The organism is Streptomyces sp. OZ13, assembly GCF_052068155.1.
Classification (GTDB): Bacteria; Actinomycetota; Actinomycetes; order Streptomycetales; family Streptomycetaceae; genus Streptomyces.
Genome location: NZ_JBQHCZ010000002.1, coordinates 171352 through 227822 on the forward strand (window position 1 = coordinate 171352; position 56471 = coordinate 227822).

Consider the following 56471-nt stretch of genomic DNA (forward strand, 5'->3'; position numbering starts at 1 on the left):
CCGCGTGGGCGGGCGGGAAGTCGCTGCGATGAAGCAGCAGCGGCCCGGCCCCGCGCAGGACCCTCGCGACCGGCCCGCTCGCCACGTCGGCCGGTACCGGAAGCGCGCCCTCCAGCGGGCTCGCGGCGGGCGGGCCGGCGTCACGATGCGTGACAGCGACCCGCTCCAGTGTGCCGTCGACGTCCAGGAGATCGATCGCGCACCAGTCGCCGAGCTGATGGACCACGAGCCGCGACACGCGCCGCAAGGCCTCCCGGACATCGAGGGTGGCGGCCAGGGCGGCGCCCACGTCGGCCAGCAGGGCCAGCCGGTCCAGCGCCTGCTGAAGCACGGCGTCGATGTCGTACGCGTCGTCTTCCACGGTCTCAGCCTCCCCGCGCTCGTACGGCAGGGAGCCGGCCCGCCCGGCCTCCACGAGCGAGGGCACCCGCATGCCGCATTCCCATTATCCGGACAGGGGCGCGCGGTGACCGCCCGACCAGGGCGAGTGTCCACGCCGGGCGTCACGCCGACCGCCTTCGCGGCGGACGGCGTGACGCCCGGTGCGGCTCACTCCACCGGTGTGCGGTGCAGGGAGATCAGCAGCCGCCAGACCCCCGCCGACATCGATTGCGGCGAGGCGTCGATCACGCCGTGCAGCCAGTCCGCGAGGACGCCCGCGAAGGCCGCCGCGACCGCCGAGGCGATCATGGCCGGGGCGGGGGCGCCGGCCAGTTCCCGTTCCGCGCGGCTCCGGGCGCGCAGTTCCTGGTGGAGCAGATCGCCCAACGGACCGCTTCCGCCTTCCCGGAGCAGGCCGCGGTAGAGGGAACGGTGCTCGGAGATCTCCGTGAAGAAAGCGGTCAGCGGCGGTGGAGGCTGCTCGGGATCCGGCGTGCCCCGCCACGCGTGGAGCGACTCGACGGCATCCCTGACGATCTCGGCGCAGGCGTCCAGCGCCAGTGCGTCCAGGTCCGGGTAATGCAGGTAGAACGTGGCCCGGCCGACCGACGCCCGGCGCACCACGGCCGCCACGCTGACCTCGTCGAGGGGGCGTCCGGCGCATTCCTCGAGCAACGCCTCCCGCAGCCTGGCCCTGGTGCGCGCCGCCCTGGGGTCGTTCATCCGGCGACCAGTACGGCAGTGAGGGCCAGCGCGCCGGGCAGCGCCTGAGCGACGAAGATGCGCCGATTGGCCGTGAAGCCTCCGTAGAGGCCCGCGACCACCACGCACGACAGGAAGAAGATCTGTACCTGTTGTCCTGTCGGGTCCGCGGCGATCAGACCCCAGACGAGGCCGGCGGCGAGAAAGCCGTTGTAAAGCCCCTGGTTCGCGGCGAGCGGAGCGGTGGCGCGCGCCATGTCCCTGTCGAAGCCGGACAGCGACCGGCCGGGGCCGCGCTCCCACAGGAACATCTCCAGAATCAGGATGTAGACGTGCAGAGCGGCCACCAGGCCGACCAGTGCGTTGGCTGTGAAGGTCATGGATGCGCCTCAAGTTCTGGACGGTTGTCCATCAACTATAGACACGTGTCCAGAACATCGGTGCCCGGCCCTCGGCCGATCGTTCGCCCAGGGAAGAGGTGCACGGTCCTGTGACCGGGCACGACCCTGCGACCGGCCCGCGGAAGGGGAAAGCGGAACGGCGAGAGCGAAGCGGCGAAACGCGGAACGGTGGAAAGCGGCGGACCGGCGGAGAGTCGTGCTCAGCGGCCGCGCGCCGGGCGCTGGGCCTGCACGATCAGCAGCACGCCACCCAGCAGCACCGCGGCGCCGGACATCGTGACGGCGGAACGAAGGCCGCCGGCCTCGGCCAGCACGGCGCCCGCGACCTGAATGACGAGCGCGAGAGCGATCGCCAACTGCGCCCACCCGAAGAGATGCGGACGGACGATGTACTGCCGCTGCACGGGCAGCAGCCAGCCCGAACGGAGCGCAGCCACCCCACTGACAGCGACGAGCAACGCCATCAAGCCGAGCGGTATGCCGAGATACAGAGTCATGTTTCGCCTTCCTTGTGGCGCGAGCATGGCACGCCGACCGCGCGCCTGACCAGACCGTTCGCGCACTTCGCGCCGGGTGCCTGCGGTGAGCGCCCGTTGTCGGTGCGGGCTGGGAGGATCACCGGCATGACACCGTTGAGTCTCACCGACATGGAGCGAGCCGTTCGCAGCAGCTGGAGTGCCGACACGTGCACGCCGGAGTTCCGATCACGCTGGACCACCGACAACCCGGCCCGGGACCAGTGCGGTGTGACCGCCATGGTGCTCAATGACCTCGTGGGAGGCGAGCTGATCCGAGGAGAGGTCCACGTCGACGGAGAGCGCGTGGACTACCACTGGTGGAACCGCCTCGGCATGGGGATCGAGATCGACCTCACGCGGGAACAGTTCCGGCCGGAGGAGATCGTCACCGGCGGAGTCGTCGTTCCCCGTCCGCCCGTCACCGAATGGCGGCGGCTCCGAGAGGAGTACGAACTCCTCCGGAATCGTGTCATGGACAAGCTCAAAGAGCAGCAGGCGACCCTGTAGGCGGCACGCCGGGCCGGACAAGTCGAGACGGCCCAGAGTGACGACTGCCTGGCCGGCCGACACCCGCGGGACGCGCCCGCCCGCTACGAAGCGATGTCGGCGCGGACGGCACGGAACGCGGCGGCCGGGTCCGTGGCGCGCGTGACCGTTCGGCCCACGACGACATGGGAGGCGCCGCCGGCGACGGCCGCACGGGGAGTGTCGGGCCGGGCGTGCTCGGCCGGCGACTCGCCGGGCAACGCGACGCCCGGCGTGACGATCAGCGCACCGGCGCCCAGCGCGCTCCGCAACATCGGGACGTCCGGCGGCGAGGCGATCACACCGTGGCAGCCGGCCTTGTCCGCCAGCCGCGCCAGCCTGAGCACCTGCTCCTGCGCCGGAACGTCGATCCCGACGTCGGCGAGATCCGCGTCGGTCATGCTCGTGACCACCGTCAAGGCGAGGACGCGCAGGCCGGGGAAGCCCCTGGCGGCATCGACGGCGGCCCTCATGATGCCCGTACCGCCCATGCTGTGGACGGTCACCATGGAGACCCCCAGAGCTCCCGCGGCCCGCACCGCACCCGCGACCGAGTTCGGAATCTCGAAGAGCTTGAGGTCCAGGAAGACCTCCTTGCCCTGTGCGACAAGGTGCTCGACGACGCCGGGGCCGGCCGCTGTGAGCAGTTCCGGACCGACCTTGTAGAAACGGCACTCGTCGCCCAGTCGCGCGACGATCTCGTCCGCGGTCGCACGGTTGTCGCAATCCAGGGCGACGATGATCTGACTCCTCGGTTCCACGACGTCATTGTGCCCCGTCCGGGGGAAGGGGCCGCCACTCGCGTCTGGCACGCTGCTGTCCATGAAGCACGACGACCTGATGGGTACTCAGGCGCCGCAGCGCCGCATCACGGAACCGCAAGAGGCCCTCGCGGCGCTGGAGCGCGCCCTCCCCGGCCTGGCCGGGCATCGCCGGCCCGGGCCTGCCGTGATCGATTGGGCCGTACTCGAGGAGGGTCTGGGCACCGCGCTGCCGGCGGACTACAAGCATCTCGCGGAGCGGTACCCGACGTTCGCCGTCGGTGACTTCCTTCTCGTAACTCTTCCCGACCCTGGCCATGAGCGCGACAGCCTTCGCGGTTTCCGTGACGCCCTGCACGTACTCGCCGATGCCTGGGTGGAACCCGGCTCCGGCCCGGCTGCCCATCCCGCCCCCGGCGGCCTGCTGCCCTGGGCGGAGTCGGACGAGAGCGACAAGTTCATGTGGAGCACGACCGGCCGGACCCCGCGGGACTGGACCGTCACGGTCGCCTCCCGAAGCGGAGGGTGGTGGCACTACGACGGCGGCGCGGTCCAGTTCCTGGCGGAGTACTGCGAAGGGACTCTGGAACCCTGGGCGCTGCCCCGGATCGAACCTGACGTGACCCCTTGCTGAGCGCCCACGCCCCGTCGGCGAGCGCCGGGGGCGAACCGGGAGGGCGAGCGAGGCGAGAGGCCTGCGACGGCGAGAGGATCGCTCATGTCGCCCGCGCTGCTCACGATGCGAGGCGACCCCTTCGCGCGAGGCAGGCGCGTACGGGCCCCGGAACGAGCCTGCGCCGTGAAGCTCTTCCCCGCTCCCGCGATCGTCGCGCCACTCGTGTCGCCGCTCGCGCGAACCCGCCCGAAGGCACGGCGAAGTGTTCGCTCCCAACCCTCTGCCGCGCAGGCACCTGTCAGGTAAGTTCCCTCTGTGCACGGCGAGTTGATCTCATGATGCGCGGCTGGCAGGGGGAGACGGGGGAGCGCCATGGGCGGGAGACTGTACGGTCAGCAGGCCCTGCAGGAAGGCTTCGTCCCCCGGCTGGTGGGACTGCACCACAAGGACGGGTACCAGGTCCCCTTCGCGTACCCCAAGGGTGCGCCCGTGGTACGGATCGTCGGCGGACGGGGGAGCGGCAGGACCGCCCTGCTGGGCGCCGTCCATGACGCGTACAACGGCCGGGTGCCGCTCGCGCGGGTCGACCTCGAGGCTCCCGGCTTCGGCGAGCCCGGCGTCGCCGACGGCGACGACGACGTCCCCAACGCCTCCCGCATCACCCACCTGTTGTATCTCCTGGCCTACAAACTCGGCCTGGAGGTACGGCACTTCGGCAGGCCCCTGGCCTTTCCCCGGCTGTCGCTCGGCCTCCTCGTCGTCACCGCCTGGCGCCCGCTGAACAGCGACGGGACCGATCTGCGGCCGCCAGACCTGCGTCGGGCGGAGGCCGATCTGCGCACCCTTATCACCGCCGAGGACCCCGACGTACGACGCCGCAGGGAGAGCCTCGGCCGCTGGTTCGACGTCGTCACCGACAACCTCCCGCAGGTCCTGTCCGCCGTGCCCGGCCTCGACAGCATCGCCGGGATCGTCCTCGACACCGCCCGGGCGCAACTCGTCAAGAGCGAGCCGGACAAGGGCGCACTGGCCTGGTGGGGCGGACGGCTGCACCGTTCCCAGGGCTACCAGGGCGACTCGCTGCAACGGCTCTTCCAGTTCGTCCGCGGCTTCCGCAGGCTCGACGACCGCAGGCGCACCGCCGAGGAGCATCTCGTCGCCGCCCTCCTCGACGACATCGACGCCAACTACGGCACGCTGCGCCGGCTCAACAAGAAGCCCAGGCCCCTGCTGCTCCTCGACAACGCCCACACCGGCGTCGGGCGCTCCTTCCTCGACCTGCTCGACACCGGGCACGGCACCCCGGGCAAGGACCCGACACGGCCCGTGGTCCTCGCCACCCTGCTCGGCAAGGGCCACGGCCACCCACCGCTGAGCGAGGTCGGGGGCGACGCCGTACCGCAGGCCCGGCACCTGGTGCTGAGCATCCCCGACATCGAACCGGCCCACATCGCCGAGATGCTCAGCCCCGTCGACTACCCCGACCATCTGCCCCGCGTCGTCGCGCGCTACAGCGGCGGCCGTGCGGCGAGCGCCCGCATCCTCGCGGACGCGGCCGTGCGGCGCGTCCAGGAAGCGGGCACGATACGCAGTGGTGAACTCCTCGACGAGGCCGCGCCCGCGCTCCTCGCCAAACTGCTGCCCGACCCCGTGATGCGGGAGCGCCTGGTGCTGCTGTCCGCCGCGGCCGACCCGGGCACCCGGCGCGGACTGTGGACCTTCACCCATCCCGAGGACCACTCCGAAGACCTGGTCGCCGCCCGTGTCCGCGAGGCCGACGACTACCGGACGCGCTCCTTCCTCGACGGTGACCGCGCGCTCGATCTGCTGCTGCGTCACCGGCTGGCCGCCACCACCACCCATGAGCGCTGGCGCAACACCCAACTGCGCCTGCGCTCCCTGTGCGACCCGCGCAGCGACACCTATCTGCACCACACGCTCGCCCTCGGCAGGGTCGAGGAGGTGGTGTGCGTCCTGCACCACCGGTTCACCGTCGCCCCGCCCGGCGAGTGGCTGACCGCGCTCAACCTGATCTGCGCCGCCCCCCATCCGCGCGAGGGCTATGAACCCCCCGCCGGCGGCCCCACCCTGTCGTGCACGGCCTGCGGCAGCGACGTTCCCGGCCCGCACCACGAAGCCGTGGCCGCCCTGGTGCCCCTGCTCTGGCGGCTCTCCGACCCGCTCACCCTCGCGCCCCGCGAGGACGAACTGACCACCGTCCGCATCGCGCTGGAGACGTTGTACGGCAACAAGGCCGCGCACGCCGCCTACCGCGAGGCGTCCGCCGCCTGGCCGGCCCGTCTGCGGGCCGGAGCACAGGCTCCCGACCTGCCCGTCCAGGAAGGTGCCGCGTCATGACGTCGTTCATCGCAAGACTCCCCGGCGGACCGCTCACCAAGGCGGCCGGACTCGTCGTCGCCCTGGCCGTGCTCGGCGCGGCCGTATGGACCGGCATCGTCGTCCTCCGGCCGGATCCCGCCTGCGGCAAGGGGGTCGAGGAACGCGGCCCCGAAGGCGCCCGGGAATGCACGGGCGTCACCGACGGCAGCTTCGTCTTCGCCGCCAACCTCAAGGAGGTCAGCGCAAGGATCAAGGCCGAGAACGAGCGGATCGAGGACGAACCGCATGTCTCCGTCGCCGTGATGCTGCCGATGGCGCCCGCCCAGGCCTTCGAACAGCAGAAGACACTGCACGAGGTGCAGGGCGCCTACCTCGCGCAGTACCGCGCCAATCACGACTCCAACAGCAAGAAGCCGGCGATTCGGCTGCTGCTCGCCAACCCCGGCCGCAGCCACAGCCACTGGAAGCCCGTCGCGGAACAGCTCGGCGCCCTGTCCGAGTCCAAGACCGACAACCTCCGGGCCGTGATCGGCTTCGACGTCTCCACAGCCACCACGCAGGCGGCCATCGGCTATCTCACCCGGGAACGCGGCATCCCCGTCGTCGGCGGTCCCATCACCGCCGACGACTCGGGCAACAGCCCCCAGAGGCCCGACGCCTACCCGGGCCTCGCCCGGGTCGTGCCCACCACCACCGACCAGGCCAAGGCCCTGTCCCACTTCAACAAGGACATCGACCCCAAGCACACCCTGGTCGTCGAGGACATCCGCACCGGCGACAACTACGTCGACGCGCTCAAGCGGGCCTTCGCCGAACGGACCCTCGGATCGCCACGCGCACCCGAGCAGTACCGCGCCCCCGAGGAGTTCCACGAAGAGGGCACCACCGCCAACGCCTTCGACCAGATGGTCGACACCATCTGCACATCGGCCGCCAAGGTCATCTACTTCGCCGGACGCCCCGTCCAGCTACGGCAGTTCGTCAACGAACTGGGCAACCGGGGCTGCACCGAGAAGAAGTACACCGTCATCACCGGCTCCGGCGCCTCCACCCTCTCCTCCGACAAGCTCCTCGACTGGGACGCCTTCCGCAAGGGCGTGACCCTCCAGTACGCCGCCGTCGCCCACCCCGACGCCTGGACCGGCCCCAAGACGCCCGCCACCGGCGGCTCGGCGGCCGCCTACCGCACCCTGGCCGAGCTCGCGACCAGCAAAGAGGTCGGAAACATCGGCCCCGTGGAACTGACCGACTCGCGGACCATCACCTTCTACGACGCCGGTCTCACCGCGATCACCGCGATCCGGATGCGCGACGACGGCGACCCCGTCATCCCCACCCTCGGCCGCATCAGCGACGCGTGGCTGCGGCTGCACGGCATGGGCAAGGTCGACGGCGCCAGCGGCTGGATCTGCCTGGACAACTACGGCAACCCCTACAACAAGGCGGTCTCCGTGGTGGAACTCGCGCCCGACGCCCCCGGCCGCATCCGATTCGTCGGCCTCGCCTGGCCCACCGGCCGTCCCACACCGGCGGACTGCACCGCGAGCCGCACCTGACACGGCGCGGCGGCCGGGCCCCCGACGAGGCCTGTCCGGCCGCCGCGGACCATCCGCTCAGCGCCGCCCGCCCGCCCGCCCGACCGGGGCCGGACCGGGAACCGGGACCGCGTTCACATGACTCATGATGCAGGCGATGGTCCGGACGTTGTCCTCGAACAGATGCCCCTTCATGCCAAATGCCCGAGCGGCTTCGATGTTGACTGCGACGTCATCGATGAAGAGACAGTCCTCGGGGCGCACGCCCAAGCCGGCGCACGCGGCCTCGAAGGCTCGCGGGTCGGGCTTGCCGATGCCGATCTCGTGCGAGTAGACGATCCGGTCCACCAGTTCGTCGAAGTGGTACAGCGACGTCTCCCGCTCACGGGCGCCGACAAAACTGTTGCTCAGGATGCCCAGCCTGCACCGGTCCCGCAGGTACCGCACACAGGCGATGAGTTCCTCGTTCGGCGTGCCCAGATACTCCGTCCACAGATCAGCCATGAAGGCTTCGACCTGAGGCGCGTCGAGGTGCAGTCGGGCTGCCACCTGTTCGTGCACCTCTTCTTCGCCGATGCTCCCGAGGCCCCCGGCCCGCCACACGTCGCCCAGTCGCCGGTTCACCGTGCCGGCCGGCAACTCCAGCCGCTGCTCCCACCGTTGGACCCATCCCGTTTCCGGAGTGATCTCCAGCACGCCACCGATGTCGAGAATGACGCAGGTCGTTGTCAACGCGGCCCCCTCTTCGTCCTGTCCGAACCACCGAGCCCGGACATCGCTCACTCACATGATCTCCGCACCCACTGTCGGCCCTCGCCACGCCGCCGGGTCAAGCGATCCCGGTGGCTTGTGACAGCCCTGTGGCGAGCCACCGCCCGGATCCAAGGGCGCTGGCGGGACGAACCTGCGCGCGGGCTTCGCCAAGGCGCTGCGGTCACAGCCGAGGCCGGACGTCGTCGTGGTACTGACGGACGGGCAGACGCCCTGGCCGGACACCCGGCCACCGTGCCGGACGGTGGTCGGTCTGTTCCCCCGCTCGTCCGGCCCGCCCCTCAGCGCCGGCGCCGATGTCACCGACTCCGCCGGTGCGCCACCTCGCCCCTCGCGCATCCCCGCCGGAAGCCAGGGCAGCCCGGCCGGGCTTGCCGAACTCATGGACCGCGGCGGGGACGCAGTGCCATGGTGGGCACATGGCAGCAGGACGGCGGACCCAGGCCGAACGGGACGACATCACGGTGGAGATCGGCTACGCGCTGCTCAGCGCCTGCTTCCTCGGCGGCGTGGTGTTCGCGGCGGTCGCCGGCCCTGCCGCTGTCTGGTCCTTCCCTCCGGCGGTCGAGAGGTTCTTGCGGGCCACGGGAGCTACGGTCGCCGGCGTCCTCGCGGTGATCCGTGTCGTCCATGTGCTGTGGCGACACACGGCTCGGCGCCGCTGACGTACCGGCGGTGACCACAGCCTCTCCCTGATCCACCGGCATCACGAGTCGGTGTTCAGTAGCGTGATGGGTATGAGGCCTGAGGGAGGGGCAACGGACAGCGAAGTCCTGGCCGGCGGCATGGTCAACGCGGGTGCGGTTCTCCGCCGCGGTGCGCTGGTGGAACGCCCGGCGCCGCCCCACGCGATCGCTCTGCATGCCCACCTCCTCGCGCTGAGGAAGCACGGTTTCGACGCGGCTCCGGTCCCTGTCGGGCTCACCGCGGACGGCCGCGAGCAGGTGACGTTCGTCCCTGGCGACGTGGCCCTGCCGCCGTTTCCGCAGTGGGTGATGACCCGGCCCGCCTTGCGATCCGTGGGGAGCCTGCTCCGGCGCCTCCACGATTCCGCGGCGGCCGTCGCGGCCGACACCCGCGTCGAGTGGCCTCAGGACCTGGCCGACCCGGAGGGAGGGACGATGCTGTGCCACAACGACGTGTGCCCGGAGAACGTCGTCTTCCGGGACGGCCGCGCCGTGGCCTTGATCGATTTCGACCTGGCCGCCCCGGGGCGGCCCCTCTGGGACGTCGCCATGACCGCCCGCTACTGGGTCCCCATGCTCGACCCCGTATCCGCGACCGCCTCCTACCCCGACGGCTTGGATGCCCCCGCCCGGCTGCGGATCCTCGCCGACAGCTACGGCCTCACGCCGCGGGAGCGCGGCGAACTGCCCGTCGTCGTCGAACAGGCCACAGGGGTCTGCCGCGCTTTCGTGGCCGGTCGCGTGGCCGCCGGTGACCCGGTGTTCACCCGGGCACTGGACGAGCGTGGCGGCTGGGACCGCTGGGACCGGATGCAGGCCTGGCTGGACGATCGCCGTGAGACGTTCACTGCTGCCCTGCTGAACTGACCAGGCGGCGACCTGCTGCGGGACAGGCGGCAACAGGGCGACGGCGCCGGGCGATTGGAGCCCGCTGACGCGACATCTTGACGTGCTCCTGACGTCATGGCTTCATGGGAGCGCTCCCATAGATCCGATGTCCACGTTTCTTGACCCCACTCCTGGAGTCGCAGTGAGAACAGCGAGAGGCACGACAGGAACGAGCAGCACGAGCAGAAGTACGACCGGGAAACCGGCGAGAGGCGCCACAGGAGGCGCCACCGCGAGAATCTCCGTCACGGCCCTGCTGGCCGGACTCGCCGTGATTCTCGGGCTGCTCCTGCCCGGCCCCTTCGGCGTGACCGTCGCGCAGGCGCAGCCCTCCGATGTCCGCGCCGCAGGGCTCCACATCAGCGACGGCCGGCTGCTCGAAGGCAACGGCAACGACTTCGTCATGCGGGGCGTCAACCACGCCCACACCTGGTACCCGGGCGAGACACAGTCACTGGCCGACATCAAGGCGCTGGGCGCCAACACCGTACGGGTCGTCCTCTCCAACGGGCACCGCTGGACGGAGAACAGCCCCGCGGACGTGGCGGCCGTCGTCGCGGACTGCAGGACCAACCGGCTGATCTGTGTGCTGGAGGTGCACGACACCACCGGCTACGGCGAAGAGGCGGCGGCCGGCACGCTCGACCAGGCGGCCGACTACTGGATCGGTCTGCGCGAGGTGCTCACCGGCGAAGAGGACTACGTCGTCATCAACATCGGCAACGAACCCTGGGGCAACACCGACCCCTCGGGCTGGACCGCTCCCACGACCGCGGCCGTCAAGAAGCTCCGCAACGCGGGCTTCACACACACGATCATGGTGGACGCGCCCAACTGGGGCCAGGACTGGCAGGGCGTCATGCGGGCCAACGCCCGGTCCGTGTACGACGCCGACCCCACCGGGAACCTGATCTTCTCGATCCACATGTACAGCGTCTTCGACACCGCCCAGGAGATCACCGACTACCTGAACGCGTTCGTCGACGCCGGACTGCCCATTCTCATCGGCGAGTTCGGCGGCCCCGCCGACCAGTGGGGCGACCCCGACGAGGACACCATGATGGCCGCCGCCGAGCAGCTCCGGCTCGGCTACCTCGCGTGGTCCTGGAGCGGCAACACCGACCCGGTCCTCGACCTGGCCATCGGCTTCGACCCGAGCCGGCTCAGCTCCTGGGGCGATCGGATCTTCCACGGCGCGAACGGCATCGCCGAGACCTCCCGTGAGGCCACCGTCTACGGCGACCCGGGCGACACGCAGGCCCCGACAGTCCCCGGCGCCCCGACCGCCTCCGTCGTGACCGCCGACTCGGCCACCCTCGCGTGGCCCGCCTCCACCGACGACGTCGGCGTCACCGGATACGACGTCGTCAGCGTCGGCGGCGGCTCCGAGACCAAGGTCGCCACGTCCTCCTCCACCACCGCCACGGTGACCGGTCTCACCGCCGGCACCGCGTACACCTTCGCCGTCTACGCCCGCGACGCGGCCGGGAACCGCTCGGCCCGCTCGGCGACGGTGACCGTCACCACCGACGAGGGCGGCACCCCCGGCGCGGGCTGCGCCGTCGGGTACCGCGTCGTCAACGAATGGCCGGGCGGCTTCCAGGGCGAGATCTCCGTACGCAACACGGGCGCTGCCGCGATCAGCGGCTGGACGTTGGTCTTCCGCTTCGTGGACGGCCAGCGCGTCTCCCACATGTGGGGCGGAATCCCGGCCCAGGACGGGGGCACGGTGAGCGTCACGCCCGCCTCCTACACCTCCGGCATCGCTGCCGGCGGTTCGGTGACCGTCGGCTTCACGGCCACCAAGGGCGGCGCCAACTCCGTCCCGACCGCCTTCACGCTCGACGGCACCACGTGCGCCACCGCGTGACCTGACCGTTCGGCCACCGCCGGGTCCGGCTTTCCCGGCTGCCGAGCTGAGCGAGCCCTGCCGCCGGGACGGGGTCGCTCAGCTTCGGGCGGGGTCCCGGACCGGTTCGGTGCTCTGTGCCACCCCGAACGGGTTGTCGATCGCGTAGCGCCAGTATCCGTCCGCGCCGCGGCGGGCCACGTCCGTCGCGGTGCCCTCGATCCGAACGGGGTCCCCGTCGGGCGTGATGCCGGCGATGACGAAGTCCACGATCAGCAGCGCCAGATCACCGACGACATACGTGTGACGTGGCGCCACCCGGATCGGGACGCGCAGCCGGAGGAAGTCCCCGTTGGCACGGAGACGACCCGCCCCGGTGACCATGTGTCCGGGCGTCGGCACAAAGCCCGCACCGGGCTCGTAGAGCTGGTCGAGGACCTCCGGATCGAAGGTGTTGAAAGCTCGCTCGAAGGCGTACGGGTGCTCGGCGGCGCTGGTCGCCCGCTGCACACTGGTGGAATGCGTCATGTGGCAAGCGAACAGCCCGCGGAAACAGGTAACCAAACGGAAACCCACGCCGCGTGGGACGTGGAGCTGGTACCCGGCCCGCGGGGACGCACCCGGCGGCCGGAGGCCGACTGCCCCGTCGAGGTCGCCCTGGCGGCGGTCTCCGGCCGTTGGACCACACTGCTGCTGCGGGAATTGATGGGCGGCCCTCACGGCTTCATGGAGCTGCGGGCCCGGCTCCCGGAGCTGTCGGCGAAAGTGCTGACCGACCGGCTCCGAGCACTCCAGGACAGCGGCTTGGTCGAGGTGGAACGCAGGCGCGGCTTCCCCGTGCGCACACGGTATGCCCTGACGGCCACCGGCCGGGCGCTGCGGCCACTGCTCATCGAGCTGTACGCCACAGGGGAGGAACTCCTGCGCCTGAGCGGGCAACGGACGGAGAGCTGACCGGGCCCTGGCCGACCCGCTCGTCGCACTGCGTCCGCCGCCTGCGACGCGTACGGGTCAGGGGCCCGCCGGCTCCGGCGTAGTGGTGCCGCCTCGGGGCCGCGGCAGGCAGCAACCAAGGGTCTGGGCGACAGGCGCCGTTTCCTCAGCCGCCGCTCTTCTTCCCGGCGCCGCCGTACCGCTGATCGAACTTGGCGATCTGCCCCTGAGGGTCCACAGCGCGAGCCTTGCCCGTATGGAAAGGATGGCTCTCCGAGGAGATCTCGACATCGATGACCGGATACGTCTCGCCGTCGTCCCACACGATGGTCTCGTCGCTGCGCGCGGTCGACCTGGTCAGGAACGCGTAACCGGCGGCCCGGTCACGAAAGACCACGGGACCGTAATCAGGGTGCTTGTCCTGCTGCATCGCTTCTCCAGCCGTGTCGGGACGCCCCCTGTCACCGTCGCACACGAGCGCCGGGGGTGCAGCGCGACCACTGGTGCGGTGGGTAACGGGCCCGTGGTGCCCTGCCACAATGCCGCACGGCGATGCGCTGCTCGCGACGCCGACGCCCCTATGGTGCTGGTATGAGTGCACACTTCGATGTCGTGGTTCTCGGGGCCGGTCCGGGCGGCTATACGGCGGCGGTCCGCTGCGCCCAACTCGGAATGTCGGTCGCGGTGGTGGAGGAGCGGTACTGGGGCGGTGTGTGCCTCAACGTGGGGTGCATTCCCTCAAAGGCGCTGCTGCGCAATGCCGAGTTGGCCCATCTGTTCACCCATGAGGCGAAGACCTTCGGTATCCGCGTCGACGGCCAGGTCTCCTTCGACTACGGAGAGGCGTTCCGGCGCAGCCGGAAGGTGGCCGACGGACGCGTCAAAGGCGTGCACTACCTGATGAAGAAGAACGGCATCACCAAGTTCGACGGGACGGGCGTCTTCACCGACGCCCATTCCATGCGGGTCCGGGGCTCCGACGGGACGGAGCAGACCGTCGATTTCGATCACTGCATCCTCGCCACCGGCGCGACGACGAGGCTGCTCCCGGGCACGAGCCTGAGCGAGCGGGTGGTGACGTACGAGGAGCAGATCCTCAGCGACCGGCTGCCGGGGAGCATCATCATCGCCGGCGCGGGCGCCATCGGCGTCGAGTTCGCGTACGTGCTGCACAACTACGGCGTGCAGGTCACGCTGGTCGAGTTCATGGACCGGGTCGTACCGCTGGAGGACGAGGAGGTCTCAGCGGAACTGGCCCGCCGCTACCGCAAGCTGGGCGTCAATGTGCTGACGTCCACGAGGGTCGAGGCGATCAACGACGAGGGCCCGCAGGTGCGGGTGCACGTGACGACGGGCGGGCAGCGTCAGGTCCTGGAAGCCGACAAGGTGCTTCAGGCCATCGGCTTCCAGCCGCGGGTGACCGGTTACGGCCTGGAGAGCACCGGCGTACGCCTGACGGATCGCGGGGCGGTCGAGATCGACGGGCGATGCCGCACGAACGTTCCTCACATCTTCGCGATCGGCGATGTGACGGCACGGCTCATGCTCGCGCACGCGGCCGAGGCCATGGGCATGGTCGCCGCCGAGACCATCGCGGACGCGGAGACGATGGAACTCGACTACACCATGATCCCCCGCGCCACCTACTGCCAGCCGCAGATCGCCAGCTTCGGCTGGACCGAGGCGCAGGCGCGCGAGCGCGGCTTCGACGTACAGGTGCAGAAGTTCCCGTACACCGCCAACGGAAAGGCCCACGGACTCGGTGATCCCTCCGGCTTCGTGAAGATCCTCAGCGACGGCCGGCACGGGGAACTGCTGGGCGCCCACCTCATCGGCCCGGAGGTCACCGAACTCCTGCCGGAACTGACCCTGGCCCAGCAGTGGGACCTGACGGTGCACGAGGTCGCCCGGAACGTGCACGCGCACCCCACACTCGGCGAGGCCGTGAAGGAAGCGGTCCACGGACTGGCCGGCCACATGATCAACATGTAGCCGGCCGTCGCGCCGGCGTTCCTCTGGCGCCGGCGTTCCGTTCCACGTCGGCAATCGTTCGGCGCCGGCGGTCCTTCCGCGTCAGCCGCCCGTCGCGTCCGTGTCCGTTCCGCGTCAGCTGCCCGCCGCGTCGGCGGTCCGCTCCGCGCCGGCCGTCCGCGGCGCGTCGGCCTCCCAGCGCAGCAGGTCGCCCGGCTGGCAGTCGAGTGCCTCGCAGAGCGCGGCGAGTGTCGCGAAGCGCACCGCCTTGGCGCGGCCGTTCTTGAGTACCGCCAGGTTGGCGGGGGTGATTCCGACGCGTTCCGCGAGCTCGCCCACGGACATCTTGCGTTTGGCGAGCATGACGTCGATGTCGACGGCGATCGGCATCAGATCACCTCGTCCAGCTCGGCCTGCATCCGGGACGCCTCGACATCGCGCGCCACGGCCTGGGCGAGCAGCATCCGCATCACGAGCACGACGAGCGCGACCCCCAGGACTGCCAGGCCGGCCCCGCCCACCAGAAGGACGATGCCGGGGGCGACGGCTTCGCCCGGCGCCAGGACGGCCCCGAACGTGAACACGAGCAGGGCGGCCGCCACGACAGCGCCGATCACGATGTCCACGTATCGGAAGGCGGCGTGGGAGAACAGCGTGCCGCGCCGCACCATGGTCACCAGCCGCCACACGCACACCAGCACGACCTCGACCGTCACGATACCGAGGACCATGATCACCAGGACCGGGGTGCGCAGGTGTGCGACGTCCGCGTCGAGCTCCCTCATGTCGATGGCCAGCAGGGGCACCATCACCGCCTGCACGAACACCGAACCGGCGAGCAGCGCCACGATCACGGCGCGGAGCGCCAGCACTGTCAACTTTCCCATCGCTTCCCCTTCAATCGAACTGCGATGGAAATCTATCGACATTCGATAGGCGTGACAAGCTGCTCAGGCCTGCCCGGAGTCGGACGGCGTACGGCGCGGCCGAAGGCGCAGTGCCGTGCCCGCGAGCGTCCGGCCTGTGGAAAGTGCCCTGACGTCCCGTGATGGGATACGCCGCATGAGCGAGTCGTCCCTGCGTGACCGTATGGAGCGGTATTACGCCACTGTCCCACTCCTGTTCGCGGAAGCCGAGGAGTTCGGTCCCCTGCGCCTCTTCGTGCGAAAGGAGCCAGGCGCGCCCTATTACGGCGGCCCCGGTCATGCCCGCCCCGCCTTGGCGAACTCTGCCGTCACCGCCGCCGACATCGCCCTGGTGCGCGCCCGGCAGCGGGAGCTCGGAGTGCCGGAAGCGTTCGAGTGGCTCGCCGAGGTGACGCCCGCGCTGCGTGTACGCATCGAGGAAGCGGGACTCCCGGTCGCGGAACGCCCGCTGATGGTCCTCGATCCGCACCACCCGCTGCCCCCGCAGCCCCTCCCCGATGTCACGATCCGTGCCCTGGACGCCGACGATCCCGCCCTGCCCGCCGTACTCGCCCTCCCCGGGCCGGCCTTCGCGGCAGAGGGCACCGCGCGAGGGGAGGCGGGTCCGACGGAGCTGGCGACAGCGGCCGAAAAGCTGGCGGCCGACGACACGCCGGCAACGATCCGCCCGTCCCTGCGTGCCGGTCACAAGACGCTGGTCGCCGCCTTCGCCCCGGACGGCACCCCGCTGGCCGTCGGCCACTACCACCCGGCCGACGGCACCACCGAGATCGGTGGAATCGGCACTCTTCCCACTGCCCGCCGTCAGGGTCTCGGCGCCGCTGTCATGGCCGCCCTGGCCACCCACGCCCGCGACCACGGGGTACGCACGGTCTTCCTCGCCTACGCGGAGGAGGCGGTGGCCCGCATCTACGCCCGCCTCGGCTTCCGCGCGGCCGGTACGACCCTGTTGATCGCCAACCAGCCGGCGCGCGGGCAGTGACGTCAGCCGTCTGAGACAGGCCCGCGGGCGGCGACTTCGGCCGCCTGAGGGCCGAGCGGACGGTGATGTCGGCTGTCCGAGAACAGGCGCGGAATCCGTACGACGGGGATGACACCGCAGCACTCCCGGCCGGGTCCAGAAGACCCGGCCGGGGGCATTTCGGCACGCCTGCTCGGCGACGCAAGCGTTCAGTAGGCGGAACAGCGGCCACGAAACCGATACATAGAAAGCGCTTGCGAAAATCATTGACATGACCACACCGTGACGCCACTCTGAGTCCACCATCAGCAGGTCCACCCCGAAGAACCGGCTGAACCGGTTGATGTATTGACCGACCGTCAGGTGTGGCGTACCTTCCTCCGCAGTTCTCATATACGAACAATGTTCAGTATGTAGAACAGCGGGAGTCCGTGACGGTCTCTGCCACTACACCCCCACCACCCCACCGACTGGTACCTGCGGCCGACACCGCAGGTGGTGAAAGGAACGCCGAGTGAGCACACGGAACCACCATCGAAGAAGGCGCGGTCGTGCCGCCGCCTCTGTCGCAGCCGTCACCGCACTGATCGGCGGCGGCCTCACCGCCATGTGGATGACAGGCTCCGCGTCGGCCGCGGCGGCGGCCGGCTCGTACACCCTGAAGAACGTCAACAGCGGACTGTGCCTGGCGGTGCCCGGCGCGAACACCTCCGCCGGCGTCCAGCTCGTCCAGAACACCTGCAACGGCGCGGCCGACCAGACCTGGAAGCCGGCGGCCGCCGGCGGCGGTTGGACCCTGACCGCCGCCCACAGCTCCAAGTGCGCCGGTGTGCGGGACGCTTCCACCAGCGCGGGCAAGCCGGTGGAGCAGCAGACCTGCGGCGGTACGGCGACCCAGGTCTGGAAGCTGACGCAGGTCAGTGGCGACACCTATCAGGTCGTCAACAGCAACGGCGCCAAGTGCCTGAACGTCAAGGACAGTTCGAAGGCGGCAGGCGCCCTGGTCCAGCAGAACTCGTGCGACTCGGTGACCAGCAAGAAGTGGACCTTGACCGCGTCGGGCACGGTCCCCACGGACCCGACCGACCCGCCGACCGATCCCACCGACCCGCCGGCGTCGTGGCCGACGGCCAACGGCAGCCAGGCGGTGACCTCCACCATCTCGGTCACGGGCACCTACGACGGTGGCATGAAGCGTCTGTACGGCAGCGGTGACCTGGGCAGCGACGGCCAGAGCGAGAGCCAGCCGCCGATGCTCCGGCTGGCGGACGGCGCCACCCTGCAGAACGTCATTCTCGGCGCCCCAGCCGCGGACGGCGTGCACTGCGACGGCACCTGCACGCTCAAGAACGTCTGGTGGGAGGACGTCGGCGAGGATGCCGCGACCTTCCGCGGCAGCTCCTCCTCGACGGTCCGCACGGTCGAGGGCGGCGGTGCGCGGAAGGCGGCGGACAAGGTCTTCCAGCACAACGGCGCCGGCACGTTGATCATCAAGAACTTCCAGGTCGAGGACTTCGGGAAGCTGGTCCGCTCCTGCGGCAACTGCTCCACGCAGTACGCCAGGCACATCCAGATCGTCGACACCAAGATCACGGCTCCCGGCGACACCCTGGTCGGAATCAACACCAACTACGGGGACACGGCGCGGTTCTCCGGCATCACGATCCACGGGGACTCGGGCCGCGACATCGACATCTGCACGAAGTACAGGGGCACGACGAGCGGCGAGCCCACCCAGATCGGCACGGGAGCGGACGGCACGCACTGCCTCTACTCCTCGTCCGACATCCGCTACGTCGACTGACGCGCGCCGCGGGGCGAGGTGCCCCGCAGACCCTGACGGCCCTGAAGGCGCCGGGCGGCCACCGGACCAAGCGCGCCATCCGGCAGAACACCCCCCATTCGAAGACGAAAAGCGAGGCAAGAATGAAACATCCAGTCGCACTACGACTTTCCGCGGCGCTGGCCACAGGCGCCCTCGCGGCCGTGGCCGGTGTGGCTCTGACGATGCCCGAGGCGTCGGCCGCCACCGGCGGCGTCACCGGCTACGCCACCCAGAACGGCGGGACCACCGGCGGCGCGGGCGGCCAGACGGTGCGGGCCACGACCGGAACCGCGATCCACGCGGCCCTGTGCAACCGGGCCAGCAGCAGCACCCCGATCACCATCCAGGTCGAGGGGACCATCAACCACGGCAACACCAGCAAGGTCTCGGGCGCCAGTTGCAACACCGCCGACGGCGTGATCGAGCTCAAGCAGATCAGCAACGTCACGATCGTCGGAGTGGGCGGGGGAGCCGTCTTCGACCAGGTGGGCATCCACATCCGTGAGGCCCGCAACATCATCATCCAGAACGTGACCGTCCGGAACGTCAAGAAGTCGGGTTCGCCCACGTCCAACGGCGGCGACGCCATCGGCATGGAGAGCGGCGTCCGCAACGTCTGGGTCGACCACACCACACTGGAGGCGTCGGGCGGTGAGTCGGAGGGCTACGACGGCCTGTTCGACATGAAGGACAACACCCAGTACGTGACCCTGTCCTACAGCATTCTGCGCAACTCCGGCCGCGGCGGCCTCGTCGGCTCCAGCGAGAGCGACCTGTCCAACGGCTTCGTCACCTACCACCACAACCTGTACGAGAACATCGACTCCCGTGCGCCCCTGCTGCGTGGCGGCATCGGCCACATGTACAACAACCACTACAAGAGCCTCAACGAGTCCGGCATCAACTCCCGTGCCGGCGCCCGCGCCAAGGCGGACAACAACTACTTCGAGGACTCCAAGGACGTCCTCGGCACCTTCTACACCGACGCGGCCGGCTACTGGCAGGTCAGCGGCAACATCTTCGACAACGTGACCTGGTCGAGCCCGAGCAGCGACAACAACCCCGCCGGCCCGGACCCGAAGTCCAACACGACGGTGGGCATCCCGTACTCCTTCAGCCTCGACGGAGCCAGTTGCGTGCCGGGCGTCGTGAGCCAGACGGCCGGCGCGAACAAGGGCCTGCGGGTCTCGGACGGCAACTGCTCGCCGCAGACGCCGGACCCGACCACGCCCGCCCCGACCCCGACCACCCCTGCGCCGGACCCGACCACCCCGGCGCCCACCCCGACCCAGCCCAGCGGGACCAACCTCAGCATCGGAGCCGGCTCCGACGGCACGAGCAAGGCCGACGGCACGAGCTATGGCAATGTGCGGGACGGTGACATGAGTACCTACTGGTCGCCGGCCGGCTCGACCGGTTCCGTCTCGGTCAAGTGGGGCTCCGCCACCACCGTTTCGAAGATCAACATTCGGGAGGCGTCGGGCTCCGTGGGCAGCATCGGATCGTGGAGGGTCGTCAACCACGACACCGGCGCCGTACTGGCCTCCGGCAGCGGCGCGGGCGTGATCACCTTCCCCCTGACGTCGCTGCAGAAGATCACCTTCGAGATCACCGGCTCGACGGGGACGCCGCGGATCGCGGAGTTCGAGACCTACGCCGGTTGACGGCGGGCGTGCTGCCGTGCGGCGGGTCCGGGGAGCCGGATCCGCCGGACGGCGTCGGCGCGGAGTCGCGGTCGGCCCGGACCCGATCGGACTGCACCACCTGCGTGCTCGCGGCGGACGGAAGATCGCGCGCTTTACGGTGGGCTGATGCGATCTGTTCCCAGGTGGACCCTGATCTCGTCGGGGTGTGCTCCTGTCGTCCTGGTCGGAGGCTGGACGGTCGCCGCACTGCTGCAAGGCCCTGCCTACGACCCCGCCACTCAGACGATCAGCGTTCTGGCGGCCTACGGGGCCGAGGGATTCGGGGTGATGACCGGAGCGCTCCTCGCCCTGGGCGTCTGCCATCTGTTCACCGCCTTGGGGGTGCGCCCGGCCGCGCTCGCCGGACGTGTGGCGCTGGCCGGAGGGGAGTGGCGGCGTTCGCGGTGGTTCTGATCCCCGCGCCCAGCAGCGGCGGATCCTTGCGGCACGGGTCGGTCGCCGCGGTGGGCTTCGCACTCCTCGCGTGTGGCCGGTGCTGGCCGACGACCACGGCGGAGCCGCGCCATGGGGACTACGGCCCCTGCCCTCGCTCGTGGTGACCGTTCTGATGGGCGTGGGTGCAGTCTGGTTCCTGATCGAGACGAACCGCCACGGTGTCGCAGGCGTCGCCGAACGCCTGGTGACGTGCATGCAGTCCGTATGGCCCTTGGTGGTCGTTGCCTCCTGCCTTCTGCACCCCGACGACGAAGGACCCTCGAAATGACCGCGGCCGGCCGTCGGATGTGACGGGGCCGGGCGGACCGGTGTCTGCGCCACAGTGCGGCGTCCGCGGTTCGTCAGGCGCCCTTCTTGCCCAGGAACCGGCGCAGCTTGGTCAGCGGCCAGGTGTTGATGACGTCCTCCTTCGTCAGCCAGCCACGCTGCGCCGTCGCCACCCCGTAGCGCATGTACGGCAGATGTGTGATCGCGTGCGCGTCGGAGTCCACGGCGAACTTCACGCCGTACCGCTTCGCGCGCAGGATGTCCTCGTCGCACAGGTCGAGGCGCTCGGGATGCGCGTTGATCTCCAGAGCGGTGTCCGTCCGCGCGCAGGCGGCGAAGACGGCGTCGAAGTCGGCGTCGATGCCCGGGCGCTTGCCGATCCGGCGGGTCGTGGGATGTCCGATGACGGCGACGTGCGGGTTCTCGCAGGCGCGGACGAGACGGCGGGTGAGTTCCCGCCTGCTCTGGTTGAAGTGCGAGTGGACCGAGGCCACACAGATGTCGAAATCCGCGAGGAACTCGTCGGGCCAGTCCAGGGTGCCGTCCGGACCGATGTTGAGTTCGGTGCCGTGCAGCAGCCGCATCTTGTGGTGCGTGCCGTCGAGCGCGCGGACCCGCTCGCGCTGGGCCAGGATCTTCTCCTTGGTCATGCGCTGCATGTACAGGTTGGGGGCGTGGTCGGTGACGGCGTAGTACGCGTAACCGCGGGCGGCAGCGGCGGCGACCATGTCTTCCAGCGGGGCCAGGCCGTCGGTGAAGTCGGTGTGCGTGTGCAGATCGCCGCGGATGTCCTTCTCCGACAGGAGGTCCGGCAGCTCGCCGTTCAGTCCGGCCACGATCTCACCGCGGTCCTCGCGCAGCGTCGGCGGGATCCAGGGCAGACCCAGCCTGGCGTAGATCTCCTCCTCCGTCTCGGAGGTGATGCTCTCCCCGCTCTCGGCGTCGAAGAGCCCGTACTCGGACAGCTTCAGCCCTCGACGCACCGCGATCTCGCGCGTGCGGATGTTGTGGGCCTTGGAGCCGGTGAAGTATTGCAGCCCCGCGCCCCACGAGGCCGGAGGAAGGACCCGTAGATCCACCTGAAGTCCGGTGGTGGTGCGCACCGACGTCTTCTTCTGCCCGTGTGCGATGACCTCGGCCGTGTGGGGCAGGGCCGTGAGGGCGTCCATGAAGGGGGCCGACCGGTGCGCCGCCACCAGGATGTCGACGTCCCCGATCGTCTCCTTCATACGGCGCAGGGACCCCGCGTACGCGCACCGGACACAGCCGCGGACGTCCGACAGCTCGGCGACGAGCTGTTCGGCGACGTCCATGGCGGCGTTGACGAGCATCCGGCCCTCACCGGCCCTCTGGAGCACCGAGATGCCGTGCAGGAGGTTGCTCTCCGTCCGCTCTCCGAAGCCCTTCAGATCGCGCAGCCGTTCCTGGTGAATGGCGTCGAGCAGCTGGTCGACGGAGGCGACCTCGAGCTCCTCGTACAGGACCATGGCCTTGCGGGGCCCGAGCCCCGGAATCGTGATCAGCTCCCGCACCCCGGCCGGCACGGACGACCGGGCCTCCTCGACGACGGACATACGGCCGGTCCGCAGGTACTCCATGATCTTGTCGGCGACGGACCTGCCGACGTTCGGGATCTCGCGCAGCCCCTCGGCATCGAGCTTCGAGACGTCCTCCGGGTGACCCCCGACGGCGCGGGCGGCCTTCTCGTAGGCGCGCGCCTTGAAGGCCTCCCCGCCGCGGATGGCGATGAGGTCGGCGTACTCCTGGAGCAGCGCCTCGACCTGGTCGTTGGCTCGGGCCATGTCTCCAGGGTGCCCCCGCCCGCCCCCGGTGGGCACGCCGGGGCCCGGGCGCCGGCCGGGCGTGCGGAAGCGGTGCCTCACTCCCGGCCCGCGTACCGAGGGCGGACCGACTGCCGGCGCAGCAGGGTGGGCGGCAGCGGCTCCGCTCCACCTGCCCGCGGCGCCGGAAGGAGGAGGCGGCGATGCTCCGTACGCGGCTGTGCGACGTACTCGGTATTGATGTGCCCGTCATCGGCGCACCGTACGGGCCGTACGAACAGGTCGATCTCGCCGCGGCCGTATGCGGGGCGGGAGCCCTCGGCAGCCTCGACACTGCGGTGAGCCCGGTCGCCGACCTGCGGCGCCAGTGGGCCCGGATGCGGGAGCTGACCGACCGGCCCTTCGCCGTCAACCACACCCTGCGCCCCCTGAACGAGGAGGCGTTCCGGGCGACGCTCGACGAGCGCCCGGCCGCGATCTCCTTCCACCTCGGGGTCCCCGACGACCTGGTCGGGCGCGCCCATGACGCGGGCATCCTGTGGATCCAGCAGATCATGGACGTCCAGCAGGCCGAGCAGGCCGTCCGCGCGGGCGTGGACGTCGTCCTCGCCCCAGGGCGGCGAGGCGGGCGGCCAGGGTGGCGAGGCGGGCACCATGGTGCTGGTGTCCCAGGTCGTGGACATCGCGGGAGAGATTTCCGTCGTCACCGCAGGCGGCATCGCGGACGGCCGGGGGCCGGCGGCGGCGCTGGCCCCCGGAGCCCAGGGGGTGGCCATCGGCACGCGCCTGCTCGCGTCGGTGGAGATGGGAATCGCCGAGGAGTGGAAGAACCGGATCGTCGCGGCCGAAGCACGCGACACGATCAAGCCGGCCCACAGCGACAGGTTCATGCCGCCGTTCTCGCGACCTGATGCCTGTGGCTTCCCCCGCTCGCTGCGCACCCCCTTCCTCGAGGACGTGGAAGCGCAGCCCGAGCGGGTGCAGCCGGCGGAAGCCGGTCCCCGCATCGTGGAGGCCGTGCTCACCGGACGGGGGCACGAGATCCTGCCGTTCACCGGACAGTCCGCGGCCCTCGTCCACGACATCCTTCCGGCGGCCGAAATCGTGCGACGGATCGTCGACGACGTGGAGACGATCCTGCGCCGCACCGCCGACGCGTGCACGCGCAGTGCTCCGCGTTGAACGCCCGTGCCGGATCACCTCCGCATGTGCGGCAGATCCGCCCTGAACTTGCTGCCAGCACGCCCGTTGCCCTTCCGGCCCACTCATACGGACGAACGAACCACCGTGCGAAAAGCCACGATCTGAAGATCTGCACGCCCTGAGGGCGTGGTCCGCGGTGACCGTCTGCTCCGTCGCCGACTGGGAGCGACATCTCAACGAGCAACGCCCCTGCCATCGGGCAGGGCGTTGCTCGAGATGGTCTGTTCAGGATGCCTCTTGATCGGCGGGTTTCTCGATCTCCGTGGTCACCCGTGCCCCTCGGAAGAGCACCGGGAGCCACAGGAGACATGCCAGCAGAGGGACCGCGGCGTAGGTGGCCATGCCCGCACTGGAGCCCAGTCCGTCCATGAGTGCGCCGAGGGCGAGATAGCCGATGCCGATGAGCGCCGACTCCACGAATGCGATCATCGACAGCAGGCTCGCCCGGTGGCGTGACGGCACGGCCTCGTTGAACACGTTGTCCACGATCACGGTGGTGATCTCGGGAATTCCGACCAGGACCAGCCATGCGGCGATGGTGACCCAGACAAGGCCGAGGCCGCTCAGGCCGAGGGCCGCGGCGAGCGTCAGGAGAGACACCGGGACGATGACCCGATACCCGATGCGCCGGTCCGCGCGGTCCGACAGCAGCGGAGTGAGCCCGCCGACGAAGAATCCCGCCGAAATGACCACGCTGACCCATGCCGTGCCCGCTCCCTGATCGGAGAGGGTCTTCTGCGTAAAGATGATGTACGGCGTCAACGTCGCATGCATCAATCCGGACACCACGACAAGCGTCACGAGAGCCGGCGTGGCGACCCGAAGCATCGCCCGCCATGCGGTGGCGTCGCCGTGCTCCTCGGCTCCGTCCTGCTCGTCCACCGCGTCCGCGCCGCGGATCTCGGGCACCCGTGACATCAGCACCACCACAGCCAGGGCGAGGCACGCCGCCGAACCGACGTAGACGACTCCCCAGGAGATCTGCTGCAGTTGGCCGCCGAGGACGATGGCGGCTCCCGAGGTGACCGTCCCGAGCATGGTGAACCGGGACTTGATCTTGACGTAGCTGGCCGTTGCACCACGACGCACGAGCAGGTCGTACAGCAGGGCCGTGTCCGAGCCGGACACACATGCCATGCCCACGCCCTGCCCGATGAACAGCGCCAGGAACACCCAGTAGTGGGAGAACGTCCCCTGGCCGAGCAGACATCCAGCTATCAGCATCTGGCCGATCACGATGCTGGCACGCCTGCCGATCCGGTCGGCGATGACTCCCGTGGGCAACTCCGCAAGTCCGCTGACCAGGTAGAGCAGTGTCTGGAGTAGGGCCACTTCCGCGGCGGAGAAGCCTCGTTGCTGAAGGAAGAGGACGAATACACCGCGCTGGAACAGCGTGTTGGCGAGCACGGCGTATACGTAGAACGGGCGCGTGACACTTCGTGCTTCATTGTCGACTGCAGCCGACCCGCTAAGGGCCTCCGTGGTGCCGGTCATGCTGCGGGCTCCCTGGTGACTCCGGTGATCATTAGTGTTGGGCCTCCGCCGCCGACCGGAACCTCCAGTTGATACTTTGCGCAGGATGTTGGGCGAACTCCGCTGCCAAGTCGGCCTTCTTGGTGGCCTTCGATACGGACAGATACCACGGGCCCGGTATGCCGGCGATGCCCGCGTGGCCGGCGATCACCGGGGCAGCGCCCACCTTGCCGTGGACCGGCGAGTCCTTCGGGACCAGCGGGAAGGCGTGTGCCCAGAACCGCGTCATCGCGGTCTTGCCCTGATTGAACAGGTTCTGCGCGCCACCCCAGTCGAGTTGCTTCGCGTCGGGCGCTGACCTCGGCCCGGTTGTTGAGGTCGCTGCAGAAACGGAGAGCGTCCACGTGCTGCTGGTTGTCGATGATCACCTTGCCCTGGTCGTCAAGGACCACGCCGGGCGAACCTGCCTGCAGGACGTGGGCGAGCCACTCGGTCTCGACCGCCCCCTTCACATCGGTGCCGTAGAGGGCCTTCTTACCCTGGGTGTCACGGGTGAAGAACGCACGCGGCGTCGGAGAACTGGCCCCAACTCGTCGGCGGGGCGAGCGGATAGCCGTACTTCTTCTCGAAGGCCGCCTGCTCCTTGGCGTCCTCGAACAGATCCCTCCGGTAGAACAGGATCTTGGAGTTGGTCCAGGCCGGCATGCCGAGATACCGTCCCTTCACCTGCGCGCCGGAAGGCAGTCGCCACATGATCGGCTGGATGAACAACTGGCAATACGGCAACCGCATCCCCTCCGCGCGCAGAGTATCCCCCGCGAGATGGCGCTGGCCACGGTCGACGGAAAGATCCGGCTGACCCAGCGGCCGGTGCGGACGGTCGCCTCCGTTGCGCGAAGGGCCCGTGGTGACCGCCGTATGGCAGCGGGGCGGCCACCCGTAGAACCACTGCCCGCAACGGCGGGCGGCCAGCACCCCCGTCGGGTGGAATGGGTGGGTACGCAGGCCGCCACCGTTCTTTCGGGCCGTCCCTCCGGGGCTGTCAGCACCGGTTCCGCCGGTCCTCACTGCGCGTGCTGTGCGAAGCCGGTGGCAAGCAGGAACTGCGAAAGATCGCCGAGCTGTCCAAGAAGAAGACCGGCACCTCGGTGACCTTGGTCGAGCTCCCCTACGACGGACTGTTCAACCGGCTGCTCGGCGAATTCAGTTCGGGAGCCGTGAGCTTCGATGTCGCGGCCCTCGACGCGATTGGCTTCCCGCTTTCGCAGAAGGAGCTCTGCTTCCTCTCGACCACCTGTTCACCAAGGCGGTGAAGAAGGACCAGTTCCTTCCCCCATCCAGGGGCCGGCCGCCGCCCACCTTGAGTTGGCGTACGGGCTGGTCACGGAGAACGCCGGGGACGTGAGCGTGCCGGGGCCGGCGTCATCGCCGTGGAAACTGTCGACGTAGCCCCTGCCCTCGACTCCCTTGACGCCCGGCGGCACGTTCTTCGGGCTGCCGGGTTCTCCGGCAGCCGCTGTGTCGACGACCGCGAGTCCACGTCTGCGCGTGGCAACGACTTCGGGACTCAGACGATCGACTTGATGGTCTTGTCCGCGTACCGCAGCGTCTCGTCGATGGCCTGGTCCATCTCGCGCAAAGCGTCGGGCTTAGCCGTGAGGAGAGCACTGACGTTGATGCTGCTCACGGCGAGGAGGCATCCCGCCACGGTCAGGAACTGCTGGTACCGTTCCTGCCTCTCATGCCCAAGCGATTCCCAGTTCCGGGGCTCCGGCGGCAGGCTTACCATCCACTTCTCAAGGGCGTGGGTGCCGTGGACGCTGACGTATTCCATGATGGCCGTGGCGCGATGTAGTACGTCGATCATCGTGTCGAAGCCTTGCTGTGACTGATCCAGAGCCGCCTCCGCAGCTTCGACCTCGGTGCGGAGACGCTCCTCCTCCTCCTCCTTCTTGTTGCGGCGCTGCCTCAAGACGTAGAAGCCGGCGGCGGCCAGCGCTGCCGCCGGGGCGGCGACCATGCCTGTGAGCAGGAGAATTCCACCCGCCATGCCTGCACCGCCTCCAGCCAGCGTGCCCTCCTGTAGAGGACCTTGGGTGTGTTCCTGTCGCGGATGACGATCGCCGGTTTGGCCAACCGGCGATCCGCGGCTGTATTGCCCGCTGCTTCGGCCGCTCAACTCCCTTGTTCGACCATGGGTGCTGCTTCCCCAGAAGCGGAGCAGAAGGGGCGGCTTCGGGCAGTCGATCCATGGCGGTGCGCGGCCCACTCCCGGTCGACCACCTTCGTTCGTGACTGCCGTCCAGACCGTCGGAGTGACGGTGATCACGGACGCCTTTTGGAAGGTGCTGCGTAGGCTTGTGCCGTCGTCGCGGCGAGTCCGGGAGAGCGGGCGAAGCCCTCCTGCAGTCGCCTGACGATGCGTCAGAGAAGTCGGCGTGTGGGCAGCGTGAGTCCTGAAAAACCTGGGACTGCTGCCCGGACACGCGACTCGTTATAGGGTAAGGAAACCGCCCTTGACCTGCAAAAACGCAGGCAGGGAGCCTAGATCCAGGAGTGCCTCGATGATGCGTACAATGTTCAAGTCCAAGATCTAGCGTCTGGATGTTTCCGCAGGTCAGAGCCCTGATTGCCGCCTGCAGGTCAGCAAACGGTCAGCATGAGGCCGGCCGGTGTCCGGCTTGCTGACCTGAACCCGCAGCATGGGCCTCCTGCGCCGCTAGCACCCTGCTCGGAGGCTTGATACGTGGCTCGACAGCTCGCTCGTGGGATGGGGTCGTGCGGTTGTTCTAGGCCGACCCGTTGCCCCTGAGGCTGAAAGGGTGGGGTGACGGGATTACGAGGGCTCCAGTCCCAGTCCGGTCTCGGCTATGAAGCCGCTGAGGACCTCGGGGCGGCGTTGGATGCCGCGCAAGCGGTTCTTCACGAGTGGGGTGAGGTCTTCGACCGTGCGGGGTGTGAGGTTGGCCAGGGACTTCTTCCGATGGGCCCATACGCCTTCGACGGGATTGAGGTCGGGCGCGTAGGGCGGGAGCTTGACGATGGTCAGCCAGTCACGGTTGCGGTCGCAGAACTCCCGCAAGGGCTTGGCGTGGTGGGTGCTGGCGTTGTCCCACACCACGATCAGCGGAGCACCGAGTTGCCGGTGGGCATCAGTGAGGAGTTCGGCGAACTCGCGGGCCCGGAAGCCCTTCTTCTCGCCCGTACGGCCCCGGTAGGTCTGCGTCCGGTAGATCAGCCTGGTTTCGCGGCCCGGTCTGACGCAGATCATCCCGGCCTTCAGGACCCGGCCGGAGCCCTTGCCCGTCACCTTGGCCACCGGCGTCCGTCCGCGTCTCGACCACGTGCGGCCCTTGCCGGGTTTCAGGTCCTGCCCGGCCTCGTCCTCGAAGACGATCCACGCTCCCAGGAGCTGCGCGGTCCTCTTACCCGTGACCACTGCTCCGTCCGCCAGGCGGCGACGGCCTGTTCGTCTCGCTCGACGGCCCGGTGCGTGGGAACTTGCGGTGACCAGCCCAGCCGGTGCAGCAGGTAGGACACCCCGCGCGGGGTGAACCGGTACCCGAAGAGTCTGTGGATCAGCTCGGCCACTCTGGCCAAGGTCCACCGCTGGTCCTCCGTCCAGCCGTGCGCCGCCGGTCCGGCCTCCAGCTCCACCTGCAGCCGCTCCGCCTGGGCATCGCCGAGCCGGCACGGAAAGCCGCCGGCCCCCTTGGACGCCAGGGCCGCTCTGCCGCCCTCCCGCCAGGCGGCGTGCCAGGCGTATGCAGACTTCCGCGACACCCGTAACCTGCGGGCCACCTCCGGCGGCCGCACCCCCTGCTCGAACATTTCCGCGGCCTCGAAGCGCACCGATTCACGCTTCGCCCGCCCCGCAGCGGTCAAGCCGCCGCCATCCGCGTACCTCATGACGACGATGTAGCACCGCCAACGCCCGTTGTCACCCCACCCTTTCAACCTCAGGCACAGAGGACGGTCCGGACGAATGGCCTGTGGTCGTGTACAAACGACTGGACGACGCCTGGAAGCGCTACGACTGCGGAATGGTGGAATTCCTCGTCCGCATCTTCCGGGCCGAGTTTGCGAGGAACCCGATTTCTGCAACAGCCATGTGGGGGGTCTCCGCGCCACTGTTCCTGACGCGCCGAGAGGCGACTCGGATCAAGGAGTCGGGCCGGGACCCCTGGGAGGGTGTTGTCGAGTAGCGGGCGGCAGCGGCCGCTCACCTAGGACCTGTCTGATAATTGATCTTGTGGTGGGTCGTGGTGAGCTGACGGATGCGGCATGGGAGCGGAGAGCGCCTCTGCTGCCGGGTGTTGATGGGCGAGGTCGGCCGTGGCGGGATCACCGGCAGGTCATCAACGGGGTGTTGTGGCGGTTGCGGACCGGTGCTCCGTGGCGTGACCTGCCGGAACGCTATGGGCCGTGGCAGACGGCCTATGAGCGGTTCGCCCGCTGGGAGACGGACGGAACCTGGGCCCGCCTGCTCGAGCAGGTCCAGGTCCGGAACGACTCCGTCGGGGCGGTGGAGTGGACGGTGTCGGTCGACTCCACGATCAACCGAGCCCACCAGCACGCCGCCGGCGCCCGTAAAAAAGGGGCGGCGACGGGGGACGAACTGGAAGATCCGGCACGCACGACGGCTGGCCAGGCGCTCGGCCGGTCCCGCGGCGGGCTGACCACCAAGGTCCATCTCGCCTGCGACGGCCGTGGCCTGCCCCTGGCCGTCGTCGTCACGCCCGGCAACGTCAACGACTCCACCGTCTTCGACGAGGTCATGGACGCCTTGCGGGTGCCTCGGGCCGGCTCCGGGCGGCCCCGCCGCAAGCCCGACGCGGTCATCGCGGACAAGGCGTACTCGTCCCGGGCGATCCGCCGGTCCCTGCGGCGCAGGGGTATCCGGGCGGTGATCCCGGAGCGGGCGGATCAGAAGGCCAACCGTGTGTGGCGCGGACAGACCGGCGGCAGGCCGCCGGCCTTCGATCGCGAGCTCTACAAGGCCCGCAACATGGTCGAGCGCTGCTTCAACCGCCTCAAGCAGTTCCGCGCGATCGCCACCCGCTTCGACAAACTGGCCACCCGCTACAAAGCCGGAGTCCACCTCGCCTCACTGATCCTCTGGCTCCGCGAACCCACCCAAGATCGTTTGTCAGACAGGTCCTAGGGGCCGCACCGCCTGATTCGGCACTGTACGGAGGCCGTCGGGGGCAACCCGGCGGCCTCTGTCGTGTCCCGGGGGCGGCGGATGTGCCCCGGGCCGGCCGGGCTTGTCGACCCCGACCCGTTAGGGGGAACCTCTGGCCTGGAGTGGACATCGTGACGCACTCGTTCCCCGCTCTCAACGTCGACGAAGTGCCAAATAGCAGGGCGTAGTCGACAGTCCGGCGCTCTAGTAAAGATCCACGAAATGTGGTGGGTTGATCACTGATAGTTGTCACCCCGCTGCGGAGGATCCGCATGCGTACAGTCGTGAGCCCGGGAGTCGACCGCATCGCGACCCCGGGTTCCCGCGCACCTCACCAACTGCCCGCGCACGGTCCGGGCGGGCGCACGCCTGGCCAGGAGCGCCCTTGGCCCTCAGCTCGAGACGGCCTCGGCCCAGCCGCGGTTGACGGTCTCTCTTGCCTTCTCCCTCTGCGCCTCCGTCGGGAACGTCGGCGTGCCCTCGACCGTCGGCAGTTTCTCCGCGGCGGCCTTGTCGAGGGTGCCGTGCTTCTCCATGGCGTCCATGAGGACGGGGCGTGCATAGGCGCCGAGCCGGAGGTTCTGGCCCTCCGGGCTGAAGACGTACTCCTGCCACAGACGTGCCGCCGCGGGGTGCGGAGCATCTTTGTTCACCCCGTTCGCGTAGTACTGAGCGAAGCTGCCGTCGAAGGGGATGGCGGTCCGCCAGTCGACGTCCGTGCCATTCTCGCGGAATTCGTCGGCGTATCCGAGGTTGAGGAAGTCCCAGTCGATGCTGATCGGGGTCTGGCCCTTCGCGATCGTGGCCGGGGTGGATTCGACCGGGATGAAGTTGCCGTTCTCGCTGAGCTCGGCGAAGAAGTCGATGCCGGGCTGGACGTCGTCGAAGGAACCCCCGTTCGCGAGGGCCGCCGCGTAGACCCCGGCGAAGGCGGAGCCGGACTTGGTGGGGTTGCCGTTGAGCGCGACCTTGCCTTTGTACTCGGGCTTGCGCAGGTCGGCGAAGGTCGCGGGGCAGGTCTTGACGCGCTTGGCGTCACAGCCGATCGAGATGTATCCGCCGTAGTTGTTGTACCAGCGGGCCCGGTCGTCCTTCTGTTCCTTGGGGATCTCGTCGTACGCGGCGACCTTGTACGGAGCGAGCAGGCCCTGCCGTGCCGCGGACTGCGCGAACGAGCCCCCCACGTCGATCACATCGGGGGCGCGGCCTCCGCCCCTGTGCTCCTTCAGGGCGTTGATCTCGTCCTGGCTGGTACCTTCCGGGTTCTCCACCATGACCTTGATCCCGTACTTCTTCTCGAAGCCGTCGATCAGTGCGCCGTAGTTGGCCCAGTCGCTCGGGAGCGCGATCGTGTTGAGCGAGGCCTCTTTCTTCGCCGCTGTGGTCAGTGCTGCCATGCCGCCGGCGTCCGCGGCGGAGGTGGCCACCGCAGGTGCTCTGGGCGCGGTGGTGGGCTTGTCTCCGCAGGCGCCGAGGGGCGCCGCGAGGACCAGGCAGGCGGCGACGAAGGCTGTCCGGAGACGAGGTGCGGGCACAAAGGCTCCATAACGGGCGGTCGCGTACTGATCGAGGCCAGCGTACGTTCGGCGGCCTCGGCAGCGCAGTCCCAGACGGTGGTGTCCGCTGTCTTCCCTGCGGCTGCCGTACCGGCGCGTTCTCAGAACCCCTCGTCGTCCCACCCGGCCAGGAGCGCCTCCCCGAGATCCATCGCGGGCGGTGCGGCCCCGTCGTGGAGGGCCTGCTCGCTCCAGATGATCTTGCCGCGGGCGGTGTAGCGGGTGCCCCAGCGTTCGGCGAACTGCGCGACGAGGAACAGGCCGCGACCGCCCTCGTCGGTGGCCTCGGCCCGGCGCAGGTGCGGGGAGGTGCTGGACCCGTCGGAGACCTCGCAGATCAGGCTGCGGTCGTACAGCAGCCTCACCCGGATGGGCTCGGTGCCGTAGCGGATGGCGTTGGTTATCAGCTCGCTGAGGATGAGTTCCGTGGTGAAGGCGATGTCCTCCAGGCCCCAGTCCGCCAGTCGGCGGGCGCAGGCGTTGCGCACCGGGGACACCGCCGCAGGGTCGGGCCGCACGTCCCACTCGGCGATCCGCGCGGGGTCCAGTCGGCGGGTGCGGGCCACCAGCAGCGCGACGTCATCGCTGGGCCTGGTGGGCAGCATCGCGTCGATCACCGCGGTGCAGGTTTCCTCCGGGGTGCGGGCGGGCCCGGCCAGGGCGGCGCGCAGCGCTGCCAGGCCCGCGTCCGGATCGCGGTCGCGGCTCTCGATCAGCCCGTCGGTGAAGAGTGCCAGCCGGGAGCCCTCGGGCAGGGTGACCGTCATGGTCTCCATGGGCAGGCCCTCGCCCAGGCCCAGCGGCGGGGAGACCGGCACCTCGGGGAAGGACACGGTTCCGTCGGGGCGGACCAGAGCGGGGCCCGGATGCCCGGCGGTGGCGGCCGTCACCTGCCCCGAGACGGGATCGTAGATGGCGCACAGGCAGGTGGCTCCGGTGATCCCCTGCCACTCCTGCTCGTCGGTGTCGATGTGGGCGACCAGCTCGTCCAGGTGGCTCAGGAGTTCGTCCGGGGGCAGGTCGAGGGTGGAGAAGTTGTACACGGCGGTGCGCAGACGGCCCATGGTGGCGGCTGCGTGGAGACCGTGGCCGACGACGTCGCCGACCACCAGGGCCACCCGGGTGCCGGGCAGCGGGAGGACATCGAACCAGTCACCACCCACACCGGCCTGGGCAGCCAGATAGCGGTGCGCGACCTCGACGGCGGACTGCTCCGGTACGCCTCGGGGCAGCAGGCTGCGCTGCAGGGTGACGGCCATGGTGTGCTCGCGGGTGTAGCGGCGAGCATTGTCGACGGCCAGTGCCGCCCGGGCGGTCAGCTCCTCGGCGAAGGACACGTCCTCCTCGTCGAACGGCGGGGAGTCCTGCCCCCGCCAGTAGCCGGCCATCCCCAGCACCACGCCCCGGGCCCGCAGGGGCACGGCGATCAAGGAGTGGATGCCGCGGTCCAGGATCTGCAGGGCGTTGGCCGGGTCCTGGGTCCGCCAGCGGTGGGTGGCGCGCAGGTCCGCCTCCAGGACCGCACGGCCGTCGGCCAGCCCGGCCGCCATGGGGCTGGTGGGAACGAACCGGATCAGCTCGCCGACGGGGTAGAGCGGGTGGTCGCCCTGAAGGCCGACGGCGGCGGTGCGGCGCATCTCGGTGCTCGCTTCGGTCGGCTCCTCGCCGCGCAGCACCGGGTCCAGCAGGTCGACCGTGACCACGTCGGCGAACCGTGGGACCGCCACCTCCGCCAGTTCCTCCGCAGTGCGCTCGACGTTCAGCGTCGTTCCCACCCGCACCCCCGCGTCGTAGAGCAACTTCAGCCGCTCGCGGGCCACCTCGGCCCTGCCGGAGAGTGCCCGCAGCTCGGTGGTGTCCCGCAGCGTGACGACGGTCCCGGCCTGCCCGTAGGGGGCGGTGGGCCGGATGTTCACCGACAGCAGCCGATCGGCTGCCATGTGCAGCTCGTCGGTCGCGGAACGGCCTGAGGCGATCGGCTCGGCAATCCCCTCCTCCAGACCCAGGTCCGTGACGGGGAGGCCTTCCGCGTCCACGGGCAGACGCAGCAGCCGCCGCGCCTCGTCATTGGCCAGCAGCAGCCGTCCGCCGCCGCCGACGATCAGCACGCCCTCCCGCACCGCGTGCAGCACCGCGTCGTGGTGCTCGTACATCCTCGTCATCTCGGCCGGTCCCAGGCCATGGGTCCGGCGCAGCAGCCGACGGCTCACCAGAGCGGTTCCGCCCGCGGACAGGGCGAGCACCGCGGCTGCACTGCCGAGGACGACCGGCAGTTGCCGGTTCACCATGCTCTGGACGTTCTGGACCGTGACCGGGGCGGAGACGATGGCGATGACGCGGCCGTCGGAGTCCTTGACGGGGACCACCGAGACCACGGACTGCCCCAGGGACCCTTCGAACGTCTCGGTGAAGGACTTGCCGGCCGCCGCCTCGGAGAAGGGGCCGACGACGTGCTTCCCGATCTGCCGCGGGTCGCTGTGGGCGAGGGTGACCCCGGAGAGTGTGTACACGTTGATGCCGTCGACCCCGGCGATCTTCCGGGCCGCCTCGGCGCTCGGCTGCAGCACCGCGCTCGGATCCGGGCTGCGCAGGGCCGCGACGATTCCCGGAGATTCCGCGAACGTTCCGGCGGCGGCGAGCGTACGGTGCCGGGCGTCCACCGTGCCGGCGCTCCCGGCCTGCACCACGAGCGCCACCACCGCGGCGGCGACGAGCAGCACCACGACGGCCAGCTGCAGGAGGAACACCTCGCCGGCCACGCTGCGCACGCTCAGAAGGGAGGACAGACGCTGCGGCCGCCGCGCCTTTCCCTTGGGGGGCTGCGCGTGCTCCTGACGCTCCTGGTGGCTTCCTGAGCGGGGACGCCGAGGGGGAGAGGAAGAGCTCGTGGTCGAGCCGAGCAGCCGACGTCGGACGTGTCCAAGTAGCTCGCTCATACTCCATTTTCTAACCTCTATGGGCCGTCGGCAGCGGGGAGCGACGGTCGCCGAGCTAGCGATCCGGGCCCCCTCCGTAGAGCGAGGGTGTGGCGCGGCGCGTGGGGGCGCGAGCGGGATCCGGGCCGCCGCCGCGCTGATGTGGATCCCACGCCCACACGCCGTGCAAGAAGTCATGCTGATTCAGGAAAATGGAGGGGTGGACGGGACGAGCTCAACGACGTGCCGGCCGCCGCTACCGCACTGCTGCGCTGAGCCGGCCACCGGCGGCCGGGGGCGTTTCTCGCGGCTCAGTCCTCGCCACGGCGCACTTCGCGCCGCGGAATGCCCATGGTGTCCGGATAATGGATGGAACGGCGAGTGGAAGGGGACATCTCGTGCCATCGGCTCGGCCCGGGGGCGAGGAGACCCACGGCCCGTTCTGGTCCGAGCCGGGGACGCTGCTCGAGCACGTGCCCGTGGCCGTCTTCGGCCTCGATGACGGGGACCTCGTCTGTTACTGGGGGCCCGGCGCGCGGGACCTCTTCGGATATGACGCCACCGCCGTCCTCTCGAAGCCCGGCGCCGTTCTCTTCGCCGACGGGCCCCGGGGCGCCCCCGATCCGTGCGCCCGGCTGACCGAGCGAGGCCGGACCCAGGGTTACTGGAGGGGGCGGCTGCCGGCCCGGCATCGTGACCGCACCGTCTTCGACTGCGGCTTCCGGGCCTTCTCCGTGACTGGATCCGGCGGACCTTCGGTGGTGATGGTCCTGGCGAGCCGTAGTGACGAGCTCGATCGGGTCAAGACCAACCTCGCCTTCCTCGACGCGCTCTTCGAGACGTGCCCCATCGGTCTGGTCATGCTCGACCAGGACCTCCGGTACGTCCACCTCAACCAGGCGCTCGCCGACATGGACGGTCTGCCGATCGAGGCCCACCTCGGGCGGCGCATGGACGAAATCATGATCATGTCCGACGGTGGCGAGTACCAGCGCATGCTCCGCGGCGTCGCCCTGGGCGGAGCACCGGTCGTGGGGACCCTGGTGGGCATGCGTCCGCGGGGGCATCCGGACCGTGATCAGGTGCGGTCGGTGAGTTTCTTCCCCCTGAGCCAGGCGGTCGGCTCGCGCCCCGGAGTGGGCGGGCTGATGCTGGACGTGACCGACCGGGAACAGGCCATCCTGGAAGCCACCGCCAGCCGTCGACGGCTGGCTCTGCTGGACGGGGCCTCCACTCGCATCGGGACCACCCTGGACGTGAACGTCACCGCCCAGGAGCTGGTCGACGCTTCAATGCCGGACTTCTGCGACGGCGCCGTGGTCGAGGTCGTGGAGCGGATGGACGAGGTAGAGGACTTTGACCCGGCGCGACCGCTGTTCACCCGCAGAATCGCCTCCGGCACGATCCTGCCCCCTCCGGCCACCGAACTCGTGAGCGGGGTAGAGAGGGTGCGGTATCCGCCCGGCTCCGTCATCCACGACATGCTGAGGACCGGTCGCGCCATCTCCGCCGTGGTGAACGAGGAGTTCCTTGCCCGGACCGTCCTCATCGAGTCACGCGCACGGCTCTTCGCCGAGAGCGGGTTGGCCTGCGTCCTCGTTGCCCCGCTCATCGCCAGGGGTACGGTCCAGGGAATCGCCATGTTCGGCCGGTCCACGGGCCGGCGGGCCTTCACCCGGGACGATGTCAGCCTGGCCAGTGAGCTCGCCTCACGGGCTGCGATCTGCCTGGACAACGCCCGTCTGTACAGCCGCGTCCAGGACATCGCCCTCACCCTGCAGCGGGCGTTGCTGCCCAGCGCGTTGGCGACCAGCCCGTACGTGGACGTGGCCCACCGGTACGTACCCGGCAGTCGGATCACCGAGGTCGGCGGCGACTGGTACGACGTGATCAGCCTGCCCGACGGCCGAGTCGTTCTAGTGGTGGGCGACGTGATGGGCCACGGTGTGTCGGCCGCCGCCGCCATGGGCCGCCTTCGTATCACCACCAAGGCTCTGGCCAGGCACGACAGCGAGCCTGACGACCTCCTCGCCGAGCTCGACGCATGCGCCCAGGAGGCCGGCATCGAGCTGGCGACGTGCCTGTACATCGTCTACGACCCGAAGAGCGGAGGAGCCCGCATCGCCAGCGCCGGCCACCCCCCGCCGTTGGTACTCCGGCCGGACGGCACAGTGGAGACCATCGACGACGTCCTGGGAGTCCCTCTCGGTGTCGGCGGCTGTCCTTTCCGGACGATCGAGATCGAACTCCCCGGGAACGCGAGTCTCGCCCTGTATACCGACGGCCTCATCGAGACACGAGGCGCGGACCTCGAGGTCGGCCTGAAGGCATTGCGCGCCGAACTGGGCAGGGCCCCAGGCCCGTTGGAAGCAATGGCGGACCGCATCCTCGCGAGCCTGCTGCCCGCCCCGCCGGCCGACGACGCGGTTCTGGTCCTCGCCCGCGTCCGCCGCGCCCATTGAGGAGGCGTCGAGTCTGGTGTGTCTTGGCAGCCGCTGCATAGCTCGTGTGCAGCTCCGTTCAGGACAGCGAGCCTGGCTCGTCAACCAGCGCGACACCCTCGTGCGCGTCGACCAGCACCGAGCCGCCGGCCGCACGGGCCGCCGTACGCACCTGCTGGTAGGCGGCCAGCGAGAGGCGGGCCCGCAGTAGGTCACGGCGGACTGTGACCACGTCGGCCGGGTGGCCGGCCCGCGCGTACCGTTCGCAGACGAAGCTGGCCAGTTCCTCGTCCGGTCCCCAGGCGGACTCGGGAACTTCTCCGCCCATCCCTTGGGGTTGGCCCGCCAGGCGGCCACCACCAATTCGCGCGCCCGGGCCATGCCCGGCTCACCCAGCACCTACCGGTAGTCGAACAGATCCGTGTCCGTGGCGTCGTTGGCGTCGTCCAGCAGGTGGCTCACGAGCCACTCGGCGGTCTCCACCGGATCGGGCCGGGCGGTCAGGCAGGCCCTCCAGGTGGGCCTCGGAGCCCGCAGGGCCTCGCGGGCCATCTCCACCGCGTCGGCCGCCCGGCCGCTCTCCGTCAGCGCCCGCAGGGCGGTGACCGCCTCCGCCGCCTGCTGCCCGTATGCGCGGGCGTCGGCGTACTCGACGTATCCGTAGCGGGCGAAGGGACGGGATTCGAGGAGGCTCAGGATGCGCTCCCGGTGTCCTCCCCGGCGGCGGCCGCACGCAGCTCGAGGCGGCGGCGCAGGTCACGGTCGCCTGCAAGCTGTTCCCGTACCAGGGCGAGCAGTTCCTCGCGGGTACGGAACTCCAGCCAGGCGTCCAGCAGCCGGGTACGCGACGCGGCGGCCGACCGCTGTCGAGGCACGGATTCGGCCTGCCCCAGGACAGCCAGGCCCACGCCACACAGTGCTTGTAGAAATTGCCCTCCCGCCCGTACGGGCAGTCGCACCAGCCGGCGAGCCCGCCGTCCTCGTCCTCGGTCAGCTCGACCTCGTAGGCGTCGCTTCCGTCCATGGTCGCGGTGATCGCCGCGTCCTCGATCTCCAGCCGGGACACCGCGGACAGATAGCCGAGCCCCCGCTCGAAGGAGCGCGCCCTGGCGAGCCCGCGCAGGTCTTCTTTGGTGAAGCCCAAGGCATGTGTCACGGCATTCATTGAACCGGACGGGAATCACTCACCACCGGATGTTCAGGATGGTCCGACCTGGCCTGATGGTGCGTCAGAAAAGTCAGCAACGGGTCAGTGTGAGCCCTGAAACACCTGGAGAAAGCTGACCGAACATGCGAATCGTTATAGGGTCCGGAGACCGCCCTTGACCTGCGCGAAGCAGGCAGGGAGCAGATATTTCGGGAGTTTCTTCATGTTTCGGACAATGTTCAAGTCCAAGATCCACCGAGCCACTGTCACCCAGGCCGACCTGCACTACGTCGGGTCCGTGACCGTCGACCGCGATCTCATGGACGCCGCCGACCTGCTGCCGGGCGAGCTGGTCCACATCGTCGACATCACCAACGGCGCGCGCCTGGAGACCTATGTCATCGAGGGGCAGCGCGGCTCCGGTGTGATCGGGATCAACGGTGCCGCCGCGCACCTGGTGCAGCCCGGAGACCTGGTGATCCTCATCAGCTATGCCCAGGTCGAGGACGCCGAGGCCCGCACCCTGGTGCCCAGCGTCGTGCACGTCGACGCGGACAACCGGATCGTGGCGCTGGGCTCCGACGCCTCCGAGCCGGTCCCCGGCAGCGACACCTCGCGCAGTCCCCAGGCGGCTTCCGCCCTCTGAGGGCGCGCGGGCGAAGCCTGCCGCCGGGGAGCAGACTGGGAGCAGAAGTGTTCCGGCCCGGCGGTGGGCACGCGTGCAGCGTGGGGCGGGCGGTGACCGCGGTGCCTCCTGCGGGCTTCGCGGCGCAGGACCGCGGCGCCGCCCCTGTGAAGCGGGGGTTTCGGAGACCGCCATGACTGTTCACAAGGTCGGTCAGGACATCAGCGTCATCAACGACTGCCTCGAAGTACCCGGCATCGGCTACCTCGCCGTCAACGCCTTCGTGCTCCACGCGGCGGAGCCCGTCGTCGTCGACACCGGCGTCGGGTTGCCGGACCGCGACTTCCTCGGCGCGCTCGCCGCGGTCGTCGATCCCGGGGACGTCCGGTGGATCTGGCTGACGCATCCCGACCGTGATCACACCGGAGGGCTGTTCGCGCTGCTGGACGCCGCACCGCGCGCGCGTCTCGTCACCACTTTCATCTCCGTCGGCATCATGTCGACGGAGCGCCCGCTCCCGTTGGACCGCGTGTATCTCCTCAACCCCGGCCAGAGCCTCGACGTCGGCGACCGAACACTCAGGGCGTTCCGGCCGCCGCTGTTCGACAACCCGGCGACCACCGGGTTCTACGACGACACGTCGCGCGCCTGCTTCAGCTCCGACTGCTTCGGCGCCCCGATGCCGACCGCGGAGCTGGCGACCTCCGACCATGCCGGCGACGCCACGGACGACGAGCTGCGCGACGGGCAGCTGCTCTGGGCCACCGTGGACAGCCCGTGGATCCACAACGTCGACACCGCCAAGTACCTGGCCGGCGTCCAGCCGTTGCGCGAGATGGCGCCGGAGGCGGTCCTCAGCACACATCTGCCCCCGGCCGTGGGCATCGCACCGCGGATGATCGACACCATCTCCCGGGCCCCGGGCGCCGACCCCTTCGTCGGGCCGGACCAGGCCGCGCTCGAGCAGATGCTGGCCTCGTTCGAGCCGGAGGGGACCCCGTCGGCCCCGGTCGTGCCCGGCTGAGGCCGTCCACCGTGGTCAGCGGCGGCGTGTGACGGCGCTAGCATCGCGATCATGCTGGCGCTGCTGCACACATCCCCCGTCCACATACCCGTCTTCGACGCGCTGAGGGACAGCGACCACCCGTCCCTGGAACTACGGCACCTCGTCCACGCCGACCTGCTCGCCCGCGCGATGGCCGAAGGCCCGCAAGCCGTCGCCGCCGCGGTGGACGCGGTCCTCGCCGGGGCGGTCGCCGAAGGCGCCACCGCGGTGCTGTGCACCTGCTCGACGATCGGCCGGGTCGCGGAGGCCTGCGCGCCACGCCTCGGCGTCCCGGTACTCCGGGTGGACCGCCCGATGGCCGCCGCCGCGGCCCGGCACCGGCGGATCGTCGTGGTCGCGGCGGTGCGCAGCACCCTGGCACCGACGGACGCCCTCATCAGGGAAGAAGCCGCCGGGCGTGACATCGACCTGAGCACGCGGCTCGTCGAGGGCGCATGGGAGCGTTTCGAGGCTGGGGACCACGACGGCTACCTGGACGCCGTGGCCGGGGCCCTCGACGATGTGCGCGACGCCGACGTCATCGTGCTCGCCCAGGCCTCGATGGCGGGCGCCGCCGGCCGCACGAGCAGCGCGGTGCCCGTCCTCTCCAGCCCCGGGACGGGCTTCCGCGCGGCCGCCGCCGCGGCCGACGCCCGACCCGCGGACGCCTCAGCGTGACTGGATCGCGCCCGACCCGCGGACGTCTCAGCGTGACTGGATCGCGCCGGAACGGGAACGCGGTACGGGACCGCGGAACGAAACGATCCCTCACGCGGATCGCTCCCGCGGAACCGGAAGATCCATGACGTCCCCCGGGAGGCCGGCATGACGCACCCGAACCCCGTCCCCGCACCCCCGGTGCCCACGCCCGACCCCGGGCCGCCGCCGGACCCGGGTCCGATGCCGGGTCCTGTGCCCACTCCGAGCCCGCCGCCGGTGCCGCCGCCGGATCCGATCCCGCAGCCGCCGGGACCCGGCCCGCAACCCGTTCCCGACCCGGAACCGGAGCCGGGACCGGCCGGCGTCTGACAGAACCGCCCGGAGCCGCCCTCCCCGTTCGGGGGGCGGCTCCGGGCGTGTGTCAGTCGGCCGCCACCTCCGAGCGGTCACCGCCCCAGAGGGTGTGGAACGACCCCTCCCGGTCGGTCCGCCGGTAGGTGTGCGCGCCGAAGAAGTCCCGCTGGCCCTGGGTGAGCGCGGCGGGCAGCCGCTCCGCGCGCAGCGCGTCGTAGTAGGCCAGCGCGGCGGCGAAGCCCGGTGTCGGCACGCCCTGCCGGGCGGCCGTCGCGACGACGTCCCGCCAGTCGTCCTGGGCCGCGCCGATCTCCTCGGCGAACTGCTTGTCGGCGAGCAGGCTCGGCAGGTCCCGCTGCTCGTCGTACGCCCCGCGGATACGGTCGAGGAACGCGGCCCTGATGATGCAGCCGGCACGCCAGATCGCGGCGACCGAGCCGGCGTCGACGTCCCAGCCGTACGCCTCGCTCCCGGCTTGCACCTGGTGGAAGCCCTGCGTGTACGAAACGATCTTGGACGCGTACAGCGCCTGCTCCACACGGTCGGCGAAACGGCCCGCCTCCTCGGCGTCGAGGGGCTGCGGCCGAGGGCCGGGGAGCGAACGCGACACCTCCCGCAGATCCGCGTGACCCGACAGCGAACGCGCGAAGACGGCCTCGGCGATGCCGGAGACGGGCACGCCCAGGTCGAGTGCGATCTGCACCGTCCAGCGGCCGGTGCCCTTCTGCTCCGCCCGGTCCATGACGACGTCGACGAACGGCTTGTCCGTGGCCGCGTCCGTGTGCGCCAGCACCTCCGCCGTGATCTCGATCAGATACGAGTCCAGCCGCCCGGTGTTCCAGGTGCGGAAGGTCTGCGCGATCTGCGCGGGGGAGTAGCCCGCGACCGTACGCAGCAGGTGGTAGGCCTCCGCGATGAGCTGCATGTCGGCGTACTCGATGCCGTTGTGCACCATCTTCACGAAATGGCCGGCGCCGTCCGGCCCGACGTGCGTGACGCACGGTGTGCCGTCGGGGGCCTTCGCCGCGATCCTCTCCAGCAGCGGACCGAGCGAGGCGTACGACTCGGCCGAGCCGCCCGGCATGATGCTCGGCCCGTGCAGGGCGCCCTCCTCGCCGCCGGAGATCCCGACGCCCACGAAGTGGATGCCGCGCTCCCGCAACTCCTTCTCGCGGCGCCTGGTGTCGGCGAAGTGGGCGTTGCCGCCGTCGATGATGACGTCGCCCTCCTCCAGCAGCGGCGCGAACTCCTCGATCACCGCGTCCGTGGCCTCACCGGCCTTGACCATGATGACCAGACGGCGCGGCCGCTCCAGCGCGGCGACGAACTCCTCCGGCGACTCGGCGGCGACGAACGTCCCCTCGCCCCCGAACTCCTCCACCAGTGCGCGCGTCCTGGCGACCGTACGGTTGTGCACGGCCACCGTGAAGCCGTTGCGGGCGAAGTTACGAGCAAGGTTGCGGCCCATCACCGCGAGACCCGTGACGCCGATCTGAGCTGTTCCACTCATGCGTGTGCTCCTGGAGATCCGTAGGAATATGCCGCCCCTACGCATACGCAGGGACACGGCGGGCCATTCATCGATCCTCGAGCCGTGCGGAGGCTTCCGCACGCGATCATTGTGGGCCCGCGGGCGCCGTTCGGGCACCGTGGCGCCCCAAGCGGGCGGCGCCCGGCTCCGCTTCGGACCGCCGCACCCGCCCGACCAGCCGGGACGCGTTTCGGAAAACGGGCAGGAACGGGCACAGCGTGCGCCGTGGAGACGCTGGTCGAGCGGCCTCGATTGCTTGTACAAACGACACACGGGCCCGGACGGACGCCGCGCCCGGACAAGCAGCAGAGCGTCAGCACCACATGAGCAGGGATGTGTGCCGTGGACACCGAGGAACGCCGACGGGGAATTCTCGACACGGCCCGGCGTGACGGGTCGGTCGACGTCAACCGGCTGGCCGACCGGTTCCGGGTGGCCAAGGAGACCATCCGCCGCGACCTCCACACCCTGGAGGAGCACGGCCTCGTGCGCCGCACCCACGGCGGGGCCTATCCCGTCGAGAGCGCCGGCTTCGAGACGACGCTCGCGACCCGCACCACCCGCCATGTGCCGCAGAAGTCGCGGATCGCGGCCGCCGCGGCCGATCTCCTCGGCGATGCCGAGACCGTCTTCGTCGACGAGGGCTTCACCCCGCAGCTCGTCGCCGAGGCACTGCCCCGTGACCGGCCGTTGACGGTGGTCACCGCGTCCCTCGCCGTGGCGACCGTCCTCGCGGACGCCGAGCAGACCGCGGTGCTGCTCCTCGGCGGGCGGGTACGCGGCGGGACCCTCGCCACGGTCGACCACTGGGCCACCAGGATGCTCGCCGGCTTCGTCATCGACCTGGCGTACGTCGGCGCGAACGGCATCTCCCGCGAATACGGACTGACCACCCCCGACCCGGCCGTGAGCGAGGTCAAGGCGCAGGCCATGCGCAGCGCACGCCGCCGGATCTTCACCGGCGTGCACACCAAGTTCGGCGCCGTCAGCTTCTGCCGGTTCGCCGAGGTCGGCGACTTCGAGACCGTCGTCACCGACGCCGGACTCCCGTCCGCCGAGGCGCAGCGCTACTCGCTGATGGGGCCGCAGGTCATCCGCGTTTGACCCGTCCCGGCACCTGGATCCGCACCGGACCCGGGTCACCGCGCACCACATCCACTTCCGTCGCCGCCGCACCGGGCCACGGGCAGGTCCGGCATGCCACGGCACGACGGAACCAGAGCCGCTACCAGCGATCAGGAGAACAGATGCCCCACCAACGACGACGACATGGGATCCGTGTGCGTGCGGGCGCGGGCGCGGCGGCCATGGCCCTCCTCGCCGGATGCGCCGGCGCGGGCGGCACCTCCTTCGGGGGCGGCGACGCGCTCAACGTGCTCATGGTCAACAACCCGCAGATGGTCGAACTGCAGAAGCTGACCGCCCGGCACTTCACGAAGGAGACCGGCATCAAGGTCAACTTCACGGTCCTGCCGGAGAACGATGTCAGGGACAAGATCAGCCAGGACTTCTCCAACCAGGCCGGCCAGTACGACATCGCCTCCATCAGTAACTTCGAGGTCCCTTTCTTCGCCGAGAACGGCTGGCTGCACCCGCTCGACGAATACACCCGCGCCGACACCGCCTTCGACCAGGACGACATCCTCGAACCGGTCGCCCAGTCGCTCACCCACGACGGCACGCTCTACGCCGAACCCTTCTACGGCGAGTCCTCCTTCCTCATGTACCGCAAGGACGTCTTCGCCGCGAAGGGCCTGACGATGCCGGCGCGCCCCACCTGGCAGCAGGTCGCCGCCCTGGCCGCGAAGGCCGACGGCGCGCAGAAGGGCATGAAGGGCATCTGCCTGCGCGGACTTCCCGGCTGGGGCGAGGTCGTCGCCCCGCTCACCACCGTCGTCAACACCATGGGCGGGACCTGGTTCACCAAGGACTGGCAGGCACGGCTGGACTCGCCCGAGTTCAAGAAGGCCACCCGGTTCTACGTCGACCTCGTGCGCGAGCACGGGCAGTCCGGCGCCGCCCAGTCGGGCTACGCCGAGTGCCTCAACAACATGACCCAGGGGAAGACCGCCATGTGGTACGACGCCACGGCGGGCGCCGGATCGCTCGAGGCCTCCGGTTCACCGGTGAAGGGCAAGATCGGCTACGTACCGGCGCCGGTGGAGAAGACCGACAGCTCCGGCTGGCTCTACACCTGGGCGTGGGGCATGCAGAAGGCCTCCAAGAAGCCGGACAAGGCATGGGAGTTCATCTCCTGGGCCTCCGGCAAGGAGTACGAGGCCCTGGTCGGCGACACGAGCGGCTGGGCGAACGTTCCCGCCGGGAAGCGGGCGTCCACCTACGACCACCCTCGGTACCGGAAGGAGGCCGCCGCGTTCGCCGATGTGACCAAGGAAGCCATCGCCGGCGCCGACCCGCGCAACCCCGGCACGCAGCCCCGCCCCACGACAGGCATCCAGTTCGTCGGCATCCCCGAGTTCACCGACCTCGGGACGAAGGTCTCCCAGGAGATCAGCGCGGCCATAGCCGGCCGCCAGTCCGTCGCGCAGGCCCTCAAGGCCTCGCAGTCACTGGCCGAGAAGGTCGCCAAGGAGTACCGGTGAGTACATCCCTCAGCACACCGCCGAACCCACCCGCGCACACCGCGCCCGCCCAGCCGTCGCCGCACGTACCTCGAAAGGCCGCCGCCCGCAGCGACCGCATGCGTGCCTGGGCGACCCGCGCACCGCTGCTGCCCGCGCTGGTCTTCCTCGTCGCCGTCACCCAACTGCCCTTCGTGGCAACGCTGGTGATCTCCCTCTTCGACTGGAACTCCCTCGATCCCGAGGAACGCGCCTTCAGCGGCCTGTCGAACTACGCCTCCGTGTTCACCGACCCTGCCCTGCGTGAATCGGTCCTCACGACCGTACTGCTCACGGCGTGCGTCGTCGTCGCGAGCGTCGTGCTCGGACTGGTGCTCGCGCTGCTCCTCGACCGTGCCTTCCTCGGTCGCGGCCTGGTGCGCACCCTGCTCATCACCCCGTTCCTGCTGGTCCCCGTCTCGGCCGCGCTGCTGTGGAAACACGCGCTCTACAACCCCGAGTACGGGCTGTTCAACGGCGCCCTCAGCTGGGCCGCCGGGCTGCTCGGCATCGACTCGCCCGCCCAGCCCGACTGGATCTCCGAGATGCCGCTCCTCGCGGTCGAGGCGGCCCTCGTGTGGCAGTGGACACCGTTCATGATGCTGATCCTCCTGGCCGGACTGCAGAGCAGGCCCGCCGAGATGATGGAGGCCGCCCGGCTGGACGGAGCGGGGAACTGGCAGATGTTCCGCTATCTGACCCTGCCGCACCTGCGCCGCTACCTCGAACTGGGCATCCTGCTCGGCTCGGTGTACATCGTGCAGAACTTCGACGCCGTCTTCACCATCACCTCGGGCGGCCTCGGCACCGCCAACCTGCCTTACACCGTCTACCAGACCTTCTACCAGGCCCACGAATACGGACTGGCGTCCGCCGCGGGAGTCGTCGTCGTGATCGGCACCATCGTGGTCGCGACCTTCGCACTCCGGGTGGTCTCGTCCCTCTTCCGTGAGGAGGCGACCCGAGCATGACCACCGCCACCCACCCGCCGCGGCACCAACTGCCGCCCGCCGCCCGCAAGGCACGGTGCCGCTCCGCCGCCCTCGGCCTGCTGGCCTGGGCAGCGGGAATCAGCTTCTGCCTGCCTGCCCTGTGGATGCTGCTCACCTCCTTCCACTCGGAGGCCGACGCAGCCACCAACCCGCCCTCCCTCGCCGCCTCCCTCACCCTCGACGGCTACCGCGAGTTCTTCGGCGGCGCGGGCGGCCCCACCCCGTGGCCGCCGCTGATCAACTCGCTGTCCGCGTCCGTCTTCTCGACGGTCCTCGTCCTGGTGCTCGCCCTGCCCGCCGCGTACGCGCTCTCCATCCGCCGGGTGCGCAAGTGGACCGACGTGATGTTCTTCTTCCTGTCCACGAAGATGCTGCCCGTCGTCGCCGGCCTGCTGCCCGTCTACCTGTTCGCGAAGAACACCGGGATGCTCGACAACGTCTGGCTCCTCGTCGTCCTCTACACCTCGATGAACCTGCCGATCGCGGTGTGGATGATGCAGTCGTTCCTCTCGGACGTACCCGTCTCCATCATCGAGGCCGCACAGGTCGACGGCGCCCGGCTGCCCACCGTGCTCGCCAGGGTCGTCGCCCCCGTCGCCGGTCCCGGCATCGCGGCCACCGCACTCATCTGCTTCATCTTCAGCTGGAACGAGCTGCTGTTCGCACGGGTGCTCACCGGCGTCGTCGCCCAGACCGCGCCCGTGTACCTGACCGGATTCGTCACCAGCCAGGGCCTCTTCCTCGCCCAGCTGTGCGCCGCGTCCGTTGTCGTGTCCCTGCCGGTGCTCGCCGCCGGCTACGCCGCCCAGGACAAACTCGTCCAGGGCCTCTCCCTTGGAGCCGTCAAATGAGGGCAGCGATCGTCGAAGCCCCCGGCAAGGTCGTCGTCACGACCGTCCCCGACCCGACCCCCGGACCGCGAGACGTCGTCGTCGCCGTGGCGTCCTGCGGACTGTGCGGCACCGATCTGCACATCCTCCAGGGGGAGTTCGCGCCCACCCTGCCGATCGTCCCCGGCCACGAATTCGCCGGCGAGGTCGTCGGCACCGGCAAGGACGTCACCGAACTCGCCGTCGGCGACCTCGTCGCCGTCGACCCGTCCCTGCACTGCCACGAATGCCGTTACTGCCGAAGCGGCCGCGGCAACCTCTGCGACCGGTGGGCCGCCATCGGCGTCACCGTCCCCGGCGGCGCCGCCCAGTACGCCGTCGCCCCCGTCGCCAACTGCGTCAAACTGCCCGGCCACATCGACGTCAAGGACGCCGCCCTCATCGAGCCGCTGTCCTGCGCCGTACGCGGCTACGACGTGCTCAGCGGCACCCTCGGCGCCGACGTGCTCATCTACGGCTCCGGCACCATGGGCCTGATGATGCTCGAGCTCGCCAAACGCACCGGTGCGGCCTCCGTCGACATCCTCGACGTCAACCCCGACCGGCTCGCCACCGCCGGGCTCCTCGGCTGCTCCCGCACCGCCGCCTCCGCCGACGAACTCGACCGCCCCCACGGCTGGGACGTCGTCGTCGACGCCACCGGCAACGCCAAAGCCATCCAGGACGGCCTCGGACTCGTCGCCAAGGGCGGCACCTTCCTCCAGTTCGGGGTGGCCGACTACGCGACGACCGCGGTCATCGAGCCCTACCGCATCTACAACCAGGAGATCACCATCACCGGCTCCATGGCCGTCCTGCACAGCTACGAGCGAGCCGCGGCGCTCTTCGCCACCGGCGTCCTCGACCCGTCGGTCTTCATCAGCGACCGGCTGCCGCTCGAGGAATACCCACAGGCCATCGAGCGCTTCGGCGCGGGCCGGGGCCGCAAGATCGTGGTCGAGCCGTGAGCCGGGACGGCGTACTGGTCCTGGGGGAGGCGCTGATCGACCTCGTACCCGAGCCGGCGGACCCCGGGCTCCTGCGCGCACAGCCCGGCGGCGCGCCCGCCAACGTCGCCGTCGGCCTCGCCCGGCTCGGCACACCGGCCTCCTTCGCCGGGACCCTCGGCGGCGACGCCTTCGCGCGGAGCATCGAACACCGGCTCACCCGCGCGGGCGTCGACCTCTCCCTGTGCGGGCGCTCACCGCTGCCGACCACGCTCGCCGTGGCCGACCCCGGACCCGAGGGCACCGCGTACCACTTCCACACCGACCGTACGGCCACCTTCCAGCTGCCCGACCGCACGGCCGACGTACCACGCTACGGCGCCGTATACGTCGGCGGGCTCGCGGCCGTCGTCGAACCGGCCGCGTCCACCGTCGCGGCGACAGCACGCGCAGCGGCCAGAGACAGCCTGCTCGCCGTCGACCCCAACGTGCGCGAGGACCGCACCCTCGAGAACGGCCCCGGCCTCGGCCCGCTGCGCGAACTGTGCGCTGCCGCCCACGTCGTCAAGGCCAGCGACGAAGACCTCGCCCTGCTGTGGCCCGGCCGCGAACCCGACGTGAGCTGCCGTGCACTCGCACGCGGCGGCCGGCTCGTGGTCATGACCCGCGGCGCACGGGGCAGCACCGCGTACACGGCGGCCGGGGCCGTGGCCGCCGTCCCCGCCGTACCCGTCGACGTCGTCAACACCATCGGCGCGGGGGATGCGTTCATGGCCGGCCTGCTCGCGTGGCTCGCCGCTCGGGCCTGGCGGCTCGACCTGCCGGCCGACCGGGCCGAGGCGATGCTCGGCCACGCCTCCGAGGTCGCGGCGTCGGTCTGCGCGCAGGCCGGCACGGAGCCGGTGGTGCCGGTCCGGATGCCGGTGCGGCTGTCGCGCTGACGCGCCGGCGCACCCCCACCGGCCGGTGTCACAGCCGGCCGGTGGGGGTGCGCCCCTGTCCGTGGAGCAGCGACACCGCCGGGGTATGTTGCGTCCAGGGAAGGAGCACCATGGCGGACGGCAAGAGACGGACAGTGCGCGACCTGCGACGCGGCAACCGCGCCCTGGTCCTGCAGCGGCTGTACTTCGACGGCCCGCTGAGCCGCCAGGAACTCGGACCGGCCACCGGGCTCAGCTCAGGATCCATCAGCAACGTCGTCTCCGAACTCGTCACCGAAGGCCTCCTCGAAGAAGCCGGCATCGTCGACTCCGACGGCGGCAGGCCACGGACCCTGCTGCGCGTCGCCCCCGGCAGCGGCCTGCTGATCGGCATCGACATCGGCGAGACCCGCGTACGGGCCGAACTCTTCGACCTCTCGTTCACCGAGCTGGCCCGCACCGAGCGGCCGCTCGCCCAGCACGGCTACGACGTCGACCGCATCGTCTCCCACGTACGCGCCGCCGTCGCCGACGTCCTGCACGACGCCGACGCGGATCCCGGCCTGCTGCTCGGCATCGGCATCGGTGTGCCCGGCATCGTCGAGCACTCCTCCGCCGAGGGTGCCGTCGTACACGGCCAGACCATCGGCTGGAACGCCGTCCCCTTCGAGCAGTTGCTGCGCAAGACCGTCGAAATCCCGCCCGAGGCACCGCTGTTCATCGACAACGGCGCGAAGACGCTCGGGCAGGCGGAGATGTGGTTCGGCGGCGGCCGGGGAGCGGCCTCCGCCGCGGTCGCCCTCATCGGCTCCGGAGTCGGTGCGTGCGTCGTGCACGCCGCGACCCCCGACGAGAGCGCCCGCACCGACGCCCTCGAATGGGGCCACACCGTGGTCCACATCCGGGGGCGGCGCTGCCGGTGCGGGTCCCTCGGCTGCCTCGAGGCGTACGCGGGCGCGGAAGCACTCCGCGAACGCCGATGGGAGGCCGACGGGGCGCCGACGGCGGGCGACACGGCCGCCACGGCCGACACCGACGACGAGACTGCGCTGGCCGCGCTGCTCGCCGCCGCGTATCCCCCGGACGGGCCGGCCGACACTGCGGCCCTCGCCCTCCTCGACGAGACGGCCGAATACCTGGGCGCCGCGGTCGCCGACCTCATCAACCTCTTCCGGCCCGAACGCATCCTGCTCGGCGGCTGGGCCGGACTCCAGCTCGGCCCGCACCTCCTGCCCCAAGTGCGGCGCTACGCAGCCGAGTACGCCCTGGAACACGCGGCAGCCCGCACGACGATCGAACTGGGCCGCCTGGGCGCGGACGCGGTCACGGTGGGCGCGGCGACGCTGCCGCTCTCCGACTTCCTCACCCGCGGCGGCACGCGCCCGCCACGCATCCCATAGCCGCCCCCCCCACGCCGCGGTCGCCCCCTGCCGGGCGTGGCCCGGCTCCGGTGCGCGTCGCCTCGGGGGACGGGCTCGGCAGGGGGGCGTGCCCCTGTTGGCCGTGCGTTGCGCCCCTGCGGGGCGTCCGGCACGTGGTGCGCCCCTGCGGGCGTGGCTCGGTGTGGGTGGTGCGCCCCTGCGGGCGTGGCCCGGCGTGGACGCGCCCTTGGCGGGGCGTGGCTCGGCCCGGTTTCGTTGCGTCCTTGCGTGCGTGGCCGGTTTGGTGTGTGGCCCCCTGCGGAGGTGGCCGGTGCGGCGTGTCGCCCCTGCGGGGCGGGCACGGCGCGGGTGCGCCCTTTGCGGGCGGGGCCCCGGGTGCGTTGCGCCCCTTGCGGGGCGTGGCTGCGCGGGTGGTGGGTGCCGGGTGTCGGGGCCTCCGGAGGGGGGGTGTCCGGAATGGCTGTCCTCACCGCGCTTCGCGTGAGTTGCGACGCTTTACTTCCGGACACCCCCCTCCTTCGACCCCGCCCCCCTTCCGCCCGTGCCGCCCCATTCCGGCCGGGTCGGGGCCCTGCGGGCCGGTGTCCGGTCCGTCGGCGGGCGGCCGGGGCTCTGTCGCGGTGCGCAGCTGCCGCTCGGGGGGTGGGGGCGCCAGCCCCCACAAAACCCTTTCCCTCTGGGAGGGGCTGGGACGTCAGCCCCCAAGGGGTCCGGGGCCTGCCCCGGTTTCGGGAAGGGGCGGGGTGGGGAAACGCCCCGCGCAGCGGCAAGGGCCGGGTACACGGCCGGGCCACGCAGGGGGCGCCAGCACCGACCAATCCCTCGCCGGGAGGCGGCAAGGGGCGGCAGCCCCTTGGGGCCCGGGGCGTGCCCCGGTTCGGGAAGGGGCGGGGAGGGGAAAGGCGTCGCCACCGTCCGGTATCGGCCAGCTCTCCGCTGAGACCTTGTCACTGTCCGTACCCGCAGCCTAAGTTGGCCGACTGCGACATGACCTGAAATGCGTCCAGGGGGAGCCCGCCATGGCCGGTACCGGTCGACACCGCAGATATCAGCCGAGCCGCATCAACCGCGCCTCGCTGACCGTCACGGCCGGCGGCGCCGGCATCGCGCTGCCCCTGGTCGGCGCGGGGTCGTCGCACGCCGCCTCCGTCGACGTGTGGGAGAAGGTCGCGGCCTGCGAGTCGACCGACAACTGGCGGATCAACAGCGGCAACGGCTACTACGGCGGTCTGCAGTTCAGCCAGGCCACCTGGGAGGCGTACGGCGGCCGCAAATACGCTCCGCGCGCCGATCTGGCCACCAAGGACCAGCAGATCGCCGTCGCGGAGAAGGTGCTCGAGGCGCAGGGGCCGCGCGCCTGGCCGACCTGCTCGGTGAAGGCGGGGCTGACCCGTGGGGATGACGCCCCGGAGATCACGCAGCCGCGGCCCCAGGACGCCGCCCCGCCGAAGCGGATCGCGCCGAAGGCCGCCGCGTCGCCCACGACCGTTCCGACGCAGCGTGAGGGCTACACGGTCGCCCGCGGCGACTCCCTCTCCCGGATCGCCCGTACCGAGCGGATCAAGGGCGGCTGGCAGCAGTTGTACGCGCAGAACCGCACGGTGGTCGGTGACGACCCCGATCTGATCTTCCCCGGGCAGCGGCTCGCCCTGCGGGGCAAGGCCGCACCGAAGCAGGATCGACGCCCCGCTACCGCCGGGCCGGACCGCCCGGCGGAGAAGGTGCGACCGGAGGCGGCACCGAAGCCCAAGCCGGAGGCCGCGCCGAAGCCGAAGACGGCGCCGAAGCCCGCGCCCGCACCGAAGCCGAAGACCGCCCCCAAGCCGGCGCCTGTACCGAAGCCCCGCACCGAGGCCGCCTCGTTCGCCGCGCCCGTTGCCGCCGGCCCGTCGACCGCCTATCGCAAGACGGGTTCGTCCTGGTCGAGCGGCTACCACACGGGCGTCGACTTCGCCGTGCCCACCGGAACGTCCGTGAAGGCGGTCGCCTCGGGCAAGGTCGTCTCGGCCGGCTGGGGCGGCGCCTACGGGTACGAGATCGTCCTCCGGCACGGCGACGGCCGCTACAGCCAGTACGCGCACCTGTCCGCGCTCACCGTGCGTGCGGGCCAGCAGGTGAGTGCCGGTCAGCGGATCGCCCGTTCAGGATCCACCGGCAACAGCACGGGGCCGCATCTCCACTTCGAGATCCGTACGGGTCCCGGGTACGGCTCGGACATCGACCCCCTCGCCTACCTGAGGGCGAGAGGCGTGTCGGTCTGATCCCACGCCCGGAGCCCCGCCCATGCGCTCGAGCGTGAGAAGGATCAGGCCGCCCGCCGCGACCACACCGCAGGCGAGCGCCAGCACCGTGCCCACCACGCCGTAGCGGAAGTCCTCGCCGAACATGGTGATGCCGACGACCGCCGCCACCACCGGATTGACGACGGTGACCGTCGCCAGGGGCGCCGCGAGACCGGCGCCCCGGTAGGACGCCTGCGACAGGAGGAGGCCGCCCGTCGCCAGCGCGGCGATGACCGCCAGGCTCGGCCACTGACCGAGCGGTGAACCCCACTGCCAGTCCACGGCGACCGACTTCGTGAACACGGACGCGATCCCGAAGGCGACACCCGCCGCGCCGGCCAGCAGGACGCTGCGCATGATCGGCCGGTGCATGCCCTGCGCCATCAGGAAGAGCAGCGCCACCGTGCCGAGGGTCGCCGCCGTGAGGACGCCGCGGCCCGCGGTGTCAGGCGAGCGGGATTCCGCCTCCCCCGTGAGGGCGAGGAGCCCGGCGAGTCCGGCGGTCGCCATGATGGCCCCGCGCCAAGCCGTGCGGCCGGCTCTGCGCCGGACGAAGAGCGCGGCCATCGGCAGCGCGAAGACGATGGTGAGGGCTCCCAGCGGCTGGACCAGGCTCAGCGGGCCGTACGCGAGGGCCACCACGTGCAGTACCGCTCCCACGCTGTTGAGTGCGACGGCGGCCCACCAGCGGCCCTGGTGCAGCGGGGCGTACGGCCTGGAGGGCGTCGTGGTCGCCACGTGTTCCTGAAGGATCGCCCCGGCCGCGTAGGCGACCGCCGAGACGAGTGACAGGAGCACGGACAGCGCGAGGGAACTCATGGTCACCACCCTGTCCCGTGTCCGGCTTCACGTCGTCGTTCTTGAGCAGGCACTTGTGCGTACTACCGACGTAGTACGGGTGTAGTGCCGAAGTCCCCCTTCCGGCGGGGGCGCGCTTTCCCGGGACGACTGCCGGACCGGTCGGCGCGCACGCGGTTTCACCCTCAAGTATCCGTTCGGGGACTGTCACCCGCATGCTTCTGCAACGTTGGAGAGGGCTCAGGTCGCCACGAACCTGGTCGGGGCGTGCCGGCGGCAAGCCCCGACAGGGCATGCCGGACCCCCATCCGGCATGCCCTGTCCCCCCTGGAAGTGGCCGGAGCGCACACGGCGACCGCCCACGTCGGATCTGACGGATCACATAGTGAGGCCCGCCCCGCCCGCCTGTGTGGGAAATGTGAAACCTGTCGCAAAACGGATGTGCTGGGCAAGGGTGCCCAGCGCCGCCACGTCGGCGCGAGGCGCGTCGCCGGGGCAGTGCGGCCGTGGGCGGTCGGGGTGAGGCGGCCCTTGGGGCGCCAGTGGTCCAGTCCGGTCCAGGCCTTCGACGATCATCTTCAGGGCCGACGAGATCCGGCCATCCGGCGCACCTCGTCGCCGGTGGGCGGAAGGTCCCGGCGAGTGGACGTGACGGCCGTCATTTGGCCGACCACTCGACTCTCAGTACAGTCGTGCTTTTGAAACGTGGCATTCGAGTGACCGAGGAACGGCAACCAGCAATGACGGTGACAGAGGACAGCCCGGTGGCGTACGGGCCGGGCATCGACCCGGAGCGGCTGGCCGTCTGCCTGAGCGTGCTCGAGGAGCTCGACAAGCTCGAGGTCGACCATCCGGACGCCATCGCGGTGCGCCGCGCCACCGCCGGGATCTACCGGACGGTGAAGCAGCGCCGCCGCCAGGAGCGGCGGGCCGCCAAGACGGCGCACGACAAGGCCGTCACGGAGGCGACCGCGACAGGCTCCGCCGCCCGGATCGACGACGAGACGCAGGGCCTGCTGCCGTCGTCGTCCGTCATGGGCGAGATCGCCGGGATACTCCGCCGTCCGCGTTCCTGCTACATCTGCAAGGCGCGCTACGTCGAGGTCGACGCCTTCTACCACCAGCTGTGCCAGTCGTGCGCCGCCGAGAACCGTGCCCGCCGCGACGCCCGGACGGACCTGAGCGGCAAGCGGGCCCTGCTCACCGGCGGCCGCGCCAAGATCGGCATGTACATCGCCCTGCGGCTGCTGCGGGACGGTGCGCACACGACCATCACCACCCGCTTCCCCAACGACGCGATCCGCCGCTTCAAGGCGATGCCGGACAGTGACGAGTGGATCCACCGTCTCAAGATCGTCGGCATCGACCTGCGCGACCCGGCGCAGGTCGTGGCCCTCGCCGACTCCGTCGCCGCGGAGGGCCCGCTGGACATCCTGATCAACAACGCGGCCCAGACCGTCCGCCGCTCCCCGCAGGCCTACCGGGAGCTGCTCGCCGCGGAGAGCGCGCCGCTCCCTGCGGGCGAGCTGCCGCCGGCCCAGGTCATCGGCACCTTCGGCAGCGGCGCGGTCGAGTCGGTGGCCGCCCTGCCGTCGTCCGTCGGGGACGGGCTGACGGCCCAGGACGTCACGGACCTCGCGCTGGTCAGCGGCTCCGCCTCGCTCGAGCGCATCGCGGCCGGGACGGCCATCGACGCGGGCGGCCTGGTGCCGGACCTGCACGACACGAACAGCTGGATCCAGACGGTCTCCGAGGTCGACCCCGTCGAGCTGCTCGAGGTGCAGCTCTGCAACTCGACCGCGCCGTTCATCCTGATCAGCAGGCTCCGTCCGGCCATGGCAGCGGCGTCCGGCAAGCGGAAGTACGTCGTCAACGTCTCAGCCATGGAAGGCGTCTTCAGTCGCGGCTACAAGGGGGCCGGCCACCCGCACACGAACATGGCCAAGGCGGCGCTGAACATGCTGACCCGTACCAGCGCCCAGGAGATGTTCGAGGCGGACGGCATCCTGATGACGGCCGTCGACACCGGCTGGATCACCGACGAGCGGCCGCACCCCGACAAGATGCGGCTGGCGGACGCCGGCTTCCATGCGCCGCTGGACCTCATCGACGGCGCCGCCCGCGTCTACGACCCGATCGTCCGCGGTGAGGGCGGCGAGGACCTCTACGGCTGCTTCCTCAAGGACTACGCCCCGGCGAACTGGTAGGCGTCCAGGCGCACATCGCGTCACTGTTCCGGGCATGGATCGCACCGCGCTCGAGGCCGGTGCACCCGACATGGGTGCACCGGCCTTTTGTTGCGGTTCGGACACGGTATTGGCCTGATTCGAGCGGAACTAGAGGCCCCATCGAGCGCGGTGGTGCTCATTTGGTTAACCTGGGGTCAATGGACAGCCACCAAGGGATCCACGAAACCCCTTCGGCCGTCCTGGGACAGGTCTGCAACCAGGCTGCGGTCCCGCCCGAGTGACGGCGCCACCGCGACCGAACTGCCCTGTTCCAGTTACGCGACACAGAGGAGTGCGCGGTGACACAAGATGTGAAGCAAGACCAACGACCGCCGGAGCGCGGCGTCGAACGGGCCGGCAAGGCCGAGGAGATCCGCAATCTGGAGGTCTGGGCGCGCTCGGCCCCGATCCGGCTCGCCGGATACGAGGACGACCTCGCCGAACCGCACATCCTGCCGGGTATCGACTGACCTGACCCGCGCTTCGATCCGTGTGCCCCCTGCCCGCCCCGGCCGGGGG

51 protein-coding genes and 4 pseudogenes (1 of these 55 running past the window's edge) are annotated in these 56471 nt (G+C 70.4%); 32 read left to right on the top strand and 23 right to left on the bottom strand.

Annotation, left to right across the window (positions count from 1 at the left end; genetic code table 11):
* From ACTMTU_RS04375 to ACTMTU_RS04390, 4 genes are all read right to left on the bottom strand, one after another.
* Positions 1–433, bottom strand: partial view of a PP2C family protein-serine/threonine phosphatase gene (locus tag ACTMTU_RS04375; RefSeq protein ID WP_441262106.1) — the 5' end (the start) only. 932 nt of this gene lie to the left of the window's left edge; 433 of the gene's 1365 nt are visible here — the first part of the coding sequence; it begins with the start codon at positions 431–433; its stop codon lies beyond the left edge, outside the window.
* Positions 434–549: 116 nt separating this feature from the next.
* Positions 550–1104, bottom strand: coding sequence for a TetR/AcrR family transcriptional regulator (locus ACTMTU_RS04380; RefSeq protein WP_441262107.1), 555 nt, complete (start codon positions 1102–1104; stop codon positions 550–552).
* The gene (locus ACTMTU_RS04385) at positions 1101–1463 is read right to left on the bottom strand and encodes a DUF1304 domain-containing protein (RefSeq protein ID WP_441262108.1); all 363 of its coding nucleotides are present in this window, start codon (positions 1461–1463) and stop codon (positions 1101–1103) included. The genes ACTMTU_RS04380 and ACTMTU_RS04385 overlap by 4 nt, the downstream gene beginning before the upstream one ends.
* A gap of 221 nt (positions 1464–1684) precedes the next feature.
* A complete protein-coding gene (locus ACTMTU_RS04390) occupies positions 1685–1981 on the bottom strand; it encodes a hypothetical protein (protein WP_441262109.1) in 297 nt (98 codons plus the stop codon).
* Between the two features lie 126 nt (positions 1982–2107).
* Between ACTMTU_RS04390 and ACTMTU_RS04395 the strand changes: the two genes are divergently transcribed.
* Positions 2108–2509, top strand: coding sequence for a YunG family protein (locus ACTMTU_RS04395; RefSeq protein WP_441262110.1), 402 nt, complete (start codon positions 2108–2110; stop codon positions 2507–2509).
* Between the two features lie 83 nt (positions 2510–2592).
* Here the strand turns inward: ACTMTU_RS04395 and pyrF are convergent, their stop codons facing one another.
* Positions 2593–3288: an orotidine-5'-phosphate decarboxylase gene (gene pyrF, locus ACTMTU_RS04400; RefSeq protein ID WP_441262111.1), complete on the bottom strand. Its 696-nt coding sequence runs from the start codon at positions 3286–3288 to the stop codon at positions 2593–2595.
* Positions 3289–3349: 61 nt separating this feature from the next.
* Between pyrF and ACTMTU_RS04405 the strand changes: the two genes are divergently transcribed.
* From ACTMTU_RS04405 to ACTMTU_RS04415, 3 genes are all read left to right on the top strand, one after another.
* Positions 3350–3922 carry an SMI1/KNR4 family protein gene (locus ACTMTU_RS04405; RefSeq protein ID WP_441262112.1) on the top strand — a complete coding sequence of 191 codons (573 nt, stop codon included), beginning with the start codon at positions 3350–3352 and terminating at the stop codon, positions 3920–3922.
* Between the two features lie 354 nt (positions 3923–4276).
* Positions 4277–6262 carry a hypothetical protein gene (locus tag ACTMTU_RS04410; RefSeq protein ID WP_441262113.1) on the top strand — a complete coding sequence of 662 codons (1986 nt, stop codon included), beginning with the start codon at positions 4277–4279 and terminating at the stop codon, positions 6260–6262.
* Positions 6259–7800: a hypothetical protein gene (locus ACTMTU_RS04415; protein ID WP_441262114.1), complete on the top strand. Its 1542-nt coding sequence runs from the start codon at positions 6259–6261 to the stop codon at positions 7798–7800. Before ACTMTU_RS04410 ends, ACTMTU_RS04415 begins: the two co-directional genes overlap by 4 nt.
* Before the next feature lie 57 nt (positions 7801–7857).
* Here the strand turns inward: ACTMTU_RS04415 and ACTMTU_RS04420 are convergent, their stop codons facing one another.
* Positions 7858–8511 (bottom strand): HAD family hydrolase, encoded by a 654-nt coding sequence (locus ACTMTU_RS04420; RefSeq protein WP_441262584.1) that lies wholly within the window; start codon positions 8509–8511, stop codon positions 7858–7860.
* A gap of 154 nt (positions 8512–8665) precedes the next feature.
* Between ACTMTU_RS04420 and ACTMTU_RS04425 the strand changes: the two are divergent.
* From ACTMTU_RS04425 to ACTMTU_RS04440, 4 genes and pseudogenes are all read left to right on the top strand, one after another.
* A pseudogene (locus ACTMTU_RS04425) lies at positions 8666–8819 on the top strand (DUF2201 family putative metallopeptidase); the annotation flags it as partial.
* 150 nt (positions 8820–8969) lie between these two features.
* Positions 8970–9215, top strand: a complete 246-nt coding sequence (locus ACTMTU_RS04430) for a DUF6332 family protein (RefSeq protein ID WP_441262115.1) — start codon at positions 8970–8972, stop codon at positions 9213–9215.
* Positions 9216–9287: 72 nt separating this feature from the next.
* A complete protein-coding gene (locus tag ACTMTU_RS04435) occupies positions 9288–10103 on the top strand; it encodes a phosphotransferase (protein WP_441262116.1) in 816 nt (271 codons plus the stop codon).
* Between the two features lie 259 nt (positions 10104–10362).
* Entirely contained in the window at positions 10363–11994 is a 1632-nt protein-coding gene (locus ACTMTU_RS04440; protein ID WP_441262585.1) for a cellulase family glycosylhydrolase, read from the top strand.
* A 78-nt stretch (positions 11995–12072) separates the two neighbouring features.
* Here the strand turns inward: ACTMTU_RS04440 and ACTMTU_RS04445 are convergent, their stop codons facing one another.
* Complete coding sequence (locus tag ACTMTU_RS04445; protein ID WP_441262117.1) at positions 12073–12501, bottom strand: YybH family protein; 429 nt, start codon at positions 12499–12501, stop codon at positions 12073–12075.
* Between ACTMTU_RS04445 and ACTMTU_RS04450 the strand changes: the two genes are divergently transcribed.
* The gene (locus ACTMTU_RS04450) at positions 12493–12927 is read left to right on the top strand and encodes a winged helix-turn-helix transcriptional regulator (protein ID WP_441262118.1); all 435 of its coding nucleotides are present in this window, start codon (positions 12493–12495) and stop codon (positions 12925–12927) included. The two genes, ACTMTU_RS04445 and ACTMTU_RS04450, sit on opposite strands and share 9 nt — an antisense overlap.
* Positions 12928–13072: 145 nt before the next feature.
* Here the strand turns inward: ACTMTU_RS04450 and ACTMTU_RS04455 are convergent, their stop codons facing one another.
* Complete coding sequence (locus ACTMTU_RS04455) at positions 13073–13336, bottom strand: type B 50S ribosomal protein L31 (RefSeq protein ID WP_441262119.1); 264 nt, start codon at positions 13334–13336, stop codon at positions 13073–13075.
* Between the two features lie 161 nt (positions 13337–13497).
* Between ACTMTU_RS04455 and lpdA the strand changes: the two genes are divergently transcribed.
* The gene (lpdA, locus tag ACTMTU_RS04460; RefSeq protein WP_441262120.1) at positions 13498–14898 is read left to right on the top strand and encodes a dihydrolipoyl dehydrogenase; all 1401 of its coding nucleotides are present in this window, start codon (positions 13498–13500) and stop codon (positions 14896–14898) included.
* 114 nt (positions 14899–15012) lie between these two features.
* Here lpdA and ACTMTU_RS04465 read toward each other — a convergent pair whose 3' ends face one another.
* Together ACTMTU_RS04465 and ACTMTU_RS04470 are read right to left on the bottom strand one after the other, a co-directional pair.
* Complete coding sequence (locus tag ACTMTU_RS04465; RefSeq protein WP_441262121.1) at positions 15013–15267, bottom strand: helix-turn-helix domain-containing protein; 255 nt, start codon at positions 15265–15267, stop codon at positions 15013–15015.
* The gene (locus ACTMTU_RS04470; protein ID WP_441262122.1) at positions 15267–15764 is read right to left on the bottom strand and encodes a DUF2975 domain-containing protein; all 498 of its coding nucleotides are present in this window, start codon (positions 15762–15764) and stop codon (positions 15267–15269) included. Before ACTMTU_RS04470 ends, ACTMTU_RS04465 begins: the two co-directional genes overlap by 1 nt.
* A gap of 175 nt (positions 15765–15939) precedes the next feature.
* Between ACTMTU_RS04470 and ACTMTU_RS04475 the strand changes: the two genes are divergently transcribed.
* The 4 genes and pseudogenes from ACTMTU_RS04475 to ACTMTU_RS04490 all read left to right on the top strand — a co-directional run bounded on the left by ACTMTU_RS04475 (position 15940) and on the right by ACTMTU_RS04490 (position 20998).
* Entirely contained in the window at positions 15940–16785 is an 846-nt protein-coding gene (locus tag ACTMTU_RS04475; RefSeq protein WP_441262123.1) for a GNAT family N-acetyltransferase, read from the top strand.
* A gap of 592 nt (positions 16786–17377) precedes the next feature.
* Positions 17378–18568, top strand: coding sequence for a pectate lyase (locus ACTMTU_RS04480; protein WP_441262586.1), 1191 nt, complete (start codon positions 17378–17380; stop codon positions 18566–18568).
* Between the two features lie 122 nt (positions 18569–18690).
* Entirely contained in the window at positions 18691–20253 is a 1563-nt protein-coding gene (locus ACTMTU_RS04485; RefSeq protein WP_441262124.1) for a pectate lyase family protein, read from the top strand.
* A 147-nt stretch (positions 20254–20400) separates the two neighbouring features.
* Positions 20401–20998: pseudogene (locus tag ACTMTU_RS04490) on the top strand (DUF998 domain-containing protein).
* 73 nt (positions 20999–21071) lie between these two features.
* On the opposite strand, the gene polX reads toward ACTMTU_RS04490, so the two are convergent.
* Positions 21072–22799, bottom strand: coding sequence for a DNA polymerase/3'-5' exonuclease PolX (gene polX / locus ACTMTU_RS04495; RefSeq protein ID WP_441262125.1), 1728 nt, complete (start codon positions 22797–22799; stop codon positions 21072–21074).
* 182 nt (positions 22800–22981) lie between these two features.
* Here polX and ACTMTU_RS04500 point away from each other — a divergent pair.
* Both ACTMTU_RS04500 and ACTMTU_RS04505 read left to right on the top strand, forming a co-directional pair.
* Positions 22982–23140: pseudogene (locus ACTMTU_RS04500) on the top strand (NAD(P)H-dependent flavin oxidoreductase); the annotation flags it as partial.
* A 301-nt stretch (positions 23141–23441) separates the two neighbouring features.
* Entirely contained in the window at positions 23442–23960 is a 519-nt protein-coding gene (locus ACTMTU_RS04505) for a nitronate monooxygenase (protein WP_441262126.1), read from the top strand.
* A gap of 246 nt (positions 23961–24206) precedes the next feature.
* On the opposite strand, the gene ACTMTU_RS04510 is transcribed toward ACTMTU_RS04505, so the two are convergent.
* The 3 genes and pseudogenes from ACTMTU_RS04510 to ACTMTU_RS04520 form a co-directional block, all read right to left on the bottom strand.
* On the bottom strand, positions 24207–25475 hold the full coding sequence (locus tag ACTMTU_RS04510) for an MFS transporter (RefSeq protein WP_441262127.1): 1269 nt from the start codon (positions 25473–25475) through the stop codon (positions 24207–24209).
* Positions 25476–25506: 31 nt separating this feature from the next.
* A pseudogene (locus tag ACTMTU_RS04515) lies at positions 25507–25794 on the bottom strand (extracellular solute-binding protein); the annotation flags it as partial.
* 206 nt (positions 25795–26000) lie between these two features.
* Positions 26001–26246: a hypothetical protein gene (locus ACTMTU_RS04520; protein WP_441262128.1), complete on the bottom strand. Its 246-nt coding sequence runs from the start codon at positions 26244–26246 to the stop codon at positions 26001–26003.
* A gap of 281 nt (positions 26247–26527) precedes the next feature.
* Here ACTMTU_RS04520 and ACTMTU_RS04525 point away from each other — a divergent pair, with 281 nt between their 5' ends.
* On the top strand, positions 26528–26767 hold the full coding sequence (locus ACTMTU_RS04525) for a hypothetical protein (RefSeq protein WP_441262129.1): 240 nt from the start codon (positions 26528–26530) through the stop codon (positions 26765–26767).
* Positions 26768–27021: 254 nt separating this feature from the next.
* Here the strand turns inward: ACTMTU_RS04525 and ACTMTU_RS04530 are convergent, their stop codons facing one another.
* Together ACTMTU_RS04530 and ACTMTU_RS04535 are read right to left on the bottom strand one after the other, a co-directional pair.
* Entirely contained in the window at positions 27022–27504 is a 483-nt protein-coding gene (locus tag ACTMTU_RS04530; protein WP_441262130.1) for a hypothetical protein, read from the bottom strand.
* Positions 27505–28290: 786 nt separating this feature from the next.
* Positions 28291–29363, bottom strand: a protein-coding gene (locus ACTMTU_RS04535) for an IS630 family transposase (protein WP_441262131.1) whose coding sequence is annotated in 2 segments (ribosomal slippage) — positions 28291–28904 and positions 28904–29363 — 1074 coding nt in all. Because the reading frame shifts where the segments join, the coding sequence is not laid out codon by codon here.
* A 346-nt stretch (positions 29364–29709) separates the two neighbouring features.
* On the opposite strand from ACTMTU_RS04535, the gene ACTMTU_RS04540 reads away from it, so the two are divergent.
* Positions 29710–30618: an IS5 family transposase gene (locus tag ACTMTU_RS04540; RefSeq protein WP_441262587.1), complete on the top strand. Its 909-nt coding sequence runs from the start codon at positions 29710–29712 to the stop codon at positions 30616–30618.
* A 413-nt stretch (positions 30619–31031) separates the two neighbouring features.
* Here ACTMTU_RS04540 and ACTMTU_RS04545 read toward each other — a convergent pair whose 3' ends face one another.
* Together ACTMTU_RS04545 and ACTMTU_RS04550 are read right to left on the bottom strand one after the other, a co-directional pair.
* Positions 31032–32174, bottom strand: a complete 1143-nt coding sequence (locus ACTMTU_RS04545) for an extracellular solute-binding protein (RefSeq protein ID WP_441262132.1) — start codon at positions 32172–32174, stop codon at positions 31032–31034.
* Positions 32175–32296: 122 nt separating this feature from the next.
* Positions 32297–34963 carry a SpoIIE family protein phosphatase gene (locus ACTMTU_RS04550; RefSeq protein ID WP_441262133.1) on the bottom strand — a complete coding sequence of 889 codons (2667 nt, stop codon included), beginning with the start codon at positions 34961–34963 and terminating at the stop codon, positions 32297–32299.
* A gap of 545 nt (positions 34964–35508) precedes the next feature.
* On the opposite strand from ACTMTU_RS04550, the gene ACTMTU_RS04555 reads away from it, so the two are divergent.
* Positions 35509–37572: a SpoIIE family protein phosphatase gene (locus ACTMTU_RS04555; protein WP_441262134.1), complete on the top strand. Its 2064-nt coding sequence runs from the start codon at positions 35509–35511 to the stop codon at positions 37570–37572.
* Between the two features lie 58 nt (positions 37573–37630).
* On the opposite strand, the gene ACTMTU_RS04560 is transcribed toward ACTMTU_RS04555, so the two are convergent.
* From ACTMTU_RS04560 to ACTMTU_RS04570, 3 genes are all read right to left on the bottom strand, one after another.
* Positions 37631–37879, bottom strand: a complete 249-nt coding sequence (locus tag ACTMTU_RS04560) for a hypothetical protein (protein WP_441262135.1) — start codon at positions 37877–37879, stop codon at positions 37631–37633.
* A gap of 71 nt (positions 37880–37950) precedes the next feature.
* The gene (locus tag ACTMTU_RS04565) at positions 37951–38103 is read right to left on the bottom strand and encodes a hypothetical protein (RefSeq protein WP_441262136.1); all 153 of its coding nucleotides are present in this window, start codon (positions 38101–38103) and stop codon (positions 37951–37953) included.
* A gap of 140 nt (positions 38104–38243) precedes the next feature.
* A complete protein-coding gene (locus ACTMTU_RS04570; RefSeq protein WP_441262137.1) occupies positions 38244–38459 on the bottom strand; it encodes a hypothetical protein in 216 nt (71 codons plus the stop codon).
* A 462-nt stretch (positions 38460–38921) separates the two neighbouring features.
* On the opposite strand from ACTMTU_RS04570, the gene panD reads away from it, so the two are divergent.
* The 3 genes from panD (at position 38922) to ACTMTU_RS04585 (ending at position 41046) form a co-directional block, all read left to right on the top strand.
* Complete coding sequence (gene panD, locus ACTMTU_RS04575; RefSeq protein ID WP_441262138.1) at positions 38922–39344, top strand: aspartate 1-decarboxylase; 423 nt, start codon at positions 38922–38924, stop codon at positions 39342–39344.
* Between the two features lie 172 nt (positions 39345–39516).
* Positions 39517–40347 (top strand): MBL fold metallo-hydrolase, encoded by an 831-nt coding sequence (locus ACTMTU_RS04580; protein ID WP_441262139.1) that lies wholly within the window; start codon positions 39517–39519, stop codon positions 40345–40347.
* Between the two features lie 51 nt (positions 40348–40398).
* Entirely contained in the window at positions 40399–41046 is a 648-nt protein-coding gene (locus tag ACTMTU_RS04585) for an aspartate/glutamate racemase family protein (RefSeq protein ID WP_441262140.1), read from the top strand.
* A 403-nt stretch (positions 41047–41449) separates the two neighbouring features.
* Here the strand turns inward: ACTMTU_RS04585 and gndA are convergent, their stop codons facing one another.
* Complete coding sequence (gene gndA / locus ACTMTU_RS04590) at positions 41450–42892, bottom strand: NADP-dependent phosphogluconate dehydrogenase (RefSeq protein ID WP_441262141.1); 1443 nt, start codon at positions 42890–42892, stop codon at positions 41450–41452.
* Positions 42893–43255: 363 nt separating this feature from the next.
* On the opposite strand from gndA, the gene ACTMTU_RS04595 reads away from it, so the two are divergent.
* From ACTMTU_RS04595 to ACTMTU_RS04630, 8 genes are all read left to right on the top strand, one after another.
* Positions 43256–44017, top strand: coding sequence for a DeoR/GlpR family DNA-binding transcription regulator (locus tag ACTMTU_RS04595; RefSeq protein WP_441262142.1), 762 nt, complete (start codon positions 43256–43258; stop codon positions 44015–44017).
* Between the two features lie 143 nt (positions 44018–44160).
* A complete protein-coding gene (locus ACTMTU_RS04600) occupies positions 44161–45516 on the top strand; it encodes an ABC transporter substrate-binding protein (RefSeq protein ID WP_441262143.1) in 1356 nt (451 codons plus the stop codon).
* Complete coding sequence (locus ACTMTU_RS04605; RefSeq protein WP_441262144.1) at positions 45513–46505, top strand: carbohydrate ABC transporter permease; 993 nt, start codon at positions 45513–45515, stop codon at positions 46503–46505. The genes ACTMTU_RS04600 and ACTMTU_RS04605 overlap by 4 nt, the downstream gene beginning before the upstream one ends.
* Positions 46502–47377, top strand: coding sequence for a carbohydrate ABC transporter permease (locus ACTMTU_RS04610; protein ID WP_441262145.1), 876 nt, complete (start codon positions 46502–46504; stop codon positions 47375–47377). Before ACTMTU_RS04605 ends, ACTMTU_RS04610 begins: the two co-directional genes overlap by 4 nt.
* Positions 47374–48363, top strand: coding sequence for a zinc-dependent alcohol dehydrogenase family protein (locus ACTMTU_RS04615; protein WP_441262146.1), 990 nt, complete (start codon positions 47374–47376; stop codon positions 48361–48363). Before ACTMTU_RS04610 ends, ACTMTU_RS04615 begins: the two co-directional genes overlap by 4 nt.
* Entirely contained in the window at positions 48360–49283 is a 924-nt protein-coding gene (locus tag ACTMTU_RS04620) for a PfkB family carbohydrate kinase (RefSeq protein WP_441262147.1), read from the top strand. Before ACTMTU_RS04615 ends, ACTMTU_RS04620 begins: the two co-directional genes overlap by 4 nt.
* A 110-nt stretch (positions 49284–49393) precedes the next feature.
* Complete coding sequence (locus tag ACTMTU_RS04625) at positions 49394–50662, top strand: ROK family transcriptional regulator (protein ID WP_441262148.1); 1269 nt, start codon at positions 49394–49396, stop codon at positions 50660–50662.
* A gap of 1001 nt (positions 50663–51663) precedes the next feature.
* A complete protein-coding gene (locus ACTMTU_RS04630; RefSeq protein WP_441262149.1) occupies positions 51664–52905 on the top strand; it encodes a peptidoglycan DD-metalloendopeptidase family protein in 1242 nt (413 codons plus the stop codon).
* On the opposite strand, the gene ACTMTU_RS04635 is transcribed toward ACTMTU_RS04630, so the two are convergent.
* Positions 52786–53745: a DMT family transporter gene (locus ACTMTU_RS04635; protein WP_441262150.1), complete on the bottom strand. Its 960-nt coding sequence runs from the start codon at positions 53743–53745 to the stop codon at positions 52786–52788. The genes ACTMTU_RS04630 and ACTMTU_RS04635 overlap by 120 nt on opposite strands.
* A gap of 719 nt (positions 53746–54464) precedes the next feature.
* On the opposite strand from ACTMTU_RS04635, the gene ACTMTU_RS04640 reads away from it, so the two are divergent.
* Together ACTMTU_RS04640 and ACTMTU_RS04645 are read left to right on the top strand one after the other, a co-directional pair.
* Positions 54465–55931 carry an SDR family NAD(P)-dependent oxidoreductase gene (locus tag ACTMTU_RS04640; protein ID WP_441262151.1) on the top strand — a complete coding sequence of 489 codons (1467 nt, stop codon included), beginning with the start codon at positions 54465–54467 and terminating at the stop codon, positions 55929–55931.
* A gap of 320 nt (positions 55932–56251) precedes the next feature.
* On the top strand, positions 56252–56422 hold the full coding sequence (locus ACTMTU_RS04645) for a hypothetical protein (RefSeq protein WP_441262152.1): 171 nt from the start codon (positions 56252–56254) through the stop codon (positions 56420–56422).
* The last annotated feature ends 49 nt before the right edge of the window (positions 56423–56471 follow it).

Bases quoted from the DNA above. Each gene is read 5' to 3' on its own strand.
- ACTMTU_RS04455 (WP_441262119.1), bottom strand. From the start codon at position 13,336: ATGCAGCAGGACAAGCACCCTGATTACGGTCCCGTGGTCTTTCGTGAC.
- ACTMTU_RS04470 (WP_441262122.1), bottom strand. From the start codon at position 15,764: ATGGGAAAGTTGACAGTGCTGGCGCTCCGCGCCGTGATCGTGGCGCTG.
- ACTMTU_RS04625 (WP_441262148.1), top strand. From the start codon at position 49,394: ATGGCGGACGGCAAGAGACGGACAGTGCGCGACCTGCGACGCGGCAAC.
- ACTMTU_RS04380 (WP_441262107.1), bottom strand. From the start codon at position 1,104: ATGAACGACCCCAGGGCGGCGCGCACCAGGGCCAGGCTGCGGGAGGCG.
- ACTMTU_RS04450 (WP_441262118.1), top strand. From the start codon at position 12,493: ATGCGTCATGTGGCAAGCGAACAGCCCGCGGAAACAGGTAACCAAACG.
- lpdA (WP_441262120.1), top strand. From the start codon at position 13,498: ATGAGTGCACACTTCGATGTCGTGGTTCTCGGGGCCGGTCCGGGCGGC.
- ACTMTU_RS04395 (WP_441262110.1), top strand. From the start codon at position 2,108: ATGACACCGTTGAGTCTCACCGACATGGAGCGAGCCGTTCGCAGCAGC.
- ACTMTU_RS04445 (WP_441262117.1), bottom strand. From the start codon at position 12,501: ATGACGCATTCCACCAGTGTGCAGCGGGCGACCAGCGCCGCCGAGCAC.
- ACTMTU_RS04430 (WP_441262115.1), top strand. From the start codon at position 8,970: ATGGCAGCAGGACGGCGGACCCAGGCCGAACGGGACGACATCACGGTG.
- ACTMTU_RS04565 (WP_441262136.1), bottom strand. From the start codon at position 38,103: ATGGCCCGCGAGGCCCTGCGGGCTCCGAGGCCCACCTGGAGGGCCTGC.
- ACTMTU_RS04610 (WP_441262145.1), top strand. From the start codon at position 46,502: ATGACCACCGCCACCCACCCGCCGCGGCACCAACTGCCGCCCGCCGCC.
- ACTMTU_RS04510 (WP_441262127.1), bottom strand. From the start codon at position 25,475: ATGACCGGCACCACGGAGGCCCTTAGCGGGTCGGCTGCAGTCGACAAT.
- panD (WP_441262138.1), top strand. From the start codon at position 38,922: ATGTTTCGGACAATGTTCAAGTCCAAGATCCACCGAGCCACTGTCACC.
- ACTMTU_RS04410 (WP_441262113.1), top strand. From the start codon at position 4,277: ATGGGCGGGAGACTGTACGGTCAGCAGGCCCTGCAGGAAGGCTTCGTC.
- gndA (WP_441262141.1), bottom strand. From the start codon at position 42,892: ATGAGTGGAACAGCTCAGATCGGCGTCACGGGTCTCGCGGTGATGGGC.
- ACTMTU_RS04475 (WP_441262123.1), top strand. From the start codon at position 15,940: ATGAGCGAGTCGTCCCTGCGTGACCGTATGGAGCGGTATTACGCCACT.
- ACTMTU_RS04390 (WP_441262109.1), bottom strand. From the start codon at position 1,981: ATGACTCTGTATCTCGGCATACCGCTCGGCTTGATGGCGTTGCTCGTC.
- ACTMTU_RS04560 (WP_441262135.1), bottom strand. From the start codon at position 37,879: ATGGGCGGAGAAGTTCCCGAGTCCGCCTGGGGACCGGACGAGGAACTG.
- ACTMTU_RS04600 (WP_441262143.1), top strand. From the start codon at position 44,161: ATGCCCCACCAACGACGACGACATGGGATCCGTGTGCGTGCGGGCGCG.
- ACTMTU_RS04485 (WP_441262124.1), top strand. From the start codon at position 18,691: ATGAAACATCCAGTCGCACTACGACTTTCCGCGGCGCTGGCCACAGGC.
- ACTMTU_RS04385 (WP_441262108.1), bottom strand. From the start codon at position 1,463: ATGACCTTCACAGCCAACGCACTGGTCGGCCTGGTGGCCGCTCTGCAC.
- ACTMTU_RS04530 (WP_441262130.1), bottom strand. From the start codon at position 27,504: ATGGCGGGTGGAATTCTCCTGCTCACAGGCATGGTCGCCGCCCCGGCG.
- ACTMTU_RS04480 (WP_441262586.1), top strand. From the start codon at position 17,378: ATGACAGGCTCCGCGTCGGCCGCGGCGGCGGCCGGCTCGTACACCCTG.
- ACTMTU_RS04405 (WP_441262112.1), top strand. From the start codon at position 3,350: ATGAAGCACGACGACCTGATGGGTACTCAGGCGCCGCAGCGCCGCATC.
- ACTMTU_RS04435 (WP_441262116.1), top strand. From the start codon at position 9,288: ATGAGGCCTGAGGGAGGGGCAACGGACAGCGAAGTCCTGGCCGGCGGC.
- ACTMTU_RS04640 (WP_441262151.1), top strand. From the start codon at position 54,465: ATGACGGTGACAGAGGACAGCCCGGTGGCGTACGGGCCGGGCATCGAC.
- ACTMTU_RS04585 (WP_441262140.1), top strand. From the start codon at position 40,399: ATGCTGGCGCTGCTGCACACATCCCCCGTCCACATACCCGTCTTCGAC.
- ACTMTU_RS04580 (WP_441262139.1), top strand. From the start codon at position 39,517: ATGACTGTTCACAAGGTCGGTCAGGACATCAGCGTCATCAACGACTGC.
- polX (WP_441262125.1), bottom strand. From the start codon at position 22,799: ATGGCCCGAGCCAACGACCAGGTCGAGGCGCTGCTCCAGGAGTACGCC.
- ACTMTU_RS04630 (WP_441262149.1), top strand. From the start codon at position 51,664: ATGGCCGGTACCGGTCGACACCGCAGATATCAGCCGAGCCGCATCAAC.
- ACTMTU_RS04520 (WP_441262128.1), bottom strand. From the start codon at position 26,246: ATGCGGTTGCCGTATTGCCAGTTGTTCATCCAGCCGATCATGTGGCGA.
- ACTMTU_RS04415 (WP_441262114.1), top strand. From the start codon at position 6,259: ATGACGTCGTTCATCGCAAGACTCCCCGGCGGACCGCTCACCAAGGCG.
- ACTMTU_RS04465 (WP_441262121.1), bottom strand. From the start codon at position 15,267: ATGCCGATCGCCGTCGACATCGACGTCATGCTCGCCAAACGCAAGATG.
- ACTMTU_RS04635 (WP_441262150.1), bottom strand. From the start codon at position 53,745: ATGAGTTCCCTCGCGCTGTCCGTGCTCCTGTCACTCGTCTCGGCGGTC.
- ACTMTU_RS04615 (WP_441262146.1), top strand. From the start codon at position 47,374: ATGAGGGCAGCGATCGTCGAAGCCCCCGGCAAGGTCGTCGTCACGACC.